Origin of the sequence: Streptomyces sp. GbtcB6 (genome assembly GCF_019091475.1) — a bacterium.
GTDB classification, from domain to species: Bacteria; Actinomycetota; Actinomycetes; order Streptomycetales; family Streptomycetaceae; genus Streptomyces; species Streptomyces hyaluromycini.
In genome coordinates this window covers 1-40,964 of record NZ_JAGXJL010000069.1, presented here as the reverse complement: position 1 = coordinate 40,964, position 40,964 = coordinate 1, and the positions used below count along the sequence as shown (strand labels likewise).

General features: G+C 71.0%; 38 protein-coding genes. 24 read left to right on the top strand and 14 right to left on the bottom strand.

Annotation, left to right across the window (positions count from 1 at the left end):
* Positions 1-226: 226 nt before the first annotated feature.
* From KVT45_RS49085 to KVT45_RS49065, 5 genes are all read left to right on the top strand, one after another.
* Positions 227-844 carry a hypothetical protein gene (locus tag KVT45_RS49085; protein WP_217559666.1) on the top strand — a complete coding sequence of 206 codons (618 nt, stop codon included), beginning with the start codon at positions 227-229 and terminating at the stop codon, positions 842-844.
* 94 nt (positions 845-938) lie between these two features.
* Complete coding sequence (locus KVT45_RS49080) at positions 939-1,124, top strand: hypothetical protein (RefSeq protein ID WP_217559654.1); 186 nt, start codon at positions 939-941, stop codon at positions 1,122-1,124.
* Between the two features lie 190 nt (positions 1,125-1,314).
* Complete coding sequence (locus KVT45_RS49075; protein ID WP_308311110.1) at positions 1,315-1,764, top strand: BlaI/MecI/CopY family transcriptional regulator; 450 nt, start codon at positions 1,315-1,317, stop codon at positions 1,762-1,764.
* 9 nt (positions 1,765-1,773) lie between these two features.
* The gene (locus tag KVT45_RS49070) at positions 1,774-2,307 is read left to right on the top strand and encodes an amino-acid N-acetyltransferase (RefSeq protein WP_217559645.1); all 534 of its coding nucleotides are present in this window, start codon (positions 1,774-1,776) and stop codon (positions 2,305-2,307) included.
* A gap of 289 nt (positions 2,308-2,596) precedes the next feature.
* The gene (locus KVT45_RS49065) at positions 2,597-2,932 is read left to right on the top strand and encodes an Lsr2 family protein (protein ID WP_089099897.1); all 336 of its coding nucleotides are present in this window, start codon (positions 2,597-2,599) and stop codon (positions 2,930-2,932) included.
* On the opposite strand, the gene KVT45_RS49060 is transcribed toward KVT45_RS49065, so the two are convergent.
* Complete coding sequence (locus KVT45_RS49060) at positions 2,911-3,585, bottom strand: SCO3374 family protein (protein ID WP_217559643.1); 675 nt, start codon at positions 3,583-3,585, stop codon at positions 2,911-2,913. The genes KVT45_RS49065 and KVT45_RS49060 overlap by 22 nt on opposite strands.
* 430 nt (positions 3,586-4,015) lie before the next feature.
* On the opposite strand from KVT45_RS49060, the gene KVT45_RS49055 reads away from it, so the two are divergent.
* Positions 4,016-6,541 (top strand): ATP-dependent Clp protease ATP-binding subunit, encoded by a 2,526-nt coding sequence (locus KVT45_RS49055; RefSeq protein WP_217559641.1) that lies wholly within the window; start codon positions 4,016-4,018, stop codon positions 6,539-6,541.
* 52 nt (positions 6,542-6,593) lie between these two features.
* Here the strand turns inward: KVT45_RS49055 and KVT45_RS49050 are convergent, their stop codons facing one another.
* Together KVT45_RS49050 and KVT45_RS49045 are read right to left on the bottom strand one after the other, a co-directional pair.
* Positions 6,594-9,653, bottom strand: coding sequence for an NACHT domain-containing NTPase (locus KVT45_RS49050; RefSeq protein WP_217559639.1), 3,060 nt, complete (start codon positions 9,651-9,653; stop codon positions 6,594-6,596).
* Positions 9,654-9,699: 46 nt separating this feature from the next.
* Positions 9,700-10,302 carry an HAD family acid phosphatase gene (locus tag KVT45_RS49045; RefSeq protein ID WP_217559633.1) on the bottom strand — a complete coding sequence of 201 codons (603 nt, stop codon included), beginning with the start codon at positions 10,300-10,302 and terminating at the stop codon, positions 9,700-9,702.
* Positions 10,303-10,952: 650 nt separating this feature from the next.
* Between KVT45_RS49045 and KVT45_RS49040 the strand changes: the two genes are divergently transcribed.
* Positions 10,953-11,504 (top strand): M23 family metallopeptidase, encoded by a 552-nt coding sequence (locus tag KVT45_RS49040; RefSeq protein WP_217559631.1) that lies wholly within the window; start codon positions 10,953-10,955, stop codon positions 11,502-11,504.
* Between the two features lie 55 nt (positions 11,505-11,559).
* Here the strand turns inward: KVT45_RS49040 and KVT45_RS49035 are convergent, their stop codons facing one another.
* Positions 11,560-12,156: a TetR/AcrR family transcriptional regulator gene (locus tag KVT45_RS49035; RefSeq protein ID WP_217559629.1), complete on the bottom strand. Its 597-nt coding sequence runs from the start codon at positions 12,154-12,156 to the stop codon at positions 11,560-11,562.
* A 148-nt stretch (positions 12,157-12,304) separates the two neighbouring features.
* On the opposite strand from KVT45_RS49035, the gene KVT45_RS49030 reads away from it, so the two are divergent.
* The 4 genes from KVT45_RS49030 (at position 12,305) to KVT45_RS49015 (ending at position 15,858) form a co-directional block, all read left to right on the top strand.
* Positions 12,305-13,915, top strand: a complete 1,611-nt coding sequence (locus KVT45_RS49030) for an MDR family MFS transporter (protein ID WP_217559627.1) — start codon at positions 12,305-12,307, stop codon at positions 13,913-13,915.
* A 142-nt stretch (positions 13,916-14,057) separates the two neighbouring features.
* On the top strand, positions 14,058-14,561 hold the full coding sequence (locus KVT45_RS49025; RefSeq protein ID WP_308311111.1) for a helix-turn-helix transcriptional regulator: 504 nt from the start codon (positions 14,058-14,060) through the stop codon (positions 14,559-14,561).
* Positions 14,558-14,989, top strand: coding sequence for a VOC family protein (locus KVT45_RS49020; protein WP_217559625.1), 432 nt, complete (start codon positions 14,558-14,560; stop codon positions 14,987-14,989). Before KVT45_RS49025 ends, KVT45_RS49020 begins: the two co-directional genes overlap by 4 nt.
* Before the next feature lie 2 nt (positions 14,990-14,991).
* Positions 14,992-15,858 carry a class I SAM-dependent methyltransferase gene (locus tag KVT45_RS49015; RefSeq protein WP_217559617.1) on the top strand — a complete coding sequence of 289 codons (867 nt, stop codon included), beginning with the start codon at positions 14,992-14,994 and terminating at the stop codon, positions 15,856-15,858.
* Positions 15,859-15,913: 55 nt separating this feature from the next.
* Here the strand turns inward: KVT45_RS49015 and cseC are convergent, their stop codons facing one another.
* The 5 genes from cseC to KVT45_RS48990 form a co-directional block, all read right to left on the bottom strand.
* Positions 15,914-17,266, bottom strand: coding sequence for a two-component system sensor histidine kinase CseC (gene cseC / locus KVT45_RS49010; protein ID WP_217559615.1), 1,353 nt, complete (start codon positions 17,264-17,266; stop codon positions 15,914-15,916).
* Positions 17,267-17,277: 11 nt separating this feature from the next.
* Positions 17,278-17,982, bottom strand: a complete 705-nt coding sequence (cseB, locus tag KVT45_RS49005) for a two-component system response regulator CseB (protein ID WP_217559613.1) — start codon at positions 17,980-17,982, stop codon at positions 17,278-17,280.
* A 66-nt stretch (positions 17,983-18,048) separates the two neighbouring features.
* Positions 18,049-18,717, bottom strand: a complete 669-nt coding sequence (locus KVT45_RS49000) for a hypothetical protein (protein ID WP_217559611.1) — start codon at positions 18,715-18,717, stop codon at positions 18,049-18,051.
* Positions 18,705-19,244: a SigE family RNA polymerase sigma factor gene (locus KVT45_RS48995; RefSeq protein ID WP_217559609.1), complete on the bottom strand. Its 540-nt coding sequence runs from the start codon at positions 19,242-19,244 to the stop codon at positions 18,705-18,707. Before KVT45_RS48995 ends, KVT45_RS49000 begins: the two co-directional genes overlap by 13 nt.
* A gap of 267 nt (positions 19,245-19,511) precedes the next feature.
* Positions 19,512-20,387: an A/G-specific adenine glycosylase gene (locus KVT45_RS48990; protein WP_217559607.1), complete on the bottom strand. Its 876-nt coding sequence runs from the start codon at positions 20,385-20,387 to the stop codon at positions 19,512-19,514.
* 223 nt (positions 20,388-20,610) lie between these two features.
* Between KVT45_RS48990 and KVT45_RS48985 the strand changes: the two genes are divergently transcribed.
* Complete coding sequence (locus tag KVT45_RS48985; RefSeq protein WP_217559605.1) at positions 20,611-21,438, top strand: hypothetical protein; 828 nt, start codon at positions 20,611-20,613, stop codon at positions 21,436-21,438.
* A 184-nt stretch (positions 21,439-21,622) separates the two neighbouring features.
* Here KVT45_RS48985 and disA read toward each other — a convergent pair whose 3' ends face one another.
* Together disA and radA are read right to left on the bottom strand one after the other, a co-directional pair.
* Positions 21,623-22,747 carry a DNA integrity scanning diadenylate cyclase DisA gene (gene disA, locus KVT45_RS48980; protein ID WP_217559596.1) on the bottom strand — a complete coding sequence of 375 codons (1,125 nt, stop codon included), beginning with the start codon at positions 22,745-22,747 and terminating at the stop codon, positions 21,623-21,625.
* A gap of 80 nt (positions 22,748-22,827) precedes the next feature.
* On the bottom strand, positions 22,828-24,237 hold the full coding sequence (radA, locus tag KVT45_RS48975) for a DNA repair protein RadA (RefSeq protein WP_217559587.1): 1,410 nt from the start codon (positions 24,235-24,237) through the stop codon (positions 22,828-22,830).
* A gap of 207 nt (positions 24,238-24,444) precedes the next feature.
* Here radA and KVT45_RS48970 point away from each other — a divergent pair, with 207 nt between their 5' ends.
* Complete coding sequence (locus tag KVT45_RS48970; protein WP_217559572.1) at positions 24,445-26,151, top strand: hypothetical protein; 1,707 nt, start codon at positions 24,445-24,447, stop codon at positions 26,149-26,151.
* A 231-nt stretch (positions 26,152-26,382) separates the two neighbouring features.
* On the opposite strand, the gene KVT45_RS48965 is transcribed toward KVT45_RS48970, so the two are convergent.
* On the bottom strand, positions 26,383-27,249 hold the full coding sequence (locus KVT45_RS48965) for a hypothetical protein (RefSeq protein WP_217559570.1): 867 nt from the start codon (positions 27,247-27,249) through the stop codon (positions 26,383-26,385).
* Between the two features lie 80 nt (positions 27,250-27,329).
* Between KVT45_RS48965 and KVT45_RS48960 the strand changes: the two genes are divergently transcribed.
* The 4 genes from KVT45_RS48960 to ilvD all read left to right on the top strand — a co-directional run bounded on the left by KVT45_RS48960 (position 27,330) and on the right by ilvD (position 31,887).
* On the top strand, positions 27,330-28,262 hold the full coding sequence (locus KVT45_RS48960) for a Ppx/GppA phosphatase family protein (protein ID WP_217559568.1): 933 nt from the start codon (positions 27,330-27,332) through the stop codon (positions 28,260-28,262).
* Between the two features lie 183 nt (positions 28,263-28,445).
* Positions 28,446-29,276, top strand: a complete 831-nt coding sequence (locus tag KVT45_RS48955) for a sugar phosphate isomerase/epimerase (RefSeq protein ID WP_217559566.1) — start codon at positions 28,446-28,448, stop codon at positions 29,274-29,276.
* The gene (locus KVT45_RS48950; RefSeq protein WP_217559564.1) at positions 29,273-29,923 is read left to right on the top strand and encodes a TetR/AcrR family transcriptional regulator; all 651 of its coding nucleotides are present in this window, start codon (positions 29,273-29,275) and stop codon (positions 29,921-29,923) included. The genes KVT45_RS48955 and KVT45_RS48950 overlap by 4 nt, the downstream gene beginning before the upstream one ends.
* Before the next feature lie 110 nt (positions 29,924-30,033).
* Positions 30,034-31,887 carry a dihydroxy-acid dehydratase gene (ilvD, locus tag KVT45_RS48945; RefSeq protein WP_217559562.1) on the top strand — a complete coding sequence of 618 codons (1,854 nt, stop codon included), beginning with the start codon at positions 30,034-30,036 and terminating at the stop codon, positions 31,885-31,887.
* A gap of 78 nt (positions 31,888-31,965) precedes the next feature.
* Here the strand turns inward: ilvD and KVT45_RS48940 are convergent, their stop codons facing one another.
* On the bottom strand, positions 31,966-34,089 hold the full coding sequence (locus KVT45_RS48940; protein ID WP_217559560.1) for a serine/threonine-protein kinase: 2,124 nt from the start codon (positions 34,087-34,089) through the stop codon (positions 31,966-31,968).
* 180 nt (positions 34,090-34,269) lie between these two features.
* On the opposite strand from KVT45_RS48940, the gene KVT45_RS48935 reads away from it, so the two are divergent.
* The 7 genes from KVT45_RS48935 to proC all read left to right on the top strand — a co-directional run bounded on the left by KVT45_RS48935 (position 34,270) and on the right by proC (position 39,363).
* Positions 34,270-34,590 carry an SH3 domain-containing protein gene (locus tag KVT45_RS48935; protein ID WP_217559545.1) on the top strand — a complete coding sequence of 107 codons (321 nt, stop codon included), beginning with the start codon at positions 34,270-34,272 and terminating at the stop codon, positions 34,588-34,590.
* An 81-nt stretch (positions 34,591-34,671) separates the two neighbouring features.
* The gene (locus tag KVT45_RS48930) at positions 34,672-35,025 is read left to right on the top strand and encodes an SH3 domain-containing protein (protein WP_254648470.1); all 354 of its coding nucleotides are present in this window, start codon (positions 34,672-34,674) and stop codon (positions 35,023-35,025) included.
* 55 nt (positions 35,026-35,080) lie between these two features.
* Positions 35,081-35,587, top strand: a complete 507-nt coding sequence (locus KVT45_RS48925) for an EamA/RhaT family transporter (protein WP_217559543.1) — start codon at positions 35,081-35,083, stop codon at positions 35,585-35,587.
* A 216-nt stretch (positions 35,588-35,803) separates the two neighbouring features.
* Positions 35,804-36,625 carry a class I SAM-dependent methyltransferase gene (locus tag KVT45_RS48920; protein ID WP_217559541.1) on the top strand — a complete coding sequence of 274 codons (822 nt, stop codon included), beginning with the start codon at positions 35,804-35,806 and terminating at the stop codon, positions 36,623-36,625.
* A 237-nt stretch (positions 36,626-36,862) separates the two neighbouring features.
* Complete coding sequence (locus tag KVT45_RS48915; protein WP_217559539.1) at positions 36,863-37,672, top strand: ABC transporter ATP-binding protein; 810 nt, start codon at positions 36,863-36,865, stop codon at positions 37,670-37,672.
* On the top strand, positions 37,669-38,457 hold the full coding sequence (locus KVT45_RS48910) for an ABC transporter permease (protein WP_217559537.1): 789 nt from the start codon (positions 37,669-37,671) through the stop codon (positions 38,455-38,457). Before KVT45_RS48915 ends, KVT45_RS48910 begins: the two co-directional genes overlap by 4 nt.
* A gap of 93 nt (positions 38,458-38,550) precedes the next feature.
* The gene (gene proC / locus KVT45_RS48905; RefSeq protein ID WP_217559529.1) at positions 38,551-39,363 is read left to right on the top strand and encodes a pyrroline-5-carboxylate reductase; all 813 of its coding nucleotides are present in this window, start codon (positions 38,551-38,553) and stop codon (positions 39,361-39,363) included.
* An 11-nt stretch (positions 39,364-39,374) separates the two neighbouring features.
* Here the strand turns inward: proC and trpS are convergent, their stop codons facing one another.
* On the bottom strand, positions 39,375-40,445 hold the full coding sequence (gene trpS, locus KVT45_RS48900; RefSeq protein ID WP_217559521.1) for a tryptophan--tRNA ligase: 1,071 nt from the start codon (positions 40,443-40,445) through the stop codon (positions 39,375-39,377).
* Positions 40,446-40,964 lie beyond the last annotated feature (519 nt).

The following is a 40,964-nucleotide window of genomic DNA, read 5'->3' as shown; positions in this document are numbered from 1 at the left end:
CGCCCCCGGACCCCCGCTTCGGCCTGAACGGCCTCGTCCTCAAACGCCGGACGGGCTGAAAGGGGTGCGGACCGGCTCTCGTCGAGCACCGGACGGGCTGAGAAGGGGGGCGGCTGGCGGCGGCCAGGTGGGTGGCCTGTTGCGCCACACCCGCGTGCTGTGTCGAGTTTGTCTGATTTACGCGTATCTTCGGACCATGCCCACGCCATACGGATCCCGCGGCGGCATGGCGTTCGGTGCGGAGGAGCTGCGTGTGCTCCGCCGTGCTCTCGCCCTCGCCCTTCACCCCGGTCCCGTCTCCGCCGAGGACGTCAAGGACTGTCATCGGCTCGCCGAGTCGCTCGACGAGGCGATCGGCGAGGGGGCCCGGCTTCGTGCCTTCCTGGTGGCCGATCTGGCCCGGTACCGCGCCGCCCTGCCGGGGACCGTCGCCGGCTATCTCGCCCTCCTGGAGGAGGTGCTGGGTGCCGGGCACCGGCCCGCCCCGGACGACCTCGCCGCGCTACGGGCGCTGCGGGGCAACGCCGACGCCGCCGCACTGCTCGGCCGCTGCCAGGACCTCGCCGAGCGCGATGTGCGGGCCCGGCTCGCCCAGGGGGCCCGCAAGGTGCCGGCGCCCGCCGTTCCGGCCTCCAGGGTCCGGCTGACGGCCCTGCCGGGCGGCGTGGCCAAGGAGCCGGAGAGGAAGCCCAAGGAGAAGCCCGCCGAACGGCCCGCCCCGCAGCCCGCGGCTCCCGAGCCCGACGCGCCGAAGCGGCCCATTCCCACTCCGGGTGAGGTCTTTCCCCGGCGCCGGCCCGCCTCGCCGCCGGCCGGGCCCCCGCAGCAGCTCGCCGCCGGCTGACCGGTCGTCCGGGAAAGCGGCAGTTGGCGGGGGGTCGGGGGCGGTTCGCCCACCCCGCCCCTTTCGCCCGGTCCCCCGTGGCTACCCTGGACGCATGGACTACGTCTCCGCGCTGCTGCCTCCGGTCGTCATGGCCGTCTTCTTCATCGGTCTGGTCCGGGTGATCGTGAAGACCCAGGGCGGGGCCGCCAAGGCCAAGGAGGACGCCGCGGTCGACGCCGCCCTGGAGCGCGCGCAGAGCGCCCGCCACGCCGCCGTCTCCAAGGCCGACGGCGTCTGAACCGGGCCGCACCCTCCCTGGGCCGCCCTCCCGGCCCGCCGTCTGCCCGCCGTCTCCTGGCGTACGACTCGCCGCGCGTCCCCTGTCGCGCCCGCACTTTCCGAGTCGTACGCCCTTTTTGTTCGCCTTTGCTGGTGAAAGTGCATGTCTGGCACGTCATTGGCGGGATCTCCCACTATTGTTCTGAGCTGTGCCTCGCCCATTGGGAGAACTCGAAGACGCGGTCATGACGCGGGTGTGGAAGTGGAACCGCCCGGTGACCGTTCGAGAAGTCCTGGAAGACCTTCAGCAGGAGCGGTCGATCGCCTACACCACGGTGATGACCGTTTTGGACAATCTCCATCAGAAGGGCTGGGTCCGGCGGGAGGCCGAAGGACGCGCCTATCGATATGAGGCCGTCTCCACCCGGGCCGCCTACGCCGCCGCCCTGATGAACGACGCCTGGTCGCAGAGCGACAACCCGGCCGCCGCACTCGTCGCCTTCTTCGGGATGATGAGCGACGAACAGCGGCAGGCTCTGCGGGACGCCGTACGCATCGTGCAGGGTCCGGATAGCCAGGAACGGCGGGAAGAGAGGGAAGACCGGGAAGCTCCGCAAGAGGAGAACCCCGGCTCCGTGGCGGACACCGGCGGGCGATAGCGTCCGCTCATGTCAGCGATGCGCCCCGAAGTCACCGCAAAAGCCATCACCGTCCGGCGGGCCCGGACCAGCGATGTCCCGGCGGTGCGCCGCCTCCTCGACGCGTACGTTCGCGGCCGCATCCTGCTCGACAAAGCCACGGTGACGCTTTACGAGGACATCCAGGAGTTCTGGGTCGCGGAACGCGACGACAACGCCGAGGTGGTCGGCTGCGGCGCACTGCACGTGATGTGGGAAGACCTCGCGGAAGTGCGCACTCTCGCGGTGAACCGGAGCCTCAAGGGTGCCGGTGTCGGTCATCAGTTGCTGGAGAAGTTGCTGGAGACCGCGCGTTGGCTTGGTGTTCGCCGCGTTTTCTGTCTGACCTTCGAAGTCGAGTTCTTCGGGAAGCACGGCTTCGTGGAGATCGGCGAGACACCCGTGGACACCGATGTCTACGCGGAGCTGCTGCGTTCCTATGACGAGGGTGTCGCGGAGTTCCTCGGACTCGAACGAGTGAAACCGAACACCTTGGGCAACAGCCGGATGCTTCTGCATCTGTGATCGCCGAGAGGGATCGCGGCGGACAAGGGTCGACAAGGGTCATCGGGGCGGAGATGGGCAGGAGATCGGCCCACTATTCCGGGCAACCCGCCTTGCCCAGGTGCCCTATGTCCGAAACGCGCATGTTTCCGGGCGGGAGCGGGCCCCTCGGTCTCTCCCAGGGGTTTGTGTTTTTCCCGCAAAAGCGGTTTGCTTTCCGACGTACTGCAGTACTGCATATAACAGGGGGCGGCGAAACGGCGGACGCCGCAGACCCCCGGCCCTGAAGTTATCGATGAAAGGAAATCCGGTGGCACAGAAGGTTCAGGTCCTTCTTGTCGACGACCTCGACGGCGGCGAGGCGGACGAGACCGTGACGTTCGCGTTGGACGGCAAGACGTACGAGATCGATCTCACGACCTCCAATGCGGACAAGCTGCGCGGCCTTCTCGACCCGTATGTCAAGGGCGGTCGGCGTACCGGTGGCCGTGCTGCGGGCGGACGTGGAAAGGCCCGTGCAGCTTCCGGCGGCAGCCAGGACACCGCGCAGATTCGCGCGTGGGCCAAGGAGAACGGTTACGAGGTCAACGACCGCGGCCGTGTTCCCGCGACGATTCGCCAGGCCTACGAGGACGCCAACGCCTGACAATCCTCCGGCCCGCGGCCCGCGCGCCGCAGCCGGATGCGGTGGCACTCCGTGGCCACCGTGTTCACCAGCCGTACGAGATCGGGGGCGCCTCCAACGCCCCCCATGGCCGACAGCGTCGGCAGCGAGGCCTCGACCTCGCACCCCGACTCGGGGGGCCGCAACCAGACGGCGGCCCCCTGCACGGGCCCGCCCGGCCCGTCGGCGGATCCGGAAGGCGGCCGGACCCCGGTGACCGCCGGCTCGGGCCGTGCCGGAGCGTCCATCGCGCCCCCGGCGCCCAGGGCCCGCAGGTCGAGATCGAGGGCCGGTGCGCCCCACTCCAGCCAGTCCAGCAGCCCCGGCAGCTCCTCCGCGCTGCCCGCGGCCACCAGCAGCCGCATCCGGCCGCCCTGAAGGGCCACCGGAGAGCCCGGCGCCAGGTGCCCGAGCGCCCGTACGCCCGCTCGCGCCGGCACCTCCAGCACGTCGAAGCGCCCGCCCGTGACCAGCCGCAGCGGCTCTCCGGGCGCCGCGGGCACTGTTGCCCATCCCAGATCGTTCTCGTACCAGTGCCGGAGCCGGCCCGGCCGCCGGCCGCACTCGGAACCGGAATCGAACGGACGACGGGGGTGAGGGACCGTGGAAGCTGCCGGAGGCGCTGTGCCAGCCATGCCAGGTGCAACCGTCCCGACTCCGCCAGAGTTACGCTGGGTGCGCGAACGGCTGCGCAGAGTGCCGGAAAAGGGGTCGGGTGGGGGTCCGGAGAGACGCAAGGTTGTTCGCCCGTAGCGGAGGGACCGGGGGCCTACGGCATGGACTGTCAGTCGCTGCGGGTAAGACATCCCTAGTGGGAGGGGGCGACACGCAGGCGAGGCCGTCTCACGTTCGCCATCGGCGTACTGACGGAAGGGGTAACTGCCTGGCCTGCGGGAACATCGTCTCGCACCATCGGGTTGGAGCAGATGTCGGCGTTCGGGGTCAGGAGGCCATCGACGGTGTCGGCAGTTGGAATGAGCGGTCCCTGCTTGCGGGACTAAGCTGCGGTAGGACAGAGAGGGGAAGTTCCCCCCACTGCCTGACCGCTCTGAGGAGCGATTAACGATGTTCGAGAGGTTCACCGACCGCGCGCGGCGGGTTGTCGTCCTGGCTCAGGAAGAAGCCCGGATGCTCAACCACAACTACATCGGCACCGAGCACATCCTCCTGGGCCTGATCCATGAGGGTGAGGGTGTCGCCGCCAAGGCCCTTGAGAGCCTCGGGATTTCGCTCGAGGCGGTCCGTCAGCAGGTGGAGGAGATCATCGGCCAGGGCCAGCAGGCCCCGTCCGGGCACATCCCCTTCACCCCCCGTGCCAAGAAGGTCCTGGAGCTGTCGCTCCGGGAGGCCCTTCAGCTGGGCCACAACTACATCGGCACGGAGCACATCCTGCTCGGCCTGATCCGTGAGGGCGAGGGCGTCGCCGCCCAGGTCCTGGTCAAGCTGGGCGCTGATCTCAACCGGGTGCGGCAGCAGGTCATCCAGCTGCTCTCCGGTTACCAGGGCAAGGAGACCGCCACCGCCGGCGGCCCTGCCGAGGGCACCCCCTCGACGTCCCTGGTCCTCGACCAGTTCGGCCGGAACCTCACCCAGGCCGCTCGTGAGTCCAAGCTCGACCCGGTCATCGGGCGCGAGAAGGAGATCGAGCGGGTCATGCAGGTGCTGTCCCGCCGTACCAAGAACAACCCGGTCCTGATCGGTGAGCCCGGCGTCGGCAAGACCGCCGTCGTCGAGGGCCTCGCCCAGGCCATCGTCAAGGGCGAGGTGCCCGAGACCCTCAAGGACAAGCACCTCTACACCCTGGACCTCGGCGCCCTGGTCGCCGGCTCCCGCTACCGCGGTGACTTCGAGGAGCGCCTGAAGAAGGTGCTCAAGGAGATCCGCACCCGCGGCGACATCATCCTGTTCATCGACGAGCTGCACACGCTCGTCGGTGCGGGTGCCGCCGAGGGCGCCATCGACGCGGCTTCGATCCTGAAGCCGATGCTGGCCCGCGGTGAGCTGCAGACCATCGGTGCCACCACCCTGGACGAGTACCGCAAGCACCTGGAGAAGGACGCGGCCCTGGAGCGCCGCTTCCAGCCCATCCAGGTCGCCGAGCCGTCCCTGCCGCACACGATCGAGATCCTCAAGGGTCTGCGTGACCGGTACGAGGCCCACCACCGGGTCTCCATCACGGACGAGGCGCTGGTCCAGGCGGCCACCCTGGCCGACCGCTACATCTCGGACCGCTTCCTGCCGGACAAGGCGATCGACCTGATCGACGAGGCCGGTTCCCGGATGCGCATCCGCCGGATGACCGCTCCGCCGGACCTGCGCGAGTTCGACGAGAAGATCGCAGCCGTCCGCCGGGACAAGGAGTCCGCGATCGACTCGCAGGACTTCGAGAAGGCCGCCTCCCTCCGCGACAAGGAGAAGCAGCTCCTGGCCGCCAAGGCCAAGCGGGAGAAGGAGTGGAAGGCCGGCGACATGGACGTCGTCGCCGAGGTCGACGGCGAGCTGATCGCCGAGGTGCTGGCCACGGCCACGGGCATCCCGGTCTTCAAGCTCACCGAGGAGGAGTCCTCGCGTCTGCTGCGCATGGAGGACGAGCTCCACAAGCGGGTCATCGGCCAGGTCGACGCCGTCAAGGCGCTGTCGAAGGCGATCCGCCGTACGCGTGCCGGTCTGAAGGACCCGAAGCGCCCCGGTGGCTCGTTCATCTTCGCCGGCCCGTCCGGTGTCGGTAAGACCGAGCTGTCCAAGGCCCTCGCCGAGTTCCTCTTCGGTGACGAGGACGCGCTGATCTCCCTCGACATGTCGGAGTTCAGCGAGAAGCACACGGTGTCGCGTCTCTTCGGTTCGCCCCCCGGCTACGTGGGCTACGAAGAGGGCGGCCAGCTGACCGAGAAGGTCCGCCGCAAGCCGTTCTCCGTCGTCCTCTTCGACGAGGTCGAGAAGGCCCACCCGGACATCTTCAACAGCCTGCTGCAGATCCTGGAGGACGGTCGTCTGACCGACTCCCAGGGCCGGGTCGTGGACTTCAAGAACACGGTCATCATCATGACGACCAACCTCGGCACCCGGGACATCTCCAAGGGCTTCAACCTGGGCTTCGCGGCCACGGGCGACACGAAGTCGAACTACGAGCGCATGAAGAACAAGGTCTCGGACGAGCTCAAGCAGCACTTCCGCCCCGAGTTCCTCAACCGCGTCGACGACGTGGTCGTCTTCCCGCAGCTGACCCAGGAGGACATCCTGCGGATCGTCGACCTCATGGTCGGCAAGGTGGACGAGCGCCTCAAGGACCGGGACATGGGCATCGAGCTCTCCCAGTCCGCCAAGGAGCTGCTGTCCAAGAAGGGCTACGACCCGGTGCTGGGCGCGCGGCCGCTGCGTCGCACGATCCAGCGCGAGATCGAGGACACGCTCTCGGAGAAGATCCTCTTCGGCGAGCTGCGCCCCGGTCACATCGTGGTCGTCGACACGGAGGGCGAGGGCGACGCCAAGACCTTCACCTTCCGGGGTGAGGAGAAGTCGGCACTGCCGGACGTCCCGCCGATCGAGCAGGCGGCCGGCGGAGCCGGGCCGAACCTGAGCAAGGAGGCGTAAGCCTCAGGGCTGTGCCTTGAAGGGGCCGGTGCTTTTCGGAGCACCGGCCCCTTCAGCGTTTCACCAGGCTGATGTCCGCTCCGGGGAAGTACTCGGCAAACCGGGACGTGGGAAAAGCGTGCCCCGGCATGTTCTGCAGGATCACGGAGCGCACCGCAGGCAGCCGGTGTGCCAGGACGGAGAAGTCCTCGGTGCCGAGCAGCCCGGGTACGCGCAGTACCTCGACGCCGGAGAGCTTCGGCATGCGTTCGACGGAGAGCGGCAGCTCCCGCAGAATCCGCGCGTTCAGATGCAGGGTCCGCAGCCCGGGCAGTCCGGCCACCGCCTGCCAGTCGGCTGTCGTCAGCTCCGCGGTCAGCGGCCCGAGGCTGAGCTCCGTGAGGCTGGTCCAGTGCTGCAAGCCGCGCAGCCCGGTGCGGTTGGTGCTGTTCCGGCCGAGGAAGAGGAACTCCAGTGCCGCGTCGACGGGCAGCACCTCGCCGAGGCTGTCGCCGGGGAGCTCCTGTTCCACGGTGAGCCGGACGAGCGAGCCCAGCGACTTCAGGCCCGTGACGTCGGCGATCTGCCCGCAGATCAGCTCGGCGAGCGGAAGCTCCGCGAGCCGCTTCAGGCCGTGCGCCGCCGGACAGCGGGCCAGCAGCAGATCGTGCAGGGACCCGAAGGGCAACAGGTCGCCCAGGTCGGTGAGGAGCGGGTTGTCCCGCAGGTCGAGGAGGGTGACGGCCCCGGGCTCGGGGACCGCGTCCAGGATCTGTCCGACCGAGTGCCTGCCCAGGAACGCGAGGCCGCGCCAAGGCCGCATCCCGGTCAGAGCGGCACGCTGCTCGGCGGACTCACAGGTGAGATAGAGGCCCGTGCGAGGCAGCTCGTCCAGCACCTCCGACGCGTAGGCCGTGGCGTCGAAGCGGCTCCAGGTCCCGACCAGCTGCCGACGCACCTTGAGGTCCCGGTGTTCGCGGAACCGGCGCAGCACTCCGAGGGCTCCCTCCGGTTCCTCGGTGCCGAGCAGGGAGGCGGTGACGGTGACGCTCCGCGCCTCCTTTGCCGTCAGCCCCTCGGGCCCCGGCAGCAGCTCCAGCACCAGGGGTCCGGCCTCCGCGAGCGTCTGCGCGTCCTCCGTGGTCCGCGGCGGGATCAGCTCCGCCGCCCGCCTCTCCACCTCCGCCCGCACGCCCGCGTCCAGCGCCACCGCATGCTCCAGGCAGGCCAGCGCCAGCAGGGTCAGCCGGGGCGACTGGGCCGCGAGCAACCGCCGTAGCAGCGATGCCCGTTCCCCGGGCCGCGCATGGGCCACGGCCATGCGGATCACGTCCTCCCACTGGGTGTCGTCCGCATGGTCGGCGAGGACGTTCAAGTGGCCTTCCTCCACCGCGTACCGGGCGCCGAGATAGTCCTGGAAGGTGCGGTGGACGAAGTCCAGGACCCCGTCGGCGGGTTGGCGGATCAGGCCGCTGCGGAGGAGCAGGGTGCGCAGGACGGTCGGCGCGTCCGACTGGCCGCGCGGCAGCGCGATGGAGGGCAGACTGCGGTCCACGATCGTTTCCGCGGTCTCCAGGTCCATCTCCGTGCGGTTGCTCAACACGAGCGCGTAGGCGAGCCGTTGCAGCAGCTCCAGCTGGGCCTCCTCGCTCAGCTCCGCCTCGTCCACCGAGCCCATGCCCCGCTCCCGGTCGCGGCGGGCCAGCAGCATCGTGAGGGCGGCGTCGTAGAGTTCCTTGCGGCCGGTGGGGAGGTAGCCCCGGCGTTCCCGGTGCAGGGCGCAGATCAGGCCGCACATCAGGGGGTTGGTGGCGAGGCGGGCCAGGTCGCGTTTGGTGCGCAGGGAGTCGAGGAGCGGGCCCTCGAACTGCGGGGCATCGGCCGCCGTGTGCCAGCGGTGGACGAAGGTCGCCACGTCCGCCCGGCGCATGGGGGCCAGGGTCAGTTCGCGGAAGCCCTGTGCTGCGAGCCAGTCCGGGCGGACCGCGGAGGGGCGGGAGGTCAGCAGCCAGCGGTTGCCCGGGTAGGCGTTGATGAGGGAGAGCAGCCAGTCACGGACGTAACGGCGGTCGACTGCGGGGATCTCGTCCAGGCCGTCGATGAGGATCATGGCGCGGCCTGCTCCCAGGACGCGTTCCGTCCAGCCTTCGGGTGCGGACAGCGGGGCGCTCACCGCGGTCACGAAGGCGGAGGGGTAGGGCAGGGCGCCGTTGCCGCGGATCACGGTGCGCAGCGGAAGGACGTACGGGATGTGCGTGCCCTCGCGTGCCGCCGTCACCGCCAGCCACTGGACCAGGGTCGTCTTGCCGGAGCCCGCGTCGCCGCGCAGCAGGACGCGGTCGTGGGTGAGCAGGGCCTCCTCGGCGGGGAGCTGGACGGTGACCGGGGCCGCGTCGGGGCCGTCACCGGGGAGGGCGCTGTCGTCGGCGGCCGTCGCCTCCAGGCTGAGGTAGGCGACCTCGAGCGGCCAGCGGTCGGGGGATTCCCGCAGATCGATGCCGTAGATGGTGATGTGGTTGTGGCGTTCGGCGACGTAGGAGCGGTAGCGGCGCTCGAAGGCGGTGTCGCGGCCGTCGGGGCGTGGGGTGCGGGCGAGCAACTCGTCGATCTTCGCGATGAGTTCGGTCTGGTCCCGGGTCTGTTCCACGAGGGTGCGGGCGACAAAGGTGGAGCGGCGGGTGAAGAACTCCAGGATCTGGAGACAGGCCCACTCGGTCGCGGAGTCGAGGAAGTGGCCGGCGTCGGCGGAGAGCCCGTCGGGTGCGGGTCCCGAGCGCGAGAGGGTCCGGGCGAGTTCGCGGTGGCCGAGCCGTACGGCCTGGACGTCGTCCATGTCCAGGTCGCCGAGGGCGAGCAGCCGGCGGGCGAGGGCCTCGGCGACGGCGGTCCGCTCGTCGGCCCGGAAGGGCGGCTCACCCGGTGAGTCGACCGCCTGACCGACCAGGTGCTCCGCGAGTCTGTGCACGTCCTTCTCGACGAGCGCGCGCTTCTCGCCGCGGAAGGAGACCAGGCTCTTCAGCCGTACCGGTCGGTCGACCAGCCCCGCGCCCGGCCCGTCCGCCACGAACAGCTTCTTCAGCAGCGGGCCCATCAGGCTCGACGCCAGCTTCCCGCCCAGTACCGTCGGCTCCATCCGCCACCCCCGTGAGTCCCGTCAGCGGATGGAGCCTATCGGCGGCCTACGACAACTGGCCGTTGTAGTCAGGCAGTTTGAACGTCTTGTCGGCGTGGCCGCCCGAGAGGTCGGTGGCGCTGTTGCCGATGTTCGCGATGATGTCGTAGCCCTTGTTCTCGATGTCGACGCGCTGGGCGGTCTTGTAGGCGGCGACGTCCTTGAACAGGTCGAGGAAGCCGCGCACGTAGAGGCCGGAGACCTGGTAGCCGTCGTGCTCCAGGTTGTACTCGGTCGGCAGGTAGATGATGCCGGGGCGGGCGGTGACGAAGAACAGGGAGACGCCGTGCTCCTGGGCGTACCTGGCCACGTTCAGGACCGGCTTGTTGGCCGGCTGGGGGTAGCTGAAGCCGAAGTCGGTCTCCAGCGTGGTGTTGTCGATGTCGAAGACGATCGCCTGCTTCTCGCCCGGCTCGGCGGCGGCGATGCGCTGCTTCAGGTAGGGCAGGGCCTGGTCCATCACGGTCTGGCAGTCCTGCTGCCAGGTGGCGTAGTCGACCGCGGTGGAGCCGCTCTCCGTCGCGGCCCGGGCCGGAGCGGCCATCCCGGCGAGCACGGCCACGGAGACGGCGGTGACGGATATGCGACGGGTCCAGGTGCCTGTGGTCATCGGTGGGGGTGTCCTCTCACGTCCGGCTATGTCAGGGGCATGGTGAGCGGGGGAGGTGGCGTGAGGGGAACGGTAGGGTTACTGGGGAGTAGGTGGCCAGAGACGTGCGTCACATCTGGACGATTGCGGCCGCCTCGCCGAGCTGATCCCGGCCGGTCGCCTGGCCGGTGTCTGCGGGGAGGTCGACCTCTTGCGGCTGCCGTGGCGCCCCGGGGGGGTCCAGGCCGGCCGACGCGCACCGGCCGGGTGCCGAGCGCTGTCGGATCCACGGCGGCCCGCCTCTGCGGCCGAGCGACCGCGCGTCGGCGTAGCGCCCGTCACATTTCGGTGGCGGTGGATCTTGGTCTCCGGTGACATAGCGCACGGGCGAAATGCCCGTTACTAGCCGACATAGTGGACCTATCGAAAGGGTAAACGGGGCTTTTTACTCCACGAGTCGCATGCGGCGCGATTGCCGGGAATGGCCTGCCCGGCCAGGGGGGCTCTGTCAAGAAACGGTCAATTCTGGGCATGGTTACTAAGGGGCCTCGTAGGCGGCGGGGTTTGAGAGGGCCCCGGCTTCCGGGTTACCAAGAGATGCCCCGTTCGGCGGCCGCCCCCCGCGGGCCGGTGCCGGAGGGGGGTCCTGTCGTCTACCCCACGAGGTTTCGATGTCCCTGCGCGCCGCTTTCCGTGCCCCCCGTACGTCCTCGCTCCGCAAGCGGGCCGCCGTTCTGGCCGCCGGTGTCGGAGTCGCGGCCGTGGTGGGGTCGGGGGTCGCGTCGGCCGCCACCTCCAGTGCCGCCGCCTGGGTCGACCCGGTGAAGAAGTACACGCTCTCCGCGACCTTCAACCAGGCCGGCGGCATGTGGGCCGCCAGGCACAGCGGTCAGGACTTCGCGGTGCCGAGCGGCACCGAGGTCCTCGCGGCGCACGGCGGCACCGTCGTCAAGGCCGGCGGCAACGGCGCCGGTGACGGTCCCGCGTACGGCAACGCCATCGTCGTCAAGCACGGCAACGGCCAGTACTCGCAGTACGCCCACCTGTCCCGCATCGACGTCAGGGTCGGCCAGATCGTCAAGACCGGTCAGCACCTCGCCCGCTCCGGCAACACCGGCAACTCCTCCGGCCCGCACCTGCACTTCGAGATCCGTACGACCCCGAACTACGGCTCCGCGGTCGACCCGGTCGCCTTCCTGCGCGCCAAGGGTGTGACCCTCTAGTCCTCCAGGAGGGCGTGCGGCGGCCCCGCCGCGAAGCGTTCGGCGGCGCCGCGCCCTAGGCCGGGTGGGTGCCCCGATGGGCCTGGGTCACCAGGTCCACGGCGACCTCCAGGACCGCCTCGCGCTTCTGCTGGGGGTCGCCCTCGACGTCCTGCATCACGAACATGCCGGCGTGCAGGGTGAAGAGCGCGCTGATGCAGCGGATCTGGTCGGTCAGCGCCGCGTCCGGGTCGATGATGATGTTCCGCAGGCCGCGCATCCGGTCCTTGAAGGTGTCGCCGATCCGCAGCTCCCGGACCGTCGCCTGGTTCTCCTGCATGAACCGGAACAGCGGTTCTGCTTCGGCGAGCGCCTTGTGGTACCGCCGTACGATCTCCTGCTTGGTCTCCAGGGTGTGCGGCTGGCCCTTGCCCCACTCGATCAGGTCCTCTATCGGCCGCGTCAGGTCCTCGAAGACGCTGACCAGGATCTCTTCCTTGGTCTTGAAGTGGTAGTAGAGGGCCGCCTTGGTCACGTCGAGGCGCTCGGCGATCTCCCGCAGGGAGGTCTTCTCGTAGCCCTGCTCGGCGAAGAGTTCGAGCGCCACGTCCTGGATGCGCTGGCGGGTGTTCCCGCGGCGCTGCTGCTTGGTGCCGTCCATGGTGACGCTCATCCTCTTACTCCTCGTACTCCCGCGGAAACTTGCTTGCCGCCCGGCTAGTAAACTTACTTGACGCCCGGCTAGCAACGGGTCTAACTTCCGAGTGTACTGAACTAGCCGGGCGGCAAGTAAGTGGCTGTCGCCAGGGGGAGTGGGAGAGATGGCGGACACCCAGGCGGCCAGCACCGGCCAGGAGACACCTGCGGCACCGGAAGCGGCCGAGCAGCCGCAGAAACAGTCGGAGAAAGAGCCGAAGAGCGTACGGGTCGTGATCCTCGCGCTCATGGTCGCGATGATGCTCGCGATGCTCGACAACATGATCGTGGGCACGGCGATGCCGACGATCGTGGGCGAGCTGGGCGGTCTGGAGCATCTGGCGTGGGTCGTGACCGGGTACACCCTGGCGACCGCGGCGTCCACCCCGATCTGGGGCAAGCTCGGTGACATGTACGGGCGCAAGGGCGCCTTCATGACCTCCATAGTCATCTTCCTGATCGGCTCCGCGCTCAGCGGCATGGCCCAGGACATGGGTCAGCTGATCGGGTTCCGTGCCGTCCAGGGCCTCGGTGCCGGCGGTCTGATGGTCGGCGTCATGGCGATCATCGGCGACCTCGTGCCGCCCCGCGAGCGCGGCAAGTACCAGGGCATGATGGCCGGCGTCATGGCGCTCGCCATGATCGGCGGCCCGCTGGTCGGCGGCACCATCACCGACAACTGGGGCTGGCGCTGGGCCTTCTACATCAACCTGCCGCTCGGCGTGGTCGCGCTGGCCGCCATCAGCGCCGTACTGCACCTGCCGAAGAAGCGGAACAAGACGCGCATCGACTACCTCGGCGCCGGTCTGCTGACCCTCGGCATCACCTCGATCGTGCTGGTCACCACCTGGGGCGGCTCCGAGTACGCCTGGACGTCCGCGCGGATCATGGAACTGATCGCCATCGGCGTCGTCGCCCTGATCGGCTTCGTCTTCTGGCAGACCAAGGCCGCCGAGCCGGTCCTGCCGCTGCACATCTTCCGCAGCCGCAACTTCACCCTGATGTCGATCATCGGCTTCATCGTGGGCTTCGTGATGTTCGGCGCCACGCTGTTCCTGCCGCTCTACCAGCAGTCCGTGCAGGGCGCGTCCGCGACCAACTCCGGTCTGCTGCTGCTCCCGATGCTCGGCGCGATGCTGGTGACCTCGATGGTCGCCGGGCGGGTCACCACCAACACCGGCCGCTACAAGATCTTCCCCCTCGCGGGCGGCGTGCTGCTGACCGTCGGGCTGTACCTGCTGTCCACGATGGACACGGACACCACCCGGTTCACCTCCGGTGTGTACATGGCCGTCGTCGGCCTCGGCATGGGCTGCCTGATGCAGATCACCATGCTGGTCGCGCAGAACAGCGTGGAGATGAAGGACATGGGCGTCGCGTCCTCGTCCACCACCCTGTTCCGTACGCTCGGCTCGTCCTTCGGTGTCGCCATCATGGGCGCGATCTTCAACAACCGGGTCAAGGACGTCATGTCCGAGCGGGCCGGCTCGCTGGGCTCCAAGCTCACCGAGCAGTCGGCGCAGCTGGATGCGAAGAGCCTGGCGAAGCTGCCGGCCGCGGCGCGCGAGGCGTACCAGCACGCGGTGTCGGCCGGCACCCACTCGGCGTTCCTGCTCGGCGCCGTGATCGCCGTGCTGGTGCTGGTGGCGGCGGTCTTCGTGAAGGAGGTCCCGCTGAAGGGCGGGCCCCAGAAGGCGGACGAGGCGGCGCCGATGCCGATGGTCGAGGCGGTCTGAGCGGGGTCCGGGTGGCCGGGACCGGCTGAGCGGGGTCCTGGTGGCCGAGGCCGGCTGAGCGACGTGCGGGTGGTTTCGGGGCTGCGGCCCCCGGGACCACCCGCTTCGCCGTTCCGGGCCGAGAATTGACGGCGTGGACAAACTGCGGCAGCTACGCCTCGCCAAGGACGCCATGGACCGGGACTGGGCCGACCCGGCCCTCGATCTCGACGCGGTCGCCGCGCACGCCGGGTACTCGCGGTACCACTTCCTCCGCGCCTTCAAGGAGACGTACGGCGAGACGCCCGGCCAGTACCTGACGCACCGCAGGATCGAGCGGGCGGAGGAGATGCTCCGCGGCGCGGACCTCACCGTCACCGAGATCTGCCACCTCGTCGGCTTCAGCAGCCTCGGCACCTTCTCGGCGACGTTCAAGGCCCGTACCGGGCTCAGCCCCACCGAGTACCGCACCGAACACGTCGGCCGCGGCGCCTCCCTCATCCCCGGCTGCTACGCCCTGCTCTGGGCGGGCGGGTTCCCGAACAGAAGCGCAACTTCCGAGAAGCGCGGCCCGCACCCGGCTGCCTACCGTGACGGACAGGAACACGGACAGGAACAGCGACCGTCCGGCGACAGCGGCCGGGCAGGCAGGAGAGCGGAGCCATGATCCAGGGCCTGGCCATCACCACCGTATGGACCTTCGACCAGCAGCGCACCAAGGCCTTCTTCACCGAGAAGCTCGGCTTCGAGCTGCGCGACGACATCGCGATGGGCGACATGCGCTGGGTCACCGTCGGCGCCAAGGACCAGCCCGGTGTCGAAATCGCCCTGATGCGCCTGGACGGTCCTGGCCTCGACCCCGAGTCCGCCGAGGCGCTGCGCAAACTGGTCGCCAAGGGGGTCATGGGGGCCGGCGCGTTCCGCACGGACGACTGCCGCGGCGACTACGAGACCTTCACGGCGCGGGGCGTCGAGTTCGTCCAGGAGCCCAAGGAACGGCCTTACGGCATCGAGGCGATCTTCCGCGACGACAACGGCAACTGGTACTCGCTGACCGAGCGCAGCGAAGAGCTCGACTTCTCCAAGGAGTTCTGAGCATGCCGACGGAGACCGGGCCCGACCACACCGCCGTCCGCACCGCCCTGTGGCGGGCGCTGCATCTGCGCGCCGATCCGCCGCCGTACGTCATCGAGGACGAGGTCGGGCTGCGGCTGGCCGAGCCGGACGCGGGCGAGGACGCGGACGGCTGGCGGGCCCGGCCGGACATGGACGTCGAGGCCACCCGGCGGACCCGGGCGTCCATCGTGGCCCGGGCGCGGTTCGTCGAGGACCTGGTGCTGGCGGAGGCCGGGCGCGGGGTGGACCAGTACCTCGTCCTCGGCGCCGGGCTCGACACCTTCGCGCAACGCCGGGCCGCCGACGCGGTGGCCGCCGGGCTACGGGTGTTCGAGGCCGACCGGACCGGAGCCGTGGCCTGGAAGCGGCGGCGGCTGACCGAGCTGGGGTACGGCGTGCCCGACTGGCTGACACCGGTGCCGGTGGACTTCGAGGGGGACTGGTGGGGGCAGCTGGCCGCCGCCGGGTTCGATCCGCGCCGTCCGGCCGTGGTCGCGTCCGCCGGGGTCACGATGTACCTCACCGAGGACGCCGTCGCCGCCACCTTCCGGCACATCGCGGGGCTCGCCCCCGGGTCGACGCTGGTCACGACGTTCCTGCGGCCCATCGAGGACGTCGAGCCGGACCAGCAGGAGCAGCTACGGGTGGCCCAGCGGGGCGCGCGGGCCTCCGGCACGCCCTTCCTGAGCTTCTACGCACCCGAGCGGATGGCGGCCCTCGCCCGCGAGGCCGGTTTCCGGGACACCCGGCACGTCCCGGCCGAGGAACTCACCGACCGCTACTTCGCCGGCCGCACCGACGGCCTGCGCCCGTCCCGCGGCGAGGAACTCCTCGTGGCCTTCACCTGAGGGGCCGGGACAGAGGCGCCCGGCCGGCCGTCGCTCGGAGACGGCCGGCTGTTCGTCAGCGGCTTCCCGACTGGGCAGGCCCCGGCAGTATCGGGTAGCTGCCCGTGGCCGTCGGCGCGTGCTCCGGGAGCCAGAGCACGGCCACCGCACCCTCCGCCGGGATGTGCTCGGGGGCGCCCGCCGGACGGACGTTGCGGAAGGTCAGGCGGGCGCCCAGGACGCGTGCCTGACCCGCCGCGATGGTCAGGCCCAGGCCGTGGCCCTGGCCCGCACGGTCCGTGCTGCCGGTGCGGAACCGGCTCGGGCCCTCGGCCAGGAGTTCCTCCGGGAAACCGGGGCCGTGGTCGCGGATCCGGATGACCCGGCCCTCGACGGTCACCTGGACGGGCGGCTTGCCGTGCCGGGCCGCGTTGGCGAGCAGGTTGAACAGCACCCGCTCCAGCCGGCGCGGATCGGTGGTGACCTCCGACTCGTGCACCACCCGCACCTCGATCTCCGGGTCCTTCGCGGCCACCCGCCGGGCGACGAACTCGCCCAGCATGATGTCCTGCAGCTCGGCCCGCTCGGAGGCACTGTCCAGACGGGCCACCTCCAGCACGTCCTCGACGAGGGTGCGCATCGCCTTCGCCCGGTCCAGGACCAGTTCCGTCGGCCGGCCGGGCGGCAGCAGCTCGGCCGCCGTGAGCAGGCCGGTCACCGGCGTACGCAGCTCGTGCGCGATGTCGGCCGTCACCCGCCGCTCGGCCTCCAGGCGCTGCTGCAACGCGTCCGCCATGGCGTCCACCGCGCGCGCCAGGTCGTCGGTCTCGTCCCGTACGACCCCGCCGATCGCCTCCCGCACCCGCACGTCCGGCTCGCCCTGGGCAACCTGGTTGGCCGCGGCCGCCGCCTTGCGCAGCCGCCGGGAGAGCTGTCCGCCGATCAGCACGCCGAGCGCGCTGCCGCCGAGGACGACCGCGATGGAGCCGATGACGAGGGCCTGGTCGAGGTCCTTCAGCACATCGCTGCTGCGGTTCGCGAAGGTGCTGTGCAGGGACAGCACGCGCCCGTCCTTGGCCTGCACCGCCGCCCAGATGTCCGGCGCGCCGGTGCCGTGGTCGATGACGTCGGTCGCCCGGCGGCCCGCGTCGACCCGCTCGCGCAGGGCCGGCGGCAGCCGGGGGTCGTCGACCTTGACGTCCGGGAAGTTCGCCCTCCCGTACAGCTCGTAGTTGCGCTGCGCGATCTGCAGCCGCTCGTTGGCCAGGTCGCGTGCGTTGTCCAGCATCGAGACCCGGGCGGCGTTGTGCACCACCAGGCTCAGTGCGATCGCGACCAACGCGCCGACCAGCGCGATCGCCGCGCTCAGCTTCCATCTGAGTCCGGTGCGCAGTCCCGGACCCCGGTACCGGCTGGAAAACCCCCGCATGACCGCCTCGCTCAGGCCTTCAACTTGTAGCCGAAACCACGGACCGTCTCGATCCGGTCCTGGCCGATCTTGGTCCGCAGCCGCTGCACATGCACGTCGACGACCCGGGTGTCCCCGCCCCAGCCGTAGTCCCAGACGCGTTCCAGCAGCTTGTCGCGGGAGAGCACGGTCCCCGGTGCCGAGGAGAACTCCAGGAGCAGCCGCATCTCGGTGGGCGTCAGCCCGACCGGCTGCCCGGACCGGCGTACCTCCATGCCCTCGGTGTCGATCTCCAGGTCGCCGAAGGCGAGCAGGCCGCCGGAGACCGGAGCCGCGTCCTCGTGCGGCTTCTCGCCGCCGCTCGCGTGCCCGAAGCGGCGCAGCACCGCCCGGATCCGGGCGACCAGTACGGCGCCGTCGAACGGCTTGGTGACGTAGTCGTCGGCGCCCGCCTCCAGACCCAGCACCACGTCGATCGAGTCGGCGCGCGCCGACAGCATGATCACCGGGACGGTCGACTCGTCACGGATGCGCCGGCACAGACTCACCCCGTCCAGGCCCGGGACCATCACGTCCAGCAGGGCGATGTCGGGCCGGTCGGCGCGGAAGGCCTCCAGTCCCGACAGGCCGTCGGGCATGGCGGTGACCGCGAAGCCGTCCCGCTCCAGGGCGAGCTGGGTGGCCTCGCGGATGACGTCGTCGTCCTCGACGAACAGAACGTGGGTCTGGTCTGCCATCCCGGCTCTCTCGGTGGTCGGTGGGGTGGGGTCGGTGGGCTCAGCGGGGTGCGTGGCTCAGCGGGTTCAGTTGCCGGGGGAGGGCTCCGGCGTGGCGTCGCCGCTGCCGGCCGCGTTGCCGTAGTCCGTGTGGTGGAAGTCCTCCTGGACGAAGCGTCCCGCGGCCCAGCTGTAGGTGATCACGTTCTCGCCGGAGGGGCTCGACACGGGGTCGCCCTTCTCGTACACCTGCTTGGTCACGCTCAGGTCGCCCCGGTCTATCTCCGCGTACACCGGGGACTCCTCGGCCTTGAAGACGTTCTTGTAGGCGCCGCTCTCCCTGCGGTACACGTACGCCCCGACCCCGACCGCGTCCCCGCAGGTCAGCACGTTGACGACGATGTCCTCGACCGGGCCCCCGGTGAGGTCGCCGTAGGTCACGTCGACCGGGTACTCGTCGCCCGAGCAGGGCTTGAGGTCCCGCTTCACCGTGGCCGAGACCACCGGGTCGGCCTTCACCAGGGCGACCGCGTCGACCTTCTCGTACGTCTGGGACGGGTTGGGCGAGGGGACCGCGGCGGCCGGGGCCTTCGCGACCGAGTCGGCGTGTGCCGGGCCCTCGTCACGGGCTCCGGTGCCACCGGTGCCGCAGGCCGCGGCGAAAAGGGCGAGGGCGGTGAGCACGGCCGTCGCCGTGATCACCGCCTGTGCACTCGCCGGGCCCCTGCTGGACCCCGTGCCGGTCAGGCCGCGCAACGCTCCCGCTCCTCACGCTCCAGCGCGCGTGCGTCGAGGTCGCGTGACTCCAGCTCCTCGCGGAGCCGGGCGAGCGCCCGGTGCAGCGTGCTCTTGACCGTTCCGGCCGACATGCCGAGGGCGGCGGCCGTCTCCTCCGTGGACATCTGCTCCCAGTGTCGCAGCACCACGACACTGCGCTGCTTCGGAGCCAGAACCTTCATGATGTCCATGAGCAGAGCGCGGTCCGCGTGCTGCTCGGTGGAGTCCTCCACACAGGCGTCCGGCAGCTGCTCGGTCGGGACCTCCTCCAGCTTGCGGGCCCGCCACCACTCGGTCCTCGTGTTGATCATGACCCGGCGGAGGTAGGCGTCGGCGAGCTTCTTGTCCTCGATGGTCTCCCAGCGGCCGTACGTCCGAACCAGCGCGGTCTGCAGCAGGTCCTGGGCGTCCGTCGGGTCCGGGACCAGCCGGCGGGCGCTGCGCAGCAGCGCGTCCTGCCGAGTGCGGACGTACTCCTCGAATTCGAGCACCTCGCCCTGCGCCATGATCAACCGCCTCCCGATCCCCGTTTTCCCCGGCCCTGTGCCTGAGTTCCTGCCGTCCCGCGGTCCTGGCGGGCACAGAAACGAAGCTACGGACTCGTTGTCACGGGCCTGTGCGGAGCAGCCTGCGGGTAGCAATCGGCTGTCCGTCGGTTGTGTAACGGAAGTAGGTTCGGGGTAAGCGGGTACGGGTTTATGCCCGGTTGCGCGGTGATTTGCCCTGCGGATGGGGTCGTAACAGAGCCTCTTCTGCTGTGATGTGGCTGTACGTCAGCTCAGCGGAAGCCGGTACAGGCCGCCCGCGAGCGGCTCCACCAGCCCGTCCGAGACCAGCCCGTCCAGCGCGCGCGCCCGCTGCACCGGCTCGTGCCACACCCGGTCGAGCGCCGTCTGCGGTACGGGGGTGTGCGCCTCGCGCAGGACGGCGAGCAGCTTGCCGCGCACCTGGCGGTCGGTACCGGCGTACGTCTGCCCGCGCCGCGGCGGCCCCTCGTGCTCCGGCTTGCCGGCCAGCCGCCAGGCGCACTCCCCGGCGATCGGACACCGCTGGCACGTCTCGTTCTTCGCCGTGCACACCAGGGCGCCCAGCTCCATCGAGGCGGCGGCCCAGCGGGCGGCGGTCCGCTCGTCCTCGGGCAGCAGTTCGCGGGCGAGCCTGCGCTCGGCGGCGGTGGTGGCGTTCGGCGGGTACTGCACACCGGTCACGGCCCGTGCGAACACCCGCCGCACATTGGTGTCGAGCACGGCGTGCCGCTGCCCGTAGGCGAAGGAGGCGACGGCCGCGGCGGTGTATTCGCCGATGCCCGGCAGCGCGAGCAGCTGCGCGTGATCCGTCGGTACGTCACCGTCGTGGCGTTCCGTTATGGCGACGGCGGCGCCGTGCAGCCGCAGGGCGCGACGCGGGTAGCCGAGCCGGCCCCAGGCGCGGACCGCCTCGCCGGGCGCCTCCTCGGCGAGGTCGGCGGGGCGCGGCCAGCGGGCCAGCCACTGCTCGTACACGGGCTGCACCCGGCTCACCGGGGTCTGCTGCAGCATGAACTCGCTGACCATCACCCCCCACGGACCCGCCTCCGGGCGGCGCCAGGGGAGGTCACGGGCGTGGGCGTCGAACCAGGCGATCACGGGGGTGTGGAGCTTCTCAGTCATGGCCCTCCCGATCCTGCCACGTCCGGCGACGGGTGGGGTGGACGTGGTCCGCGGCGGGGTCGGGGTTGACGCCTCTCGTGACACCGCTCGTGGTGACTCGTAGTGACTCGCGGTGAAGAGGGGCCGTGCCAGCGGGAGTTGCCGGAATGATGATCCGGAAAAGTTGAGGTTTGGGCGGCGGGTGGGGCGAGGAAGTGCACGGATCTCTCGTACAGTTTGCGCCGTGGGATCTCTGCGCAATCCGGTCGGGCCGCTTCCCTCCTCCATCTACTGGCGACGGAGGGTCTTCATGCTGTCGACGCTCGTCGTCCTGGCGCTCCTGATCGCGTGGATCGTGACGTCGAACGGCGGGGGCGGCAAGAAGAACGCAGGCGGGTCGGACGGCAAGAACCCCGTGTCCACGATCACGCCGGGGCCGTCCGGCAGCGGGCCGGCGATCAGCCAGGCACCGGGCGGACGGGACGATTCGAGCGGGGGCGGTTCCGGTTCGAGCCCCGGTTCCGGCTCCGACGGCGGGAGTTCGGCCGGGACGGGCAGTGCCTCGCCGTCCGGTTCCGCCGGTTCGTCGGGCTCCTCGTCCGGCTCGGGTGACGACGTCACGTCGGGTTCCGGCGGTACGGTCGCCTCGCTGCCGGGGTCTTCCGCACTGCCCAACTGCACTGCCGGGTCCGTGGCGTTGAGCCTGAAGAGCCTGCGCAACTCGTACTCGCCGGAGCAGGCGCCGACCTTCGAACTCACCGCGAAGAACACGTCGTCCAGCGACTGCAAGATCGACCTCGGGCCGAAGAGCGCGGTGCTCACCATCACGCAGGCCAGCGCGGACGACAGCTACTGGTCGTCGGCGGACTGCCCGAAGGCGGCGGGGAGCCGGTGGTACCGGGTGCCGGCCGGGAGCAGCATCACGTACACCCTGAAGTGGGACCGGAAGCCGAGCGCCGCGCAGTGCGCGACGCCTCCGGCGGGGTCGGCCGGGTCGGGCACGTACCTGCTGGAGGCGGAGGCCCCGGGGTACGCGAAGACGCAGGCGTCTTTCGTGCTGGCGGCGGATTAGCTCGGGGCGGGGTGGGGACGCTTACCGGCGCTGGCAGGGTGCCGCTGCGCCCACCCGTGCCGCCCCAGCGGCACGACTGCCCGCAGCTGTGGAGCGCCCCGTAAGGGGCGCGGGGAACTGCGCGATCAGCCCGCGCCCGCCCGCAGCCGCCGTACAACGCAACGGCCCGAGCTAATCGGCGAAATCAGACATACCGCTCAAGAATCGAAGACTCCGCCAGTCGCGACAGGCCCTCGCGGACGCTCCGTGCCCGGGCCTCGCCCACGCCGTCCACGGTCTGCAGGTCATCGACGCTCGCAGCGAGCAGCTTCTGCAGGCCCCCGAAGTGCTCCACCAGCCGGTCGATGATCGCCCCCGGCAGCCGCGGCACCTTCGCCAGCAGCCGGAAGCCGCGCGGCGACACCGCGGAGTCCAGCGCCTCCGGCGAACCCGTGTACCCCAACGCCCGCGCCACCGTCGGCAGTTCCAGCAGCTCCGCGTGGCTCAGGGCGTCCAGCTCGGAGAGCGCCTCGTCGACCGTGCGGGAGCGCTTCGCCGTCGGCTCGGGCACGTAGTCCCGCACCACCAGCTCGCGCTCGGGCTCGACCCCGGCGATCAGCTCGTCCAGCTGAAGGGCGAGAAGCCGCCCGTCGGTGCCGAGCTCGACCACGTACTCGGCGATCTCCGTGGCGATCCGGCGGACCATCTCCAGGCGCTGCGCGACCGCCGACACGTCGCGGACCGTCACCAGGTCCTCGATCTCCAGCGCCGACAATGTTCCCGCGACCTCGTCCAGGCGGAGCTTGTACCGCTCCAGCGTGGCCAGCGCCTGGTTCGCGCGGGAGAGGATCGCCGCCGAGTCCTCCAGGACGCGGCGCTGACCGTCGACGTACAGCGCGATCAGCCGCATCGACTGGGAGACCGAGACCACCGGGAACCCGACCTGCTTGGAGATACGGTCCGCCGTGCGGTGCCGGGTGCCCGTCTCCTCCGTGGGGATCGTCGCGTCGGGTACGAACTGCACGCCCGCCCGAAGGATCTTCGACAGGTCGGAGGAGACCACGATGCCGCCGTCGAGTTTGCACAGCTCCCGCAGCCGGGTCGCCGTGAACTCGACATCCAGTACGAAACCGCCCGTGCTCATCGTCTCGACCGTCTTGTCGGAGCCGAGGACGATGAGCCCGCCCGTGTTGCCGCGGAGGACCCGCTCCAGGCCGTCCCGCATGGACGTGCCCGGCGCCACAGCGCTCAGCGAGGCGCGCATCAGGCCATCGGAACCGGCACTCCCACCGGACTTTCCGGGAGCTCCTGCCCGGTCGTTGGCTGCCACTGCACTCCTCCGGTCGCAGGTTCTGAGGCGCTGCCGTCCCCGCACTCGGTTCGTACGGACGGGCGAGACCAGGGCAAAGTCTACCGGCGCTCCTCCGCCTCCCGTGGGGCCTCTCGGTGACGGGAGCGCGGCAGCACCCGCAGGGCCTCCCCCATGTCGGCGACTTCCAGGACCTTCATGCCCGGCGGGATCTTGCCGGGATCGCCCGGCACGAGGGCGTGCGTGAAGCCGAGCCGGTGCGCCTCCGCGAGCCGGCGCTGGACCCCGGTGACCCGTCTGACCTCGCCCGCGAGGCCGACCTCGCCGATGGCTACCAGGTTCTTGGGGAGCGGGGTGTCGCTGGCCGCGGAGGCCAGGGCGAGGGCGATGGCCAGGTCGGCGGCGGGCTCGGAGAGCTTCACCCCGCCGACCGTCGCGGAGTAGATGTCCCGCTTGCCGAGCGCGCTGATACGCCCGCGCTGCTCCAGCACCGCCAGCATCATGGACACCCGGGAGGTCTCCAGGCCGGAGGTGGTCCGGCGCGGGGAGGGGATCTGCGAGTCCACCGTCAGCGCCTGGACCTCGGCGACCAGCGGGCGGCGGCCCTCCAGGGTGACGGTCAGGCAGGTGCCCGGGACCGGTTCGGCACGTCGGGTCAGGAAAAGTCCGCTCGGGTCGGTGAGGCCCGTGATGCCCTCGTCGTGCAGTTCGAAGCAGCCGACCTCGTCCGTGGTGCCGTAGCGGTTCTTTACGCCCCGGACCAGGCGCAGGCGGGCGTGCCGGTCGCCCTCGAAGTGCAGGACGACGTCCACCAGGTGTTCGAGGAGCCGCGGTCCTGCGATCGCGCCGTCCTTGGTGACATGGCCCACGAGGAGGGTGGACATGCCGCGCTCCTTGGACGCGCGGATGAGCGCCCCGGCCACCTCGCGGACCTGGGCCATACCGCCCGGAGCACCGTCGATCTCGGGGGAGGCGACCGTCTGCACGGAGTCCAGGATCAGCAGCGACGGCTTCACCGCGTCCAAGTGGCCGAGGACGGCGGCCAGATCGGTCTCGGCGGCGAGATAGAGGTGGTCGTCGATGGCGCCGATGCGGTCGGCGCGCAGCCGCACCTGGCTCGCCGACTCCTCGCCGGTGACATAGAGCGTGCGGTGCTCGTCGCTGGCAGCCTTGGCCGCCACGTCGAGGAGGAGGGTGGACTTGCCGACGCCGGGCTCGCCGGCGAGCAGCACCACCGCGCCGGGGACCAGACCGCCGCCGAGGACCCGGTCCAGCTCCGGGACGCCGGTGGTGCGGGCGGTGGCCTGACGGCCGTCGACCTGGCCGATCGGCACCGCGGAGGTGGTGACCCGGCCGGGCGCCGTCGTACGGACCGCGGGCGCGCCGTACTCCTCGACCGTCCCCCACGCCTGGCACTCGGCACACCGGCCGAGCCACTTGGCCGTCTGCCAGCCGCACTCGGTGCAGCGGTAGGACGGACGGTCCTTCGAGGTCTTGGTACGGGCAGCCATGCGGAAACCGTAGCCCCCGCCACTGACAGTGGGTCCACGGTGGCCCGCGTGACGGGTGTGGATGGACCGGTCCCGGCCACCCCGCGACGGGTACGAGCCGCGGAAGAGCAGGTTCCTGTCCCCTATTGAGGGATCGTTTCACCCGTACGGATTAAAAGTGCTCAAGCCGCCAGAACGGGCCATACAGCGCCGCCTACGGTCGCACGGGTGATGAGCAGCAGTCCGGAGACCTCGGCCCGAACGACCGGCGCACACCGGGCGCACCGGGAGGCGCGCACGGCGCGCGATCGCACGGCGGCGCGTGCGCTGGCGCAGCGACCGCCGGCGCGCTACGAGCCGTACCTGGACGGGCTGTTCACCTACTGCCTCTCGGTGCTGTGCGACCACGACGCGGCCACCGCCGCGCTCGGGGACGTCCTGGCCCTCGCCGAGCGGCGCGGCCAGCGCGTCCCGGAGGCCGCCGGGGACCGCAGGGCCTGGCTGTACGCGCTGGCCCGCTGGGCCTGTCTGCGCGGGCTCGCCCAGGCCAAGCAGAAACGTCAGGCCACCCACGCGGCCGGCCGGCACATCGCCCCCGCCTCCCCCGACCACGCCGCCCCCGCCGACACCCAGGAGCGGCAGCGCGGCGAACTCGCCCTGCTCGCCTGGCCCGAGGCTGCCGGCACCACCCCCGAGCAGCGCGAGGCGCTCGAACTCGCCGTACGCCACCACCTCGCCGCCCACGAGGTCGCCGCCGTCCTCGGCATGGACCTGGCCGGCGCCCGGGAACTGCTCGCCTCCGCCGCCTGCGAGGTCGAACGCACCCGCGCGGCCCTCGCCGTGGTCGAGACCGGCGGCTGCCCGAGCGTGTCCCACCTCACCGGCGACAGCCAGCTGGTCCTCAGCAGCGCCCTGCGCCGGGAACTGGTCCGGCATGTCGACGACTGCCCGCGCTGCCGCCGTACCGCCGAACGCGCGGCCCCCGGCCGGTGGCCCGGCGCGATGACCACGCCCGCCGAGCTGCCCGTCCTGGAGGCGCCCCGCGCGGCCCTGCACATGGTCATGGCGCACCAGCCACGCGCGCGTGGCGCCGCCGCCCCGCGCTTCGACCGGCGCGGCTTCCCGATGGACCCCAAGGACCGCGCGGCCCGCCGTGACCGGATCCGCGCGCGTGCCGTCACGACGACCGTCGTCGCCACCGTGGTGGCCGCGCCGGTGCTGGCCCTGTGGGCCGCGTACCGGGGCTCGCCGACGGGGGAGAGCCACGAGGGGCCGTCCGCGACCGCGCGCGAGGCCGCCGGCCCCGACGCGCTCGACGGCGACACGGGCGGGGGCTACGAGAACGCCGGCAACGCCAGCACCAGACCCGGGCCGCGTATCGGCAAGGACGGCAAGGCCGACGTGTCGGTGGAGGTGGTCAGCGTCGCCGGAGCCGGCCGGACGAAGGCCGGTGCGGGGCACCTCGCGGTGACGGCCGCGAACGACGGCGACACGACGCTGATCACGCTGGCGGCGTCCGGGGACGCGGCGGTGCGGTGGTCGGTGTCCACCCCGGCGGGCTGGCTCTACTTCTCCCGGCCGTCGGGAACGCTCCGGCCGGGCGAGTCGTTCACGATCAAGGTGTACGTCGATCATCTGCGGGAGCCGGCCGGGTACTGGAGCGCACAGGTGGCGGTGGCGCCGACGGGGGCGGTGGTGTCGATCGACGGGTACGGGACGGCTCCGCCGACGCGCCGGGATCCGAAACCGCCCCCTGCGGGGAGGCCGACGCCGACACCGACGGCATCCGACCCGGCGCAGCCGCCACCGCCGGTCAGCGATCCACCGACGTCGAGCGCGCCGACACCGACGCCCACGGAGTCGGACACCGCCGGCCCGACGGGGCCGCCTTCCCCGACGGCCCCCGACAGCGAGAGCCCGCCCCCGACTCCGTGAGCGCCGCGGGGCCTACTTCGGACTCCGTGAGTGCCGCGGGGCCCGCTTGCCTCTGCCGGTCTCCTCTTTCCGCCGCGGCGGTGCTCGGCCACGACGGTGGAATTCGGCGGTGCCGGGCTGGGCGCGCTACCCGCCGTTGCGGGTGCGGCGCCGTCGTGGCTGGTCGCGCCCGCGCGGCGGAGCCGCATATCGATACGGCCCCGCGCCCCTGACGAGGCGCCGTCGTGGCCGTCAGCCGGCGGGATCCGCCGGGTGCGGGGCCAGCAGGGGCAGCTGTGAAGCCAGCCGCGCCTCGCACAGTTCCACCAGGCGGTCGTAGCCGGCCTTGCCCATCAGTTCGGTCAGTTCCGGCCGGTAGGAGACGTACACCGGGTCACCCGCGCCGTGCGCGGAGGTCGCCGAGGTGCACCACCAGTGCAGGTCGTGGCCGCCCGGGCCCCAGCCCCTGCGGTCGTACTCGCCGATCGAGATCTGGAGGACGCGCGTGTCGTCGGGGCGGTCGATCCAGTCGTACGTGCGGCGGATCGGGAGCTGCCAGCAGACGTCCGGCTTGGTCTCCAGCGGCTCGCGGCCCTCCCGCAGCGCCAGGATGTGCAGCGAGCAGCCGGCGCCGCCCGCGAAGCCGGGCCGGTTCTGGAAGATGCACGAGCCGTTGAAGGGGCGGGTCTGGCGGGAGCCCTCGTCGTCCTCCGAGACCCAGCCGTTCCGCGTGCCCTCGTCGTGGTGCTGCCAGACCTCCGGAGTGAGCCGCGACACATGATCGGCGACCCGCTTCTCGTCGTCCTCGTCGGAGAAGTGCGCGCCCAGCGTGCAGCAGCCGTCGTCCGCGCGGCCCGCCTCGATGCCCTGGCAGCCGCTGCCGAAGATGCAGTTCCAGCGCGAGGTCAGCCAGGTCAGGTCGCAGCGGAAGACCTGCTCGTCGTCCGCCGGATCAGGGAATTCCACCCAGGCGCGCGCGAAGTCGAGGCCCTTCTCGTCCGCGGCCAGGGCCTTCTTCGACAGCGTCGACGCCTTGGCCGCCTTCGGTGGCTTCACCTGCGAAGAACCGTCGGCGGATTTGGCACCCTTGTGGTCCTTCGTCTTTTTCGTCTTTGGCACCCGTCCAGGGTAAGTCGCCGGAGGCGGCTCCGGGGACTGCTCAGGGCTCGCGGTCAGCAGTGTTCCGTAGAGTTCCGTACATGAGACTCGGTGTCCTCGACGTGGGATCTAACACGGTGCATCTGCTGGTGGTGGATGCGCACCCCGGCGCGCGCCCGCTTCCGGCGCATTCGCACAAGGCGGAGTTGCGCCTTGCCGAACTCCTCGACGGCAACGGGGCGATCGGCCCCGACGGGGTCGAGAAACTGGTCGCCGTCGTCAAGGACGCCCTGCAGGCCGCGGAGGACAAGGGCGTCGAGGACCTGCTGCCGTTCGCCACCTCCGCCGTGCGCGAGGCCAGCAACGCCGACGACGTCCTCGCGCGCGTGAAGGCCGAGACCGGTGTCGAGCTCCAGGTCCTCAGCGGCGCCGAGGAGGCCCGGCTGACCTTCCTCGCGGTCCGCCGCTGGTTCGGCTGGTCCGCCGGAAAGCTGCTGGTCCTGGACATCGGCGGCGGCTCCCTGGAGATCGCGTACGGCATCGACGAGGAGCCCGACACGGCCGTCTCGCTGCCGCTCGGCGCCGGCCGGCTCACCGCGGGCTGGCTCCCCGGCGACCCGCCCTCCTCCGAGGACATACGGGCGCTGCGCCGCCATGTACGCGCCGAGATCGCCCGTACGGTCGGCGAGTTCAGCCGCTTCGGCGCCCCCGACCACGTGGTCGCCACCTCCAAGACCTTCAAGCAGCTGGCCCGCATCGCCGGCGCGGCCCGTTCCGCCGACGGTCTGTACGTCCAGCGCGAACTCAAGCGGGGCTCCCTGGAGACCTGGGTCCCGAGGCTGGGGGCCATGACCACGGCCCAGCGCTCCGCACTCCCGGGGGTGTCGGAGGGGCGGTCGGGCCAGCTGGTGGCGGGTGCGCTGGTGGCGGAGGCCGCGATGGACCTCTTCGAGGTGGAGAACCTGGAGGTGTGTCCGTGGGCCCTGAGGGAAGGTGTGATCTTGCGGCGCCTTGATCACATGGGTTCCGCGTAAGCGACCCGGAAGGGGCGCGGGGCCGCATCCGATATGCGGCTCCGCACTCGCGAACTCACCGCGACCTCCGACGGCGAGTGGGCGCCCGGCCCCCCCACGCCCCGTACCCGCCGACGCGACCCTGGTCACAACGGCGAGTAGGCGCCCCCTGCCCACTCACCCCCACCCCGTAACCTGTCCCTCGTGGCAAACCCAAGGGACGTCGTCCGCATCCCGGATGCGAAGGTCGCGCTCTCCACGGCCTCTGTCTACCCGGAGTCGACGGCGATGGCCTTCGAGATCGCCGCGCGCCTCGGCTACGACGGCGTCGAGGTCATGGTGTGGACCGACCCGGTCAGCCAGGACATCGAGGCCCTGCGCCGGCTGAGCGACTACCACCGCATCCCGATCCTCGCCGTCCACGCGCCCTGTCTGCTGATCACCCAGCGGGTCTGGTCCACCGACCCCTGGGTGAAGCTCCAGCGGGCCCGGGCCGCCGCCGAGAAGCTGGGCGCGAGCACGGTCGTCGTGCACCCTCCGTTCCGCTGGCAGCGCCAGTACGCCCGCGACTTCGTCGAGGGGATCTGGCGCATGGCGAACGAGACGGACGTGCGGTTCGCGGTGGAGAACATGTACCCCTGGCGGTACCGCGACCGCGAGATGCTGGCGTACGCCCCGGACTGGGACGTCACCAAGGACGACTACCGGCACTTCACGATCGACCTCAGCCATGCCTCGACGTCCCGCGTCGACGCGCTCGCCATGCTCGACCGCATGGGCGGCCGGCTCGGCCATGTCCACCTCGCCGACGGCCGCGGCTCCGCCAAGGACGAGCACCTGGTGCCCGGCCGCGGCACCCAGCCCTGCGCCGAGCTGCTGGAGCGGCTCGCGGTCACCGGCTTCGACGGGCATGTCGTCATCGAGGTCAACACCCGGCGCGCGATGTCCGGCGCGGAGCGCGAGGCCGACCTCGCGGAAGCCCTGGCCTTCACCCGGCTGCACCTGGCCTCGGCGCTGAAGGTGCCCCGCCGATGACCGGCACCGAGGGCGGCGGCACCGAAGGCACCGGTATCGAGAGCGGCGGCACCGGCGTGCGTCGCCGCGGCCGCCCGCCGCGTACCGAGTCGGCCGACACCCGGGACCGTATCCTCGTCACCGCCCGCGAGGAGTTCTCCGAACACGGCTACGAGAAGACGTCCGTACGCGCCATCGCCAAGGCCGCCGGGGTCGACTCCGCCCTGGTCCACCACTACTTCGGCACCAAGGAACAGATCTTCGAGGCCGCCATCTCGGTCGCCTTCGCCCCCGCGCTCAACGCACCCGTCGCCATCGCCGACGGCCCGCTGGACGGCGTCGGCGAGCGTCTGACCCGGTTCATCTTCGGCATCTGGGAGAACCCCACCACCCGTACGCCCCTCCTCGCGATCCTCCGCTCCGCCGTCAACAACGACACGGCGGCCGCCGTCTTCCGCCGCCTGATCGCCGCCCAGCTGCTGCGCCGGGTCGCGGAGCAGTTGGACCTCCCCGACGCGGAGCTGCGCGCCGAACTGGCGGGGGCACAGCTGGTGGGCTGCGCGATGCTCCGCTACGTGATCAAGGTGGAGCCGCTGGCGTCCGCGGACCTGGAGCAGATCGTGACCAGGGTCGCCCCGGTGGTGCAGGGGCATCTGACCGGGCCGTGAGCCCCGGCCGTGCGAGACGCGCGTCCCGCATTCCGGACACCTCGTCCCGAGGCCTGAACATCGGGCGTACGCTCGTTAGCAGCCCTATCTGTCTGAAGGAGCGAGCGACGATGCCCGAGCTGAGGTCCCGCACAGTCACCCACGGTCGCAACATGGCGGGCGCCCGCGCCCTTATGCGCGCCTCCGGTGTACCCGGTGCGGACATCGGCCGCAAGCCGATCATCGCCGTCGCGAACTCGTTCACGGAGTTCGTGCCGGGCCACACCCACCTCCAGCCGGTCGGCCGGATCGTCTCCGAGGCGATCAAGGAGGCGGGCGGCATCCCGCGCGAGTTCAACACGATCGCCGTCGACGACGGCATCGCGATGGGCCACGGCGGCATGCTGTACTCCCTCCCGTCCCGCGACCTGATCGCGGACTCGGTCGAGTACATGGTCGAGGCGCACTGCGCCGACGCCCTGGTCTGCATCTCCAACTGCGACAAGATCACCCCGGGCATGCTCATGGCCGCCCTGCGCCTGAACATCCCGACGGTCTTCGTCTCCGGCGGCCCCATGGAGGCCGGCCGCGCCACCCTGGTCGACGGCACGGTCCGCACCCTCGACCTGATCGACGCGATGGTCGACGCGGCGAACGAGAACGTCTCGGACGAGGACGTCCTCAGGATCGAGGAGAACGCCTGTCCGACCTGCGGCTCCTGTTCCGGCATGTTCACCGCCAACTCGATGAACTGCCTGACGGAGGCGATCGGCCTCTCCCTCCCGGGCAACGGCTCGGTCCTGGCCACCCACACGGCCCGCAAGCAGCTCTACGTCGACGCGGCCCGCACGGTGATGGACCTCACCCGCCGCTACTACGAGCAGGACGACGAGACGGTCCTGCCGCTCAACATCGCGACCTTCGCCGCGTTCGAGAACGCGATGGCCCTGGACATCGCGATGGGCGGCTCCACCAACACGATCCTGCACCTGCTGGCCGCCGCCCAGGAGGCGGGCGTCACCTTCGGCCTCCCGGAGATCGACGCGGTCTCCCGCCGGGTGCCCTGCCTGGCCAAGGTCGCCCCGAACGTCGCCAAGACCCGCACTTACTACATGGAGGACGTGCACCGCGCCGGCGGCATCCCCGCCCTCCTCGGCGAGCTGCACCGCGGCGGCCTCCTCAACGAGGACGTCCACTCCGTCCACAGCCCCTCCCTCGCGGACTGGCTGAAGACCTGGGACGTGCGCGGCGGCTCCCCGTCCCCCGAGGCCGTCGAGCTGTGGCACGCGGCCCCCGGCTGCGTCCGCTCCGCCGAGGCGTTCTCGCAGTCCGAGCGCTGGGAGGCCCTGGACGAGGACGCGGCGGAAGGCTGCATCCGCGGCGTCGAGCACGCGTACTCCAAGGACGGCGGCCTCGCGGTCCTCAAGGGCAACCTCGCCGTCGACGGCTGCGTGGTGAAGACGGCCGGCGTCGACGAGTCCATCTGGACCTTCGAGGGCCCCGCGGTCGTCTGCGAGTCCCAGGAAGAGGCCGTGGAGAAGATCCTCAACAAGCAGGTGACGGACGGCGACGTCGTCGTCATCCGCTACGAGGGTCCCAAGGGCGGCCCCGGCATGCAGGAGATGCTCTACCCGACGTCCTTCCTCAAGGGCCGCGGCCTCGGCAAGAGCTGCGCGCTGATCACCGACGGACGCTTCTCCGGCGGCACCTCGGGCCTCTCCATCGGCCACGCCTCCCCGGAGGCGGCCTCCGGCGGCACCATCGCCCTCGTCGAGGACGGCGACCGCATCCGCATCGACATCCCGGGCCGCACGATCGAACTCCTCGTCGACGAGGCCGAGCTGTCCCGCCGCGAGCAGGCCCTCAACGGCGTGTACGCCCCGAAGAACCGCGACCGCAAGGTCTCGGCGGCCCTGCGCGCCTACGCCGCGATGGCCACCAGCGCCGACAAGGGCGCGGTGCGCGACGTGTCGAAGCTGGGCTGAGCCGCCGTAGCCATCGAAGGGGCCGCCTCCCGCACGGGGGCGGCCCCTTCACCTTCGCCTGTCATCCCCCGCCCGTCATCACCAGCCGCCGGGATCCCCCGCGTCCACGGCGAAGACGGTGCCGTCGGGGGCGGCGGCGTAGAGGTGGCCGTCGAGGATCAGCGGAGCCGGCAGGGCTGCCGTGATCTGGCCCGAGTTCGCGCCGAGGCGCGCCGGAGTCTGGCCCGTGAGGGTTCCCTTGCGGGCGTCGACGGCGAGCAGGCGTCCGTCGGGCGCCGTGAAGTAGACGTGCCGGTCGTCGGCCACGGGCGCCGAGCCCCGGGTCACCGACGTCTGGAGCGACCAGAGCCGCTTGCCGCTCCCGAAGTCGACGGCCTCCAGAGAGCCGCCGGCGGCCAGCAGATAGACGACGTCGCCGCGCACACCGGCACCCGGAGCCACCCGGGGAACGGGCAGCGCCACCCGACGGGTCGCCTTCGCGTCCGGCGTGTAGCGCACCACCGCGTCCGTCTCCCCGGAGGACGTGTCCACGGAGAGCAGGAACAGGGAACCGCCCGAACTGCCGACCGGCCTCAGGTCCCCCGCCAGCCGGGCTTCCCAGCGCTTGGCGCCCGTGGCCGGATCCAGCGCGGTGACCAGGGTGTCCGTCCCGTCGGCGGCGGTGCTGGTCACGTACGCCAACGGATCTCCGGTGAACGAGCTCAGGGACGGCGTGCCGCTGCCGGAGACAGGCAGGCTCCACTTGGTGTGGCCGGTCTTGCTGTCCACGCCGGTGATCACCCTGTCGGCCCCGACGAGCAGCACCGTACTGCCGGTGATCTCCGTCCCACGGTGTGCGGGCATGGTCTGCTTCCAGCGCGACGTACCCGAGGCGGGGTCCAGCGCCTCCACCTGCCGACCGCCGTCCGTCCGCAACAGCAGGAGCCCGCCGGACAGGAACGGTGAGCCGATCGCACGTTCGTCCGCGACCCTGTGCCGCCACAGCAGACGGCCGTCCGCCGGGGCGAGGGCGAAGGCCAGTCCCGACCGGAAGCACAGCAACTTGCCCGCACCGGCGACGCATTGAGGCATCTCCGAACCACCCTCGGCGACTGCCTCCGCCTGCCACGCCTGGAACGCGGTCGCGGAGCCGTGCACCGTGCCGCTCACCGGAGCCGGATCGCTGCCCCCGAGCCAGAGCGCCGAGGCGACCACACCACCCAGGACCAGCGCACCCGCCCCAGCGGCGACGACCATGCGCCGACGCGTCGCCTTCCGCGCCGTCTGGTCCGGAACGGCGGCAGCCGACTCCTCCTCCGACGGGTCGCCGTTCTCGTCACTCTCGTCGTCGACCCTGACCCGCTGCGCCGGTATGAACGCCTGCGTGTCGTACGACGCCGACAACGACCGCAGCCCACGCGTCAGTTCGTCGGGTGTAGGCCGGTCCTCGGGCTCCTTGGCGAGGCAGCGCAGCACCAGCGGAGCGAGCTCCTCCGGCACGCCGGTGAGGTCGGGCTCGTCATGTACGACCTGGTAGGCGACGACGTAGGGACTGTCGGAGTCGAACGGCCCCCGCCCGGTCGCCGCGTGCACCAGCACCGACCCGAGCGCGAAGATGTCGGCGGCAGGCCCCACTTCACGCGGCCGCCGGAACTGCTCCGGCGCCATGAACGGCGGCGTGCCGATCAACTTTCCGGTCTCGGTCCGCAGTTCGCTGTCTTTCGGCCGGGAAATACCGAAGTCGATGACCTTGGGCCCGTCCTCGGCGAGCAGCACATTGCTCGGCTTGAGATCCCGATGCACCACGCCGACCCTGTGAATGTCGCGCAGCGCCTCCGCCAGTCCGGCCATCAGCCGGCGCAACTGGGCAGGAGGCATCGGCCCGTTCCGTTTCACGTGCTCGGAGAGGGTCGGGCCGGGGATGAAGAGGGTGGCCATCCAGGGCCGATCGGCCTCGGGATCGGCGTCCACCACGGGTGCGGTGAAGGCGCCGCTGACCTTGCGCGCGGCGGCCACCTCCTGCCGGAAACGGCCCCTGAACTCACGGTCCTTGGCGTATTCCGCATGCACGACCTTCACCGCGAGCTTCAGCCCCGAGGTGCTGCGGGCCAGATGCACCACGCCCATGCCGCCGGACCCGAGGCATGACTCCAGGCGGTAGTGCCCGGCGTACTCGGGAAGTTCCGCTTCCGCGCCCGCTCCGGTGTTGCGCTGTGGCGTCAAGGGACCACCTCCGTGCTGTTTCCGCGGAGCGCGACGCACGGAGCCTAGTCGATGACTCGTACGAGACAGAGGCGGCTTGCTAGCCTCCGCGTGCGAGTTACGTACATGTGTTTCGTGGCTCGAATGCGGGGAATCAACGGGACTCCATGGCACTCATGGGTCCAGTGGGGGGAGCAGTACATGTCTGTCGATCACGCACAGGAAGCCGAGAGCAGCGGCGAGGAAGAGGCCGTCACGACGCTGGCGGCAACCGTGAAGACGTACGCGGTCGCCCCGGGTATCCGCCTCAACGTCCGCAGCGGCCCGGGCACCAGCTACGACATCACGCGGACCCTCCCCGAGGGCACCCGCGTCCCCATCTTCTGCCAGTCGCCCGGCACGACGGTGTCCGGCTACTACGGCACGTCCAAGATCTGGGACAACATCGACAACGGCGAATACGTCTCGGATGCCTACGTCAACACCGGCAGCGACGGCTACGTGGCCGACCGCTGCGCCTGACCCGGTCTCGCGATCCGGTCCCGCCGTCCGGGCTCGCGATCCGTTCTGCCTGATCCGGTCTTCGGATTCCGGAGGACTCGTATGACATCGCTCAGACGCAGATCCACCCTCTTGTTGGCGGCAGCCACCGGCAGCGCCTTCCTCATGCTCCTCGGCTCCGCCGCCACGGCGAACGCCGCCGCCAGTGTCCGCTACTACGACGTCGCCCCGGGCGTTCGACTGAACGTCCGCAGCGGCCCCGGCGCCAGCTACGACATCACCCGTGTCCTGCCCGAGGGCGCCAAGGTGCCGATCTACTGCCAGACACCGGGCTCCACCGTGTCCGGTTACTACGGCACCTCGAACATCTGGGACAACATCAGCAACGGCGAGTTCGTCTCGGATGCCTACGTCAACACCGGCAGCGACGGCTACGTGGCCGACCGCTGCGCCTGACCCCGTACACCAACCCCGACCCGGAGCCCGCGGCCCCCGGCGCCATAATCGTCCCGTGAGCGACGAACCAGGCACCCCGGACACCCCCGCGGGCTCCACCGGCGGACCCCGCCCCGAGCCCCTCCGCTTCTTCGGCACGACCTGGGTGAACCACGACGACGGCTACACCGCGCGCCGGATCGGCGTGGCCATCGGCTCGCTCGCCGCCGCCGTCGTCTCCTGCCTGGTCCTCCGCCTCGCCTACGAGGGCGTCCAGCTCGCCGACACCGGTGCCTTCGTGTCCGTCCTCGTCGTCGCGATGTTCGCCATCTGCAGCGCCCTGGCCTTCCGCAACACCTGGGAGTCCTTCGGCAAGCGCCCCGACCCCGAACGCCAGGCCTCCCTGCGAGGCCTCCTCGCCATCGGCTTCGTCGGCTCGCTCCTCGCCTACTTCTTCCGCTCCCTCACCGAGGCCCCCGGCGAGAAACTCCACCGAGCCGAGTACGACACCGCCGTCCAGCAGTACGAACACCGCACCACCCGCCGCTCGGGCAACCCGTCGAAGAAGAAGCGGAAGCGATGAGGCCGACAGGCAGGCCGCGCCGGTCGCGAAGGAGAAACGCAGGCGTTGTCGCCGACGCGCCGGTCGCACAGAAGCAGCGCAGGCACAGGGGCCGGACCGACTGCCGGCCGTAGGCAACAGGCACGGGCACCGAGGCCGCACATCGGCCGACCGTGACATCCGGCCACCCCTCGGAAATCTCTGTCGCCCCCGCCCCGCCCCCGGGACCATGGCCGCATGATCACAGGCCAGTCGCAGTCGCATCCTCAGAACCCGACCCCGACCCCGACCCCCGCTCCCTCCCACGCCGACCGCGCCCGCTCCTTCGACGCCGCCGCGGCCCAGTACGCCGAGAACCGCCCCTCCTACCCGCCCGCCCTTCTCGACGCCGTCGAGGAGGAGGCCGGCCGTTCCCTCACGGGCGCCCGGGTGGTCGACGTCGGCGCGGGCACCGGCATCGCGACCGCCCTGCTGCACGCGCGCGGCGCCGACGTGGTCGCGGTGGAGCCGGGGGAGGGCATGGCGGCGCAGTTCCACACCACCCTCCCCGGCGTCCCGATCGTCCGCGGCAACGGCAACGCCCTCCCGCTCGCCGCCGCCACCGCCGACTTCCTCACCTACGCCCAGGCCTGGCACTGGACCGACCCGGCCCGCTCCGTGCCGGAGGCGCTGCGTGTGCTGCGTCCCGGCGGGGCGCTGGCGCTGTGGTGGAACACCGACGCGCTCGACGTCGACTGGATCGCCGACTCCGCCGACCGCATCAGCCGGTTCTTCGGCATCGACGTCAGGGCGGAGCAGAGCAAGTCCGCCGACCGCACCGACCTCGCCGACCCCAGCGGCCGCCTCCGCTTCGCCCGCCGCGAGGTCCGCTGGAGCCGCCGCGTCCCGGTCGACACCCATCTCGCCAACATCGGCAGCCACTCGGCGTTCCTCGTCACTCCCGAGGACCGCCGTACCGCCTTCCTCGCAGAGGAACGCGCCCACCTCCTGAGGACCTTCCCCGACGGCATCGTCGAGGAGACGTACGACGTCCTCCTGCTCGTCGCCCTCAACACCTGAGCACCGGCAGACGCCGGCAAGCACCGGCCCGCGGCAGCGACTCGCCCGCGGGCCGGTGGGGGTTGCGCGCGCCCACGCGGCGGTAGCCGCAAATCAAACACAGCCCCGCGCCCCTGAAGGGGCGCTACAGTCGCGGGCGCCTTGTCAGCTGACGTAGCTGCGGGCAAGTCGTGCCTCCCCCAGCGTCTTGAGGGCCTCCCCTTGACGCCCCACCCCCTCCCGAGCATTATTCATCACATGGTGAATTATTCGCCGGAGCCGCCCCAGGCCCCCGGCAACTCCGCCCTGCCCCCCGCCGTCCAAGCCGCCGGACTCACCGCGGTCCGCGGCCCCCGTACCGTCCTCCGCGGCCTCGACTTCACCGTCCCGCGCGGTCAGATCACCGGCCTCCTCGGCCCCTCCGGATGCGGCAAGTCCACCCTGATGCGCTCCATCGTCGGCACCCAGGCCAAGGTCACCGGCACCCTGAACGTCCTCGGCCGCCCCGCCGGCCACCCCTCCCTCCGCACCCGCATCGGCTACGTCACCCAAGCCGCCTCCGTCTACGACGACCTGACCATCCGCCAGAACCTCGACTACTTCGGCTCGGTCCTCGACCCCACCCGCCCCACCCCCGACCGCCGCGCCGACGTCGACCGGGTCCTCGGCGAAGTCGACCTCACCAGCCACGCCGACGCCCTCGCCGGCAACCTCTCCGGCGGCCAGCGCAACCGCGTCTCCCTCGCCGTCGCCCTGCTCGGCAGCCCCGAACTCCTCGTCCTCGACGAACCCACCGTCGGCCTGGACCCCGTCCTGCGCCGCGACCTCTGGAACCTCTTCCACTCCATCGCCGCCACCCGCGACGCCACGCTCCTCATCTCCTCCCACGTCATGGACGAGGCCGAGCGCTGCCACCGCCTCCTCCTCATGCGCGAGGGCGAGATCCTCGCCGACGACACCCCCGAGGCCCTGCGCACCCGCACCGGCTCCGACACCGTCGAGGCCGCCTTCCTCCACCTCGTCGACGAAGCCGCCGCCAACTCCCGCACGAAGGAAACGGCACGATGACCACCCAGACCGCGACCACCACCGCCGACACCATCCCGGTCGGCGCCCTCAACCTCTCCCGCACCACCGCCACCGCCGCGCGCGTCCTGCGTCAGCTCCGCCACGACCCCCGCACCATCGCGCTGCTGATCCTCATCCCCTGCCTGATGCTGGTGCTGCTCCGCTACGTCTTCGACGGCAGCCCGCAGACCTTCGACAACATCGGCGCCTCACTCCTCGGCATCTTCCCGCTCATCACGATGTTCCTGGTGACCTCCATCGCCACCCTCCGCGAACGCACCTCCGGCACCCTCGAACGCCTCCTTGCCATGCCCCTCGGCAAAGCAGACCTCATCGCCGGCTACGCGCTCGCCTTCGGCATCCTCGCGATCATCCAGTCGGCCCTCGCCACCGGCCTGGCCGTCTGGCTCCTGGGCCTCGACGTCACCGGCTCCCCCTGGCTCCTGCTCCTGGTCGCCCTGCTCGACGCCCTGCTCGGTACGGCCCTCGGTCTCTTCGTCTCGGCCTTCGCGGCCTCGGAATTCCAGGCGGTCCAGTTCATGCCCGCGGTGATCTTCCCCCAGCTCCTCCTCTGCGGCCTGTTCACCCCCCGCTCCGAGATGCACCCCGCCCTCGAAGCCATCTCCGACGTCCTCCCCATGTCCTACGCCGTCGACGGCATGAACGAGGTCCTCCACCACACCGACATGACCGCCACCTTCGTCAGGGACGTCCTGATCGTCGCCGGCTGCGCGCTGCTGGTCCTGACCCTCGGAGCGGCCACCCTGCGGCGACGGACGGCCTAGCCACCACCGACGTCCACCACAGATGCCCACCGCCGAAGTCCGGCCAGCGGACAGACGACCGCCGCCCCGACCCCCGGTGCCAGACTGAACCGCATGAGTCAGAAAGTCGCAGTCCTCGGCACCGGCAAGATCGGCGAAGCCCTGCTCAGCGGAATGATCCGCGCCGGCTGGGCCCCCTCCGACCTCCTGGTCACCGCCCGCCGCCCCGAACGGGCCGAAGAACTCCGCACCCGCCACGGAGTCACCCCGGTCACCAACCCCGAGGCCGCGAAGACCGCCGACACCCTGATCCTCACGGTCAAGCCGCAGGACATGGGCGCGCTCCTCGACGAACTCGCCCCGCACATCCCCGCCGACCGCCTCATCATCAGCGGCGCCGCGGGCATCCCCACCTCCTTCTTCGAGGAACGCCTCGCCCCGGGCACCCCGGTCGTCCGTGTCATGACGAACACCCCCGCCCTCGTCGATGAGGCGATGTCCGTCATCTCCGCCGGCAGCCACGCCACCGCCGCCCACCTCGCCACCGCCGAGGAGATCTTCGGCGCCGTCGGCAAGACCCTCCAGGTCCCCGAGTCCCAGCAGGACGCCTGCACCGCCCTCTCCGGCTCGGGCCCGGCGTACTTCTTCTACCTGGTCGAGGCCATGACCGACGCCGGCATCCTGCTGGGCCTGCCCCGCGACAAGGCCCACGACCTCATCGTCCAGTCCGCGATCGGCGCCGCCGTGATGCTCCGCGACAGCGGCGAACACCCCGTCAAGCTCCGCGAGAACGTCACCTCGCCCGCCGGCACCACCATCAACGCCATTCGCGAACTGGAGAACCACGGCGTCCGCGCCGCCCTCATCGCCGCCCTCGAAGCCGCCCGCGACCGCAGCCGCGAACTCGCCTCCGGCAAGAAGGACTGAGGCCCGCGGGCCTACCGCGCCACGTGCAACGCGGGCTCGGCCGTCACCGCTCCTGTGCCCGAGCCCGAGCCCGAGCCCGAGAAGGCGCCGGGCGGCAACAGCCCGATCGCCCGGTAGGCCGTATCGACGATCGGCCGGGCGATCGCCCGAGCCTTCTCCGCCCCATGCCGCAGCACCCCCTCCACATATCCCGGATCGGCACACAACTCCTTGTGCCTGGCCTGCACGGGCCTGAGCGTCTCCAGCACCGCCTCCGCGGTGGCCTGCTTCAGAGCGCCGTACGAATCGTGAACGGTTGCCAGTGACTCAGGGTTCCCATCCGTGCACGCAGCGAGAATCTCCAGCAGATTCGCGACCCCGGGCGACTCCTCCCGGTCGTACACGACCTCCCGCCCGCTGTCGGTCACGGCCCGCATGACCTTCTTCCGGATCACGTCCGGCTCATCGAGCAGATAGACGATCCCGGGTCCGGAGTCGTCGCTCTTCCCCATCTTCGACGTCGGGTCCTGCAGATTCATCACCCGTGCCGCCACCGCCGGCACGGTCGCCTTCGGCACCACGAACGTGTGCCCGTACCGCTGGTTGAACCGCACCGCCAGATCCCGCGTCAGCTCCACGTGCTGCGCCTGATCGTCCCCGACCGGCACCTCGTCCGCCCCGTACGCCAGGATGTCCGCCGCCATCAGCGCCGGATACGTCAGCAAGGACAGCCGCACCCCCCGTCCACGCGCCCCCTCGCTCGCGACCTTCTCCTTGTACTGGATCATCCGTCGCATCTCACCGTCGGTCGCCACGCACTCCATGACGTACGACAACCGGGTGTGCTCGTCGACATGGCTCTGCACGAAGACGGTGCACAACTCCGGATCCAGCCCCGCCGCCAGCAGCAGCGTCGCCGCCTGCCGGGTGAGCCTGCGCAGCCGGGCCGGATCGTGGTCCACGGTCATCCCGTGCAGATCGACGACGCAGAACAGGGCGTCGGCCTGGTGCTGGTCCACGGCGGCCCACTGCCGCATCGCTCCCAGGTAGTTCCCCAGTGTCAGGTGCCCGGTCGGCTTGATCCCGCTGAAGACCCGTGTCATTCCCTCTCCACCTCCTGGTCGAGGTCGCAGTCCCCGGCGGCCGACCCTCAGAGGTTCTGGAGGGAGATACGCGAACGGCCGCCGAAGCGGCGGCCGTTGAATACGTACGTGAGCGCGGCCGCCGTCAGGCGGGCCACCACTGCTGGGTACACGTACGCGTAGTCATGCCGCCCACCATACGCCCCGGGGGTGCCGTCCCGCCGCGAGTTGACACGCCCCAACCGGGTACGTAGTGTTCTCCGAGTTGTCCGACGTGAGCGCCGACCCCGGTCGGTCCCCGGACAGCCATTCCGCAAGTACCAACCAGCAATCGGCGACATGTCGTCGGAGGCTTTGACGTGCGTATTTGCGTAATGAGGAATCCACGTTCGAAAGGACGCGGCGCCGATTAGCTCGGAGGCCGGGAATCCGCTAAAGTCTCACTCGTCGGAACGGCCCAGCGGCCGCGAAGACAACTCCCGCTGACTGGGAATCAGACGCCGAAAGGATCTGATAGAGTCGGAACCGCCGGAAAGGGAA

Bases quoted from the DNA above. Each gene is read 5' to 3' on its own strand.
- KVT45_RS49085 (WP_217559666.1), top strand. From the start codon at position 227: ATGGCGTTCGGTGCGGAGGAGCTGCGTGTGCTCCGCCGTGCTCTCGCC.
- KVT45_RS49080 (WP_217559654.1), top strand. From the start codon at position 939: ATGGACTACGTCTCCGCGCTGCTGCCTCCGGTCGTCATGGCCGTCTTC.
- KVT45_RS49070 (WP_217559645.1), top strand. From the start codon at position 1,774: ATGTCAGCGATGCGCCCCGAAGTCACCGCAAAAGCCATCACCGTCCGG.
- KVT45_RS49060 (WP_217559643.1), bottom strand. From the start codon at position 3,585: ATGGCTGGCACAGCGCCTCCGGCAGCTTCCACGGTCCCTCACCCCCGT.
- KVT45_RS49055 (WP_217559641.1), top strand. From the start codon at position 4,016: ATGTTCGAGAGGTTCACCGACCGCGCGCGGCGGGTTGTCGTCCTGGCT.
- KVT45_RS49050 (WP_217559639.1), bottom strand. From the start codon at position 9,653: ATGGAGCCGACGGTACTGGGCGGGAAGCTGGCGTCGAGCCTGATGGGC.
- KVT45_RS49045 (WP_217559633.1), bottom strand. From the start codon at position 10,302: ATGACCACAGGCACCTGGACCCGTCGCATATCCGTCACCGCCGTCTCC.
- KVT45_RS49040 (WP_217559631.1), top strand. From the start codon at position 10,953: ATGTCCCTGCGCGCCGCTTTCCGTGCCCCCCGTACGTCCTCGCTCCGC.
- KVT45_RS49035 (WP_217559629.1), bottom strand. From the start codon at position 12,156: ATGAGCGTCACCATGGACGGCACCAAGCAGCAGCGCCGCGGGAACACC.
- KVT45_RS49030 (WP_217559627.1), top strand. From the start codon at position 12,305: ATGGCGGACACCCAGGCGGCCAGCACCGGCCAGGAGACACCTGCGGCA.
- KVT45_RS49020 (WP_217559625.1), top strand. From the start codon at position 14,558: ATGATCCAGGGCCTGGCCATCACCACCGTATGGACCTTCGACCAGCAG.
- KVT45_RS49015 (WP_217559617.1), top strand. From the start codon at position 14,992: ATGCCGACGGAGACCGGGCCCGACCACACCGCCGTCCGCACCGCCCTG.
- cseC (WP_217559615.1), bottom strand. From the start codon at position 17,266: ATGCGGGGGTTTTCCAGCCGGTACCGGGGTCCGGGACTGCGCACCGGA.
- cseB (WP_217559613.1), bottom strand. From the start codon at position 17,982: ATGGCAGACCAGACCCACGTTCTGTTCGTCGAGGACGACGACGTCATC.
- KVT45_RS48995 (WP_217559609.1), bottom strand. From the start codon at position 19,244: ATGGCGCAGGGCGAGGTGCTCGAATTCGAGGAGTACGTCCGCACTCGG.
- KVT45_RS48990 (WP_217559607.1), bottom strand. From the start codon at position 20,387: ATGACTGAGAAGCTCCACACCCCCGTGATCGCCTGGTTCGACGCCCAC.
- radA (WP_217559587.1), bottom strand. From the start codon at position 24,237: ATGGCTGCCCGTACCAAGACCTCGAAGGACCGTCCGTCCTACCGCTGC.
- KVT45_RS48960 (WP_217559568.1), top strand. From the start codon at position 27,330: ATGAGACTCGGTGTCCTCGACGTGGGATCTAACACGGTGCATCTGCTG.
- KVT45_RS48950 (WP_217559564.1), top strand. From the start codon at position 29,273: ATGACCGGCACCGAGGGCGGCGGCACCGAAGGCACCGGTATCGAGAGC.
- ilvD (WP_217559562.1), top strand. From the start codon at position 30,034: ATGCCCGAGCTGAGGTCCCGCACAGTCACCCACGGTCGCAACATGGCG.
- KVT45_RS48935 (WP_217559545.1), top strand. From the start codon at position 34,270: ATGTCTGTCGATCACGCACAGGAAGCCGAGAGCAGCGGCGAGGAAGAG.
- KVT45_RS48930 (WP_254648470.1), top strand. From the start codon at position 34,672: ATGACATCGCTCAGACGCAGATCCACCCTCTTGTTGGCGGCAGCCACC.
- KVT45_RS48920 (WP_217559541.1), top strand. From the start codon at position 35,804: ATGATCACAGGCCAGTCGCAGTCGCATCCTCAGAACCCGACCCCGACC.
- KVT45_RS48915 (WP_217559539.1), top strand. From the start codon at position 36,863: ATGGTGAATTATTCGCCGGAGCCGCCCCAGGCCCCCGGCAACTCCGCC.
- KVT45_RS48910 (WP_217559537.1), top strand. From the start codon at position 37,669: ATGACCACCCAGACCGCGACCACCACCGCCGACACCATCCCGGTCGGC.
- proC (WP_217559529.1), top strand. From the start codon at position 38,551: ATGAGTCAGAAAGTCGCAGTCCTCGGCACCGGCAAGATCGGCGAAGCC.
- trpS (WP_217559521.1), bottom strand. From the start codon at position 40,445: ATGACACGGGTCTTCAGCGGGATCAAGCCGACCGGGCACCTGACACTG.